This is a genomic window from Acinetobacter sp. NIPH 284 (genome assembly GCF_000369425.1).
Classification (GTDB): domain Bacteria; phylum Pseudomonadota; class Gammaproteobacteria; order Pseudomonadales; family Moraxellaceae; genus Acinetobacter.
Window position 1 is genome coordinate 755,734 of record NZ_KB850011.1, and the last position, 57,671, is coordinate 813,404.

Genomic DNA, 57,671 nt, shown 5'->3' on the forward strand with positions numbered 1-57,671 from the left:
TCTCGTTTTCCCCATTTCCAGTTGGTTCTATCCAAAGTTAATTGGACTTTATCGAATGAAAATATATTGAAAATTAACTGAGAAATTTGACGATAATCGAAGTACTGATCTGCAAAGAAGCGTTGTATACGTCGATAAAATGATTGTGGTAAGCACTTGATGGGTAAGGCTTTAGATGCAGAAGAAAGATTACATGTCTGTTTTACAATTAATGCAAGCATAATCAGTGTAAAACATTTTACACGTGACTTGTTCCACTTTAGATATTTGTTTAAGATGAGATGTAACTCATTGAAATGTGTCATCATATTCGTCGTCAGAAAACAAGTATTATGCCATTATTTCAATGAGTTGTCTTTTTTTGTCGTGTACAAAGAAAAATCAAATAAAAAAGCGTCTTTAGTTTAACTAAAGACGCTTTTACTCATATGCGATTTAAACAAGTTTAAAACTGATAATTCCATCGAACTAGAACATTACGTGGTGTTCCAGGCATTGACTCTGAGCGCCAATAGTCTTTATTGGTTAGGTTATTTACAGCAAGCGTAACGTTCCAAGGATCAGCGCTATAACCAATTGCAGCATCTAAACGCGTGAATCCTTGAAAATCGATAGGCGTATTATCTAAATTGCTATTGGAATATATCTTCGCATCACCAACATAAGTTGCGCCAATTTCACCATAGATCTTCTCGACTGGTAAATAGCGTATAAATAAGTTTCCAGTATGGCGTGGAGTATTATTGAGTACTTTACCAACATTGGCCGCTTTATTGTCTTTAGAAATCTCTGTATCCATATAGCTATAGCCTCCCCGTACAAACAAGTTATCTAAAGCACGTCCAATAAAGCTAAACTCTATCCCTTTAGACTGATGCTGGACCCTTCAATATTTCAATGCGCTCAATATTGGCATTACTACGGCGAACTTGACCACTTTCACGGACACCATCACGATAGATATCGCCAGTATCTGCATTAAATCCGCGCAAGTTGATGCCATCACCACGCATATCATAGCTCGTTGATACCCCAGGTGTTCCCTGTAACATGACACTTAAATCATTTGCACCATAGATTTTATATTTCTGAACATCAATGGTATCAATCGTTTGAGGAATATCTTTTTTCTTTAGCCCATTTCGAGTCACGCTGGCTTGATCATAATCAATATAGCTTTTAATTGGATCAAGCTCACTCATTGCTTCAATTTTAATCGTTGGCATAACCGCAGCCTGAATATTGTTTTCGTTGGCAAGTAGGTACTGCGCTTGTAAGAGCATTAAGCTTAATGCACTAAATCTAAAAATAGGCTTGTGAGAGAGCGTAACATATCGAGATGTCATAAAAATTCCAAACAAAAAATCAGACAAATATTAAGAAAAACTTAAAATACAAAAAACAATACAATAGACTTCCTTCATAAATCATTTTTCAATCAATTTAATTGTTTATCTTTCACCCAATCTAAATTGTATATGCCAGCAAGTAAATTAAACCGCAGGTTTAATCTTTTACGACGATTTCTATATACACAAGATAAAATCTTAAAACATTTCATCCTTCCAAATACATGCTCTACTTGAATTCGTCTACGACCAATCTCTCTATTTAACTTATTTAATTCAGAATCTAGTTTTTCAGTTTTCTTTGCTTTAGATGGCATGAGGCATCCAAAACCCAATTTTTTTATCCCTAAATACCCCTTATCAACGATAAAAAAGGGCTTAAATTTTAATTTCCTCATACTTTTTTTAAATATTTTAAAATCATGCATGCTTCCATGACTTCCACATACACTCAGTATTTCACCTGTTGTATAGTGCATAGATAGCTGAAATTTAAAGGTATGTCGCTTTTTTTACCGCTATACCATTTCTTCTGTTTTTTTTGGACGTTGAACTAATATTTCAGTTGCATCAATCACAACAACTTCCCAATCCACTTCATCTCGATTAGGAAGTTGTTTTGGCAAGTTAAATTTTCCAGAACGGATTAAGGTATCTTCAATAACACGTGTGATACGAATTGCACTCGTTTCAGATACACCGTAACTCATACCAAGATGGAAAAATGTTCGATATTCTCTCCAATATTCTATACATAAGAGCAAACGATCTTCCAACGGTAATTTATGCGGTCGTCCTTTACCAATATGACCAGGTAAATGCTTATTTAGCTCGGCCAACATGAGGTTAAATGTAGCCCAACTAACACCGGTAAGCCTACGAAACTTAACGTCTGATAATTTTTGAATATCTTTGAATTTCATCCAAGGATTATCTCTTGAATTAAATAATTTTGCTGATTAATTTAAGATCAAATAAATTGTACGTTTTTTGATTTATGACGGAAGTCTAATATTAATAAAAATAATTCTTATTTTTACCATATTTTGCATAATTTCTTTCTCACAGCTTATTAAGCAGTCAATTTTTACGAAATCATGCTCTTTAATAGCGCATAAATAATTAAAAAATATTTTTAAATCTGAGGCTTATTTAAGCTAAATTCCATTTTTCTACACAATTTTACATTAGGCTACACACAAAATAATTTGATCTTTCTTTTGGGGTACTTGAATGAAATATCCACTCTATTTTGGGAAATTGAGTGTACTTAGCTCGGCATTACTGAGTATCAGCACTTCAGTTTTCGCCGCTGATAGCAACATAACAACACCTACAGAACCAGCAACGCAGGTTTTACCTACCCTATCGTTTAAAGCATCGGCAGAGCCACAGAAACCAAAAGATGATGATATAAGTGCTGTACCTAAAACCATTATCACCCGTGATGAAATGCTACAGTACGGCGATCAATCCGTGATGGATGCATTACGTAGAGCTGCTGGATTTCAACTTCCGACATCTGGACAAGGTCCACGCGGTGGTGGTGGCGCTTCTGGAATGCGTTTCCGTGGTGGAGTTGGTCCAACATTCCTTATCAATGGTGAACCTGTGCAAGGTGGACCACGTGGTGGTATGTCTATTATTGACACGATTACCCCTGAAATGATTGAACGAATTGAAGTCGTGAAGCAGCCAAGTGTTGCTCAAGCGTCTGTTGCGTCATCAGCTGTTATCAACATTATTTTGAAAGAACCTCTCGATAGTCGCATCAGTGGCTCGATAAAAGTAGGTTATGGTAAGTACGAGGATTCTGAGAAACAATCAAAGAGCGAACAAAAAATCAGCCTACAAGCTGACGGTCGTGAAAATCAATGGTCATATAGTGTTTCTGCAAATCAAATGTGGGTTGATAACACATCCCTAACCAAAACAGAAACATCAGCGGGTACACGTGAACAATCGCGCACGGTCAATCGAAGCATGCAAATGTTTTCACCTCGCTTGCAATACGATCTCGATGATCAACAAAAATTGATTGCCGAATTATTCTATCGCAACATCAAAATGGATGGTTATTCAGCCAATCAAACGCAAGATGATAAAAATGATAGCATTCGTCTAAATACACGTTATGAACGAAAAGACAAAGACTTAAGCGATAAGATTCGGCTATCCGTTGAACGTCAAACCGAAACTCAACTCACCCGTTCACCTCAAAATACCATTTATACCGATGAAACCATTCATGAATATGGCCTCGCTTATGATGGGATGCGCAAATTAGATCCGACTCGTCAAATCAAATTTGGTGTTGATACACGGAGTAGTAACTTAGACAGCAATGTGAGCAATCGTTTAGATGAGCAACGTTATGCTTTATATGCCGAGGGAAGCTGGCGTTTTACAGATCGACAAACCATTACGTTGGGCGCGCGCCAAGAATGGTTAAATCGCTCTGGTCTAGTTGATTATCAGGACCAACATCTTAGCCCTGTACTTGCTTATCGTTTTGATCTAACCGAACAATGGTCGATTCAAACCAACCTTAGCCAAGCATTTAACAGTCCAAAAACTGATCGTCTCATTCCGAATGTCACTGTTTCTACAGATAGCGATGCTGGTTCATTGAATAATCCTGATCGCGGCGGTAATCCGGACTTAAAACCAGAGAAAACAAGCGCTGTAGAATCAACTTTGGCATATGACTCAGCGAATGGTGGTATGAGTTTAACTGCATATCATCGCGAAATTAAAGATTACATCGAAAAGGTGATTGCGCTTGAAGGGTCACGTTATGTTGAACGTCCACAAAACCAAAATCAAGCAACGACCTATGGTGTTGAACTTTCTGGACGTTATGCGCTGAAACAAACGGATGCAGGTCATTCATTTATGCTGAATGGGCAAATATCAACGATCCGTGCAAAAGTTGAAGATGAACAGCACAATGAGCGTTTAGTCAACGATGTTGCCCCATATAATGCAAGTGCAGGGTTATCTTATAACTTTAAGCCTTGGCAGCTTTCTACCAGTATCAATCTGAGCTATACACCTGAATTTACGCGTGGTTTAGATGGTCAACCTTATGATCGAACCACCAATCACCGTTTTGGATTAGACCTCAGTGCAACCAAGCGTTTCACTGGTGGCTGGGCGGCAAGCTTAAATCTCAACAATCTACTCAGTACAGATTATAAAGAACGACTGACCAATCAATCTGACGGTAGTTTATATCAAGCAAGAACAAATCAAGGTATGGCGAGTTTCCAATTATCTGTTGAGAAAAAGTTCTAACTTTACTGCCTAGGCTAAATTGATTCATCATTAACAAAAGCCAGTTATGAAAATAGCTGGTTTTTTAGATTTCAAAATAGATATTAAAAATCTAACTATGAAAATTTTCGATATTGGGAATGCTATGATCTTCATCCTACTTTCATCAGTGCTTAGAGGATAATATGCGAGCCGAACTCAAAGCCAAAATCCTACAGGTCTACGATGAAAAAATTGCAAAAAAAGGCAGTAACGTCGGACTTTCTTTCTATGCCTTTTTTGCCAATAAAAATGATGATCCTGAACACTTAATGGAAGCTGCCCCATTGGTGAATCATTGAACATCGACTTGATCATTTTGAAAAAGCTGACAAGATCAAAGCACTAGTCTTAGCCCAACCCGATTAATCAAACGTCTTAATACACATCGCGTTGATAACGCTGTTGCTGCTTAAGCTGTTCTACCTGTTCATGCCCTAGAATCTCTTTTAGTGCTTGATCAACACCGCTCGCCATGCCTTGTAAACTACCACAGACATATATCGCTGCGCCTTGTGCAATCCATGCTTGTAATTGAACTGATTGTGTTCTTAGACAATCTTGCACATAGACTTTTTCAGCCTGATCACGTGAAAAAGCATAATCCACATACTCCAGAAAACCATGCTGCTGCCAATAGCGAATCTCTGTTTGGTACAAATGATCAAACTGCTGCTGTCTTTCACCAAAAATCAACCAATTCCGTCTATATCCCCAATGCTCACGTTGGCGTAAATGTGCAACTAGACCTGCGATTCCCGTACCATTGCCAATTAAAATCAGTGGTCGATCATCATGAACTAAGTGAAAACTTGGATTATGACGTATGTTAGCTTGCAGCGATTGGTCTTGCTCCAACCCCACTGTCAACCAACCTGAGCCTAGTCCTAAACCTGATTCAGTCTGTTGCTGTCTCACCACCAATTCAATTAAACCGTTTTCAGGCAAACTAGCAATCGAATATTCACGCTGAGCTAAGGATTCAAATTGTGTAATCCATTCAGCAAATGAAAGTGATGCGCGAGGTGGTAATTTTCTTAAATTTAAGCGGCGCAGTTGAGGTATGAAATCCACTGCATCTTCTTGCTGTTGTGCTACTAAAAAATTCTGAATATCAATCGTATTATTTTCACATTGAATTTCTAAAATATCGCCTGATGACCAAACCAAATCTTGTTCAGGAATTAATTGGATTTTATAAATTGCTTCCCCAATACTGCCTCTATTCAAGCATTGGCGATGAGCAAACTTTAATTCTACATGCTCTTTTTCAATAGATAGCGCTGAAAATTGAGTGCTGGTTAACTGCTCCAAGCCAAGCAACCATTGTTCTAAATCACGACTATTGAGCTGATCCACACAAACTATTGGAAATAGAGCTTGAGCTTGTTGCTTCAATAACCATTGTTCTAGTGTTTTCCCAAACTGACAAAAATTCGAGTAACGTTGATCACCCAATGCAAGCACTGAAAATGACAAATGCGATAAATCTAAAGATTGGGACAGAATTTTATGGACAAATGACTGGGCAGCATCAGGTGCATCCCCTTCTCCATAGGTACTCACCACCCATAAAATACGTTGATGTTGCGTTAAATCAGTAATACTCAGTTTTTGAATATTTCGAATCGCAGTGTGATGATCAATTAAGCATAATTGTTCAGCCGTATGCTTTGCCCAAGATTCAGCATGACCTGATTGACTTGCATACACCACTAAATAAGCAGGATGATCTTGATTGGCTTTTTGCTTCGCATGACGTTGTTGCCATAACAACCAAACAATTATAAAAAGATGTAGACTCAATAATATTGCCAATATCACAATAATCGTCAGTACAGCTTGAGTCATCCTTTCACCTTAAATAGCAGACCAAATGAGCAAAATAATTGCCGATAAACTACATGCTGTTAAAAGCAGATGTGTCACTAAACGAGTTTTAATGGTCAGGAACAGAATATAACCTGCCAAAGATAATAAAATAATGATGATCGCACTAATATCAATTAACCAATGCCAAGCTGTTCCAACGTTTTTGCCACGATGCAAATCATTCAATAATGAAACAGTGGTGGCTGGTTTCTGCGTTATCTCAACATCACCATTGTCGAGCAACACCCATAAGTCTGTTGAACCTGCTGGGCCTTCGAGACGAATCATGACCTCACCGTCTAGCATTTCACTACTTTTATAACGACCAATCAAAGGCTGTTTCGAACGAACGTATTCCACAATACTTTGGCTTGGATTCTCTTGTTTTTGCAGAGACGCAACCAGTGTTGGCGGTAAAGTGAATGTGGTGGTTTGCTCTTCATTTTTTGATTTAAACCAATCAGGATTATTGAGAAATAAACCTGTAGCAGCAAAGAAGATCAAAACGATAAAGGCAAAGGCAGAAAGCCAACCATGCACATAGCGTGCATGGCGGTAAAAATCACGGCGTTGATACAAGGGATTAGCCTCATAAATGGAGTGACGCTAGAAATTAAGCACCACGTTGGAAATTCAATTTAACTGTACCAATTTCTGCTTGAGCAGGCAGCGTTTGTGTTGCAGCTTTTAGTGTGACATTCAATTCAATGGTTTGATAAGAATGATCGCCATGCTCACGCGAGGTTTCAATATGGATAATATATTTACCTGCATTCACTATTTTACCCGCTTCGTCTTTACCATCCCAAGCCAACTTATACTGTCCTGGTTGACGTGAAGGTTTTGCAACAGCATCTAAGTTTGGCATTTGACGACCATATCGACGCCACCAAACATAGTTAGAGTTAATCCACTTCTCATCTTTACCCCAGACAGCCAGTGTACGCACAATCTTTTTATCGCTATCTGTAACCCAAACTGACACATAAGGTGCACGGTAGTTATCTACTGCGATTTTTGGAATATTCACTTCTAACTGAGCTTGGTAGCCTTTTGGCCAAGCTGTTGCTGCGCCATTCGCCGCAACATGACGCATTAGAGCAGGTTGATTGGCATCTAACAATGATGACCAGCCTGAACTTTGATAACGTGTGCCGTCAGTTGCAACAAGTTGAGCTTCATAACCGACGAGTTGTTCAATCAGTTGCATCCCTTCATACGCAGGCATTGCGGTTAATGCTGTTGCTAAAGCATCTGAATCAGCAGCACATTGTCCAACCACAATACATTGTTCAACGTTTTGAATCGGTTGTCCTGTATGTGGATTTAACAAATGTGATTGATCTGCGAACCCACGATAGCCTTGACCACTAAAAGCTACAGCTTGATCTTTCAGGTTGAGTACCTGAGTTGGTGCAACATTATCAAAACGTTCATTCGGGTCTTGTACACCAACTTTCCAACCCGCTTGTTGAGGTGATTGCCCCCATACACGCATATCGCCACCAATATCGATCAGAATACCTTGTAAATGTGGCACTGCTTGTTTAGCTGCTAACAAAGCACGGTCAATCACATAGCCTTTAGCGTAAGCATCAGGTTCGATTTTAATAGCTGATGGTGTTTTAATCTGCTTTGTTACAGGGTTAAGTTCAATACTTTGGGTTTGTAACTGTCGTAATAAAGATTCTTGAGTGTTGTCATCCAAACGTTGGACTTGATTGCTATTTTCCCATAATTGGATCAATTGCCCCAAACGTGCATCAAAACCGCCACACGTTGCACTGCGCCACTGTTCACAAGCTGCGACAACATCATAGAGCTCAGATGAAGCAAAAATTTGCTGCTCACGATTTAATTGGCTGATTTCACTATCATCACGCCAAACTGAAAGAATCTGATCAAGTCGAGCAATTTCTGTCTGAATCGCTTGTAATGCCTTTTCTGCATCTTGTTGCTGAGATGTAGTGACTACAACATCTAAAGATGTGCCTAACACATGATCTTGATGAAAACGATAACTTGGTAATTGGATTGGCGCGGATAATTGATGTGCATCTTTTATATTTATATTTAGTTCATCTGCTTGAGTCGCCGTAAATGGGGACATCAAAACTGTTAACGCAGCCATCAACGGAGATAAACGAAAAATTATCTGTATTGGACGAAAAATTTGTTGAGTTGATGACATACGGGGATTCCATTTTCCAAGATTTACTTAAAATCTACTGGTCGCTCAATTAAAGTAATGCTCTTCTTCTATCTCAATACTTAACTTAGACTACGATATAATTTGATCAAATTTTTCAATAAAATCAATAATATTAATCTGCATAAAAACTTAAGTTAAAAGAGAAGAATAACTTTTTAATCATCAACTTAGTTTTTGAACATGACGATTAAAAATTTATCGAAATAATATTGCAATTGATACTCGTTATCAAGTAGATTGTGGCAAATCTTTTGCATTTTGTATATTTCTCTTTTAAGGAATTTTTCATGCGTCATTTGATTACGACTGGATTACTCGCGCTGTTACCAACCTTGAGTTTTGCTCATACTGCCAGCCCATTTTTACTGCCTGAAGTCTTCGATAGCAAATCTGACAGTGTGAGCTTTCAAAGTGGTATTACAGTAGAAAAATTCTTTGTCGCAAGTAGAAATTTTAAAACCAGCTATCAAGTCACAACGCCTGAAGGTAAAACTGAATCTTTCAATGCAGCAGCTGAACTCAAAAAGTTTAATATCGCTGAATTCAATTTAACCAATGATGGTACCTATCGCATTCGCACAAAAGAAGCGACTGGTAATCCAACCAAATATGCTCAAGTTGATGGGCGTTGGTTACGTGTTCGTCCATCACGACCTGCAAATGCTGCACCTATGCAACCTCAAGCAAATGCTGAACAAAAAGCACCTCAGCAAGCAAGCCAACCACCACGTTTTGTGACAGAGGATCAAATCACGGCTAATGCAAAAACACTTCAAACAACAAACTATTATCTTGCTGAAAGCTTTGTGACAAAAGGCAAACCAAGCCCAATTCCACAAGTTGAAAATAAAGGTTTTGAATTTAAGTTTTTAACACACCCAAATGAATTATTTGCTGGTGAATCACTTAAAGCACAAGTTTTAATGGATGGCAAAGCTGTTCCTAACTTAGAAGTTGATGTCTTTAAAGGTGCGAGCAGCTATCAACCCAATGCTAAACGTGAACAACCGCACGTGAAAACCAATGCAAAAGGTGAAGTCGAGATTAAATTTAGCGAAGCAGGCATTTATTTAATTACCGCGACTTATCCAGAAGCGAATAGTGACAATACCAAACCACCTGTTGCTCAAACATACACGTATAGTGTTACTGTAGAAGTGACGGAGTAAGCCATTCAGGCACTTACATTTACATTTTTTGTAAGTGCCTTTGATTTTCCTGTCTGATTACAAGCAATTCAAATTTCTGCTTTGACTGACTTACCAGTTTAATGCGAACTTGTTTTAGACAACAAATTCAGGACCAGAACGCCACTCATAATCAGTACAATCCCAATAATTCCCCATAGATCCAATTTTTGATCATAGAAAAACCAAGCAAAGGTCGTGATCAATACAATTCCCACCCCAGACCATATCGCATAAGCAATACCAACTGGAATTGTTTTCAGTGTCAAAGATAAGCAATAAAATGCAATGATGTAACCTAAAATCACAACGATAGAGGCAAATGGCTTTGTAAACCCTTCGCTACTTTTCAGTGCAGATGTCGCAATCACTTCTGCTGTGATCGCTACAAATAAAAATATCCAACTTTTCATTTACCACACCTGCTCTATCCAAACAAACATTTCACATCTATTAATTCAATCATAAAAAAACACCCTTTAATAAAAAGGGTGTTTTCTAGTTCTAAGATCAAGAATCTATTAATAATATTTAAGCAGATTTCTTCGCCATATTATTTTTACGAATCGTAATCATCACCAACTGAACTGCTGCAGGAGTGACACCTGGGATACGGCTTGCTTGCGCTAAAGTTTCAGGGCGAACTGTTTTAAGCTTTTGAGTAATCTCGCGAGATAAACCTGAAACACCATCATATTCAAAGTCAGCTGGAATCTTCGTTTCTTCAAGGCGTTTCATCTGAGCAACATCATCATGTTGACGGTTGATATAACCTTCGTATTTCACCGCAATTTCGATTTGCTCACCCACTTGCTCTGAAACTTCAGAACCCGTTAATTCTGCAATTTGACTGAAATTGATATTTGGACGTTTCAATAAATCAATCGCACTACATTCTTTACTAAGATCAGCACCCGTCATTTCAACGAATTTTTTACCCATTGGATTGTTTGGCGCAGCCCATAAATGTTGTAAACGAGAAGTTTCGCGCTCAACTGCTTCCATTTTTTCGCTATATGCAGCCCAACGCTCATCATCCACTAAGCCAAGCTCACGACCAATAGAGGTTAAACGCTGATCGGCATTATCCTCACGCAACATCAAACGATATTCAGCACGAGAAGTAAACATACGGTACGGTTCTTTGGTTCCCAATGTAATCAGGTCATCAACCAATACGCCCATATAAGCTTGATCACGTTTTGGTGTCCACTCTTCTTGTTCCCACGCACGGCGTGCAGCGTTTAAGCCTGCAAGCAAGCCCTGTGCACCCGCTTCTTCATAACCTGTCGTACCGTTGATTTGACCCGCAAAGTACAGATTTTGAATCGCTTTGGTTTCAAGTGTAAATTTCAATGCTTGTGGATTGAAATAGTCATATTCAATCGCATAGCCCGGACGCAAGATATGCGCATTTTCCATACCACGGATCGAACGAACTAAATTGAACTGTACGTCAAATGGTAAAGAAGTCGAAATTCCGTTTGGATAAAGTTCATGGGTATCCAAGCCTTCTGGCTCCAAGAACACTTGATGTGAATCTTTATCAGCAAAACGGTGAATTTTATCTTCAATTGATGGACAATAACGTGGGCCTACGCCTTCAATTACACCCGTATACATAGGTGAACGATCTAGACCACCACGAATAATTTCATGGGTTTTTTCGCTTGTATGGGTAATATAGCAATTCACCTGTTCAGGATGCATAGATACATCACCCATAAATGACATTACAGGCGATGGGAAATCACCTGGCTGCGGCGTCATAACAGAGAAATCAACTGTACGGGCATCAATACGCGGTGGTGTACCTGTTTTTAAACGACCTACTGGCAATTTAAGTTCACGCAAACGATGAGCTAATGCAATTGACGGTGGATCGCCCGCACGACCACCACTTGAGTTTTGTAGACCAACGTGGATCACACCGCCCAAGAAAGTACCTGTCGTCAATACCACAGTTTTGGTATCAAAACGGATGCCCATTTGGGTTACAACGCCTTTAACGGTATCGCCTTCAACAATCAAATCATCCGCAGCTTGTTGGAAAATATCTAGATTCGCTTGATTTTCTAAAGTATCACGAATTGCAGCTTTATAACGAACACGGTCAGCCTGTGCACGTGTTGCACGTACAGCCGCACCTTTACGAGAGTTTAGAATACGGAACTGAATACCACCTTTATCCGCAGCAAGTGCCATTGCACCACCGAGTGCATCAATCTCGCGGACAAGATGTGATTTACCAATACCACCGATTGCAGGGTTACAGCTCATCTGCCCCAAAGTTTCAATATTATGCGTCAACAATAATGTTTGTCTTCCCATACGAGCAGCAGCAAGCGCCGCTTCCGTACCAGCGTGACCGCCACCAATTACGATAACGTCGTAAACTTTAGGATAGTGCATAGTGGTAAATGTGTATTCAAAAAATGACAGAGTATTATACAGGATTTTTCATATTAAGTTGACAAAAACCGTCAATATTCTTATTCACTAGAAATCAATGGTCTGTATACAAAACACACAAAAAGAAACTTTCTGTTGCATTTTTCTCCAATAGTTAACAAAGCGCCACACAATCATTAACCTGATCACCACTGTTTTAGTGAATGAATTTCTTATTCTAGTTAATGCATAAAATACTTTAGGAAAATGATATGAACAAAAAGCTTTTAATTTCATCGTTTCTTTGTAGCCTATGTTTAGCTGTAACTGCACAGGTAAATGCTATATCGACTGTTGATGCTCAAACTCAAAAGTATCAACAAGTTTGTAAAAGCAAAAAACAAGGTGATATGGTTTCTTTTGCTTATAAAGGTGTTGTTTATAACGGTACATGTGAACCCAATGAAGCTGGAAAACTAGCATTCCAGCCACCGATGCCTGCTAACAACGCGACACCTGAAACTCAAAGCAAAATTTCAGAAACTCAGTCCGCACCTCGTCCAGTAAGTTCAGTCCAAACACCATAGACTTATCAAATAGGAAAATTATAAATATTTAAAATGATAAAAGAATGTGACCTAAGCACATTCTTTTATCCTATTTGATGTGATCAACACACTAAATTCAAAAAAAAGATCTTAAAATTGTAATCTGCCTATTTTATAATCCCTTTAGACTAGCTGAATCTATTACAATAACCCCAAATACATTTACTTAGGTTTTCCTGTGAACTGGCTACAAATTCATATTACCGTTGATCAAGATCAAGTTGAGCTTACTGAAACACTGCTTCTCTCTCTAGGTGCTGTGAGTGTGACTTTGGATGATGCTGAAGATCAGGCACTTCTTGAACCATTACCGGGTGAAACGCCACTATGGAATAAAGTTATTGTTACTGGAATTTATCAACAAGAAGAAGATGATCCTATCGATGTTGATACCTTAGAAGCTTTCCTCAAGGCGCAGCTTCCTAACGTTCCGATGCGTCATGAATATTTAGAAAATCAAGTATGGGAACGCGCATGGATGGATTATTACGAACCAATCCAAATTGGCGAGAAATATTGGATCGTACCTGAGTGGTTAGAACCACCTGAAGCTGATGCAACAAATATTAAACTTGATCCAGGTCTTGCTTTTGGTACAGGTAACCATGCAAGCACTTTCTTGTGCCTACAGTGGTTGGGTAAAACCGACGTAAAAGATAAAATCGTCATTGACTATGGCTGTGGTTCGGGCATTTTAGGCGTTGCAGCTTTATTGCTTGGTGCTAAAAAAGTTTATGCCACTGATATCGATCCTCAAGCAGTATTGGCTACAAAACAAAATGCAGAATTAAATGGTGTACTTGAGCGTCTTTATGTAGGATTACCTGAAGAGTTTGAGCAAAAATTCAAACCACAACAGGCAGACGTCCTAGTTGCGAATATTTTAGCGGCACCGCTCATGGCACTTGCGCCTGAATTCTCAACTTTATTGAAAAATGAGGGTGAATTCGCACTTGCTGGTGTAATCGAAGAGCAAGTTGCTGATGTTTCTAGTGTTTATTCTGAATTTTTTGATATATTACAGATCGAAAAACGTGAAGAGAACTGGTGTCGCATCTCAGGAAAACGTAAAACAACAATTTGAGAAATTTGTTCCTTATGAGTGAAAAACAAACCCGCTGCCCTAAATGCTCAACCGTGTATAAAGTAAGCCTTTCACAACTTAGCGTTGCACAGGGCATGGTTTGTTGCCCAAAATGTATCATTAATTTTAATGCTTTAACGAATCTAATAGATTCTGAACCGGCTGACACAACCTTAACACCACCAAATCGTTCATTATTTTCTTCGATTCAACCCGATAGTTCTTTTGCTGAGAAGCAAATGCAAATTTTGAGTATTTTTGATCAGAAAATTGAAAACTCAAATATTGATTTATTGACTTATTTAAATAATTTAAATTACTTTAATACTGAACCTATTACGGCATTGCCTAATTTGAACTTATCAGAAGATAACTTATTAATCATCCATGAACAAAATCATAAACAACATGGCTGGCTTTATTACACATTGTGGGGATTAGGCAATATTGCATTAATTCTAGTTTTTGCTTTTCAGATTTTATGGTTCAATCCAAAACTCATGCATGATAGTCCAGCATTGAATCACATCTTTAACTATGCTTGCAGTGTAGTAACGTGCAAAATAAAGAATGAACAATATAAATTTCTTAGTTTTGAAAAAGTAAAAATTAAACGTGTAGGAAAAGATGAAACAAGCTTCACAGGTGTATTAGTAAACCGTCACAAAGATAGTCTTGTGATCCCCTCTATTAAAGTGATTCTAAAAGAAAATGGAGAAGTCATCACCGATATCACGCTAAAGCCACAGGATTATTTAGTGGATAGTTTAAAAAGCATCCAAAGAATCCCAACGAATAGCCCTTTTAGATTCGAATTTATAGTGCCAAAGAGTAAACATAGCTTCGATGATTATAGTTTAGAAATTGTACAGCCTTAAAAGCGTAGAAAAATGACAAAAAAATAAAAAAAAGTGCAGTTAATTTGCTCACTTTTTCGCAGACAGTGGTATGATACGCGCCACGAATGCTTAACCCACTTACTCCTCGTTATTTATAGACAATAAAATCGTTAAACGAACTGTGCTTCTAACACATAAGCGCATTGTTGGTTTTTTTGTTTTTGAAAGTAGGCTGTAACAAATATTTAACTATTGTTACGCTTATTTTTTACACAAATCGAGGATTTGTGGCAAGCTAATAGTCCCTTTGTTTTAGAGTCACTGTTTTAGGATCTAAAACAGGACTCAGTAATTTAGACCACATTTACATATCACTTTATCCAAGTGGTATTTTGATTTTTCGGATTAACACGCATGAATAGCAAATCTCCTATTTTTACGGCTCAATCTGATGTCGCTCTTCGCATCCATGTAGATCGCGCAGTTCGTCATTATTTTGCACAATTGCAAGGTGAGCAACCATCTCAAGTTTATGACATGGTTTTAGCAGAAATGGAGAAACCTCTTTTATCTGTGGTCTTAGAATACACTCGTGGCAATCAAACGCGCGCTGCTGAGATTTTAGGCCTTAACCGCGGAACTTTACGTAAAAAGTTAAAAGCTCACGGTTTAATGAGTGAATAATTGATAAAATGCTCACGTTCTCGTGGGCATTTTTTTTGCCTTTTATTTTTAATCTGTAGACTTCAAACTGTTGACTAAAATCATGACTATCAAACGTGCTTTAATCTCTGTTTCCGATAAAACTGGAATCGTTGAATTTGCTCAAAATCTTGCTGGATTAGGGGTAGAAATCTTATCTACGGGTGGTACATATAAGTTGCTTAAAGACAACAATATCGCTGTAGTAGAAGTTTCTGAACATACAGGTTTTCCTGAAATGATGGATGGTCGTGTTAAGACACTACATCCAAAAATTCATGGTGGTATCTTGGCGCGTCGCGGTCTAGACGAAGCTGTGATGCAAGAACACAATATCGATGCAATTGATCTTGTCGTAGTAAACCTTTATCCATTTGCTGCAACAGTTGCTAAACCAAACTGCTCACTCGCTGATGCGATTGAGAATATCGACATTGGTGGTCCAACAATGGTGCGTGCAGCAGCGAAGAACCATGCTTCTGTGGGTATTATTGTAAATGCTTCTGACTATGATTTAGTCGTTGCTGAATTAAAAGATCATGGTGTACTTTCTTACGAGACTCGTTTCGACTTAGCGGTAAAAGCGTTTGAGCACACAGCACAATATGATGGCATGATTGCATCTTATCTTGGTGCTCGTGTTGGCAAAGCTGAGGGTGAAGCAGATTTATTCCCTCGCACGTTTAACACCCAACTTAATAAAGCTCAAGATTTGCGTTATGGTGAGAACCCTCATCAAAATGCAGCATTCTATGTTGAAGCAAATGCTAAAGAAGCATCAGTTTCAACTGCGAAACAATTACAAGGCAAAGAATTGTCTTATAACAATATTGCAGATACAGATGCAGCACTTGAGTGTGTTAAATCATTTGCAAAACCTGCTTGTGTCATCGTTAAACATGCAAACCCATGTGGTGTTGCAGTTTCATTAGATGGTATCCAAGCGGCTTATGATCTTGCTTATGCAACTGATCCTGAATCTGCATTTGGTGGCATCATTGCATTCAACCGTGAATTAGACATTGCAACTGCACAGGCCATTGTGGATCGCCAATTTGTTGAAGTGATTATTGCACCAAGTATTGCTGAAGGCGTACTTGAAGTTACTGGCGCGAAAAAGAATGTACGCGTGTTAGTGTGTGGTGAACTTCCTGCAATCGATGCACGTACCGCTCAACTTGACTATAAACGCGTGAATGGTGGTTTGTTAGTTCAAGATCAAGACTTAGGTATGATCACCAAAGATGATCTTAAAGTAGTAACTAAACGCGCACCAACTGAACAAGAAATTGATGATCTTATCTTTGCTTGGAAAGTAGCAAAATATGTGAAATCAAATGCGATTGTTTATGCTAAAAATCGTCAAACGATTGGTGTAGGTGCAGGTCAAATGAGCCGCGTAAATTCTGCTCGTATTGCTGCAATCAAAGCTGAACATGCTGGCTTAGTGGTTGAAGGTGCGGTCATGGCATCTGATGCATTCTTCCCATTCCGTGATGGTATTGATAATGCGGCTAAAGCTGGCATTAAATGTATTATCCAACCGGGTGGTTCTATGCGCGATGAAGAAACAATTGCAGCCGCTGATGAAGCTGGTATTGCAATGGTATTCACGGGTATGCGTCACTTCCGTCATTAATACCCCTAAGTCCCTCTTTCTTGCGACATCTAAATCGCATCCTAGGGGGACTTTTTTATTCTGAACAGGTATATTCTTAAATACGGAAAAAGGAAATAACTTAATAATGAATATTTTAGTTTTGGGTAGCGGTGGCCGTGAACATGCACTTGCATGGAAAATCGCACAAGATTCAAAAGTAACACAAGTTTTTGTTGCGCCGGGTAATGCAGGCACAGCAACCGAAGATAAGTGTCAAAACGTTGACATCGATATTTTAAATAATCCTGCCATTATCGAATTTGCAAAAGCAAATGATGTGGCATTGGTGATTGTTGGCCCTGAAGCACCTTTAGTGAATGGCGTGGTTGATGCAGCACGTGAAGCAGGTTTAAAAATCTGGGGGCCGACTCAGTACGCTGCACAGCTTGAAGGTTCTAAAGCATTCGCTAAACATTTCTTAAAACGTCATAACATCCCTACAGCATTTTATGATGTATTTACTGAAGTAGATGCTGCAAAAGCTTATATCGAACAGCATGGCGCACCAATCGTGATCAAAGCGGATGGCTTAGCGGCAGGTAAAGGTGTAATCGTTGCAATGACCAACGAAGAAGCTTTTGCTGCGATAGACGATATGCTTGCAGGCAACAAGTTTGGTGACGCTGGTTCACGTGTTGTCATTGAGCAATTTCTTGCAGGTGAAGAAGCAAGTTTCATTTGTATGATCGATGGCAACAACATTTTACCGATGGCAACTTCACAAGACCATAAACGTATTTTTGAAGGCGACCAAGGTCCAAATACGGGTGGTATGGGTGCTTACTCTCCTGCTCCAGTTGTTACACCAGAAGTATTTGAACGTGTAATGAATGAAGTTATGCGTCCTACTGTTGATGGTATGGCAGCTGATGGTCATGTTTACACAGGTTTCTTATATGCTGGTTTAATGATTGATGAACAAGGTCAACCACGCGTTATTGAATTTAACTGTCGTTTCGGTGATCCAGAAACTCAACCGATTATGATGCGCTTAAAATCATCTTTAGTTGATTTGGTTGAAGCGGGTATTGCTGGTAATTTACCAAGTGAAGCTGAATGGGATGAGCGTAAATCAATTGGTATCGTACTTGCAGCTGAAGGATACCCTGATACAGTCCGCAAAGGCGATGTAATTTCTGGCATCGGACAATCTCCTGAAGATACTAAGATCTTCCATGCAGGTACTGCAACGACTGAAGATGGTCATGTGATTACTGCTGGTGGTCGCGTTCTTTGCGTGACTGCGCTTGGAGACACAGTTCTAGAAGCTCAAATCAATGCACTAGAAGTATGTGGTCAAGTGACATTTACAGGTATGCAGTATCGTAGTGATATTGGTTACCGCGCAATTGCACGTGAAAAAGCAGAATAAGCTTTGGTTAATTAACAAAAGCCTTCTTCGGAAGGCTTTTTTATTCTTTAATTAGCATAAAAATCACTTCCTTATTCATTATTTAAATATTAAATTCAGAAAAATATATATCACTAATTCAATAAAATTTGACATTTCCATCATCAGAAAAAACTACAAAAGTATCATTTATTTACTTTTACCAAAATTAAACTATTTTTCTAATAATCATATATTTATACCCACAAGTACAAAATAGAACACTATAACAGAACCCAAATTATTGTTATGATTGCTAAAATTTTCGACGAGTGCTTTTGGTTTTATACATATTCTTTTATATATGAATAAGAATATGAAATTTAACTCGAAAAGTATCAGCTAATCTCGATTTGATATGACAATTATTGAACCAGTATGCTTAAGTCAAATTCTTAAGATCAATGTTCTTAATTTTCTGTTGTTGCAAATGATTCGATCAGTCGCCTGTTCATAGCATTAAATTTTGAACCGACTCACCTCTTTGTAACAAGAACCCTATAGCTCTTAAGTAATGCATTAGCGGATTATTTACTAAGCATTATTCCGATTAGGATTTACACATGAAAAAGCTTATTAGTCTTTTTTTAAGTGTGTCTGTGTTATTACTTGCAGCGTGCAGTAAACAACCTGACACCAAAGCAGAACAAAAAAATGAATCGGGTGGATTACAAACCGTTGTAATTGCATCAACAGGCTCAGATGCTGATATTTGGCGTTATATTGCGACATTGCCTGAAACTAAAGCGGCAGGTATTAAACTTGAAGTCAAAAACTTTACTGACTATGTTGCAATGAATACAGCTGTTGCTAATAAAGAAGTTGATATTAATGCCTTCCAATCTTACGCTTACCTTGTTGCTTTTAATGCGGCAAATAAAGATAAGATTGCACCTGTTTCAACGACTTATTTAGAGCCGATGGGTATTTACTCAAGCAAAGTCAAAAAAGTTGAAGAATTTGCTCAAGGCGCAACCATTGCAATCCCAAATGACGGCGCAAATGAATCACGTGCATTGTTACTTTTACAAAGCGCAGGTTTAATCAAATTAAAAGCTGATTTCGATCCTGTGAAAGGCACGCCTGCTGACATTATCGAAAATAGTAAAAAAATCGTAATCAAGCCAATTCAAATGGCGACAGCTGTACGTGTAAAAGACGAAGTTGATGCGATTTTATTAGGTAACACCTTGGCTTTAGAAGGTGGTTTGAACGTTCTTAAAGATGCTATCTATTACGAACCAATTGATCAAAGTACTAAATTAAATGTCAATGTTTTAGCAACTGCCGAATCTCGTAAAGATGATGCAGTACTACAAAAAGTTGGTGCGCTTTATCATACAGAAGCTGTGAAAAAATATGTGCAAGAACATTTTGCAGGTACAAAAGTTGATGTAAACAAACCGACAAGCTATCTCACTGAAGCAAAATCGTAATATAATATTTTCAATGAAACAGGCAAAGATATTTGCCTGTTTTTTCTTTTTTGCTTAGTACTGACGAACATGATCCAATTTAAAAACATTTCGAAACACTATCAATTGAAAGGTCAAACGATCAACGCACTGGATCAAATTAATTTAGAGATCCCAGAAGGCAGCATCTTCGGCATTATTGGTTATAGTGGTGCAGGTAAAAGTACGTTGATTCGTTTGATTAATTTGCTTGAACGCCCAACGCAGGGACAGGTAATTATCAATCAGAAAGACTTTACTGCAATGGATGCGCGTACGCTTCGTCAAGAACGTGCAAATATCGGCATGATCTTTCAACATTTCAATTTACTGCAAACTAAAACAGTATCTGAAAATATTGAAATGCCACTCAAATTATTGGGGCATAACAAAGCTGATCGTGAAAAGCGCCTAGCAGAACTATTAGATTTCATCGATCTCAAGCACAAGAAAGATGCCTATCCTGATGAACTTTCAGGAGGACAAAAACAACGTGTAGGTATCGCCCGCGCGCTTGCAAACCATCCCAAAATTTTACTGTGTGATGAAGCAACCTCTGCACTTGACCCTCAGACCACACAATCCGTTTTAGCGCTATTAAAAAAGATTAATAAAGAACAAAAGATTACCATTGTGATGGTCACCCATGAAATGGATGTAATTGAGTCAGTCTGTGACTATGTTGCAGTCATGGAAGCAGGTCATGTGATTGAAACAGGCCCCACCCTCAATATTTTTAGTCAACCCCAGCATTCGACTACAAAGACCTTCATTCAAACAGTTTTGCAACAACAGTTACCAATTAATATCCTCAATAACCTTGAACATAAGCATCACAATAGTATTTATAGTCTGCAATTCTTGGGGACATCTGCTCAAGAAACCGTCATTCAAGCTGTGATTAAGCAATTTGATTTGAGCCTAAATATTCTTTTTGCCAACATGACTGAAATCAATGGCACTGTGATTGGACAGATGTTTATTCAACTTTTGGGTGATTCAGCGACTATTCAAGACGCTATTAAGTTTCTTGAGCAACAAGGCGTGAAAGTTGAACAATCAGGAGTAAGCCAATGAGAGATTTAATCGTACAATGGCTTACTGAAGCTTCCGCGCCGTTTTGGCACAGTTCCCTTTCAATTGATCAATTCGTCACGGCATTACAAGAAACCTTTCAAATGGTTTTTTTCTCATTGCTTTTTGGTTGTATTTGGGGATTGATTCAAGGTGTAACTTTAGTTGTCACTCGCACAGGTGGTATCTTACAAAACCGAGCGATCTATTATTTTCTCAACCCAATTGTAAATGCACTACGTTCTTTACCATTTATCATCTTACTTATTGCAGTTATTCCATTAACTAAATTATTAGTTGGAACTTCGATTGGTACTTGGGCTGCGATTGTTCCCCTCACCATTTATGTAGGTCCGTATTTAGGGCGATTGATTGAAACTTCATTACTTGAAGTGAATGAGGGTATTATTGAATCAGCTCAAGCTATGGGTGCCTCACCTTGGCAGATCATTTTTAAATTTATTATCCCCGAAGCACGTAGCTCATTAATTTTGAACCTGACCACAGGGACGATTTCCTTAATTGGTGCAACTGCAATGGCTGGCGCAGTTGGTGCAGGAGGTATCGGTGATTTAGCTATTTCCTATGGTTATCAACGTTTTGATACCAGTGTTGTTATTTTAACCGTGATTGTACTGCTAATTTTAGTTCAACTGGTTCAATCATTTGGTGATTGGTTAGCAAAATTACGCTAATCACAGCAACAGACAAAGCTCTCATTTTGAGGGCTTTTTTTGTACCTTTCTATTTTAAGGAAAGTAAATTTCATTTGCAGCTTTGAATGTATTAACATGTAAAGGCACTAAATCATCAAGTGCCTGATAGCCGCCTGCCAATACAAACAGTAATGGAATTTTCATTTTTTTTGCCATTTCAAAAACTAAGCGATCTCGCTCATATAACAGCTCAGTGGTAAACCATTTTGAGCCATATTTATCTAGTTGGTGGCAGTCCATACCAGCTTGATAGATGATTAGATCTGCTTCCCAATGTGAGGCATATTGAAACGCTTCAAAAATCGCTTCCCGATATAAATCAAAGTTGCCCTGCTTGGGATGAATATAGCGAGTCAGGCTACGCTCCCCTGCCTTGCAACCAAAACGAATCCCAAAAATTCCGAAATTGACCAGATTGGTGAGTCTATTGGTAAATATTGCCGTTCCATCTCCGCCATGCTGATCACAGTCCAGCACAAAGATACGTTTTTCAGGATTTTGTTTAGCAACCAGAGCCAAACCATTAAAGGTACAATATGCAGCACCAGACTCATAACTGGCATGATGAAAACCCTGTGCGATATTGGCCGCAATCCCCTCTTTAAAGGCAATATCAGCGCCAAGCAACTGCCCTGCCTGTACTGATAGGATTGCGTCCCTTAATTGCTCATTCCACGGTTTAAAGCCCTGTATGGTTGCAAATGCAGATTCTCCCGATAAAAAGGCTTCCACATATTCTGGGTTATGTAGTTTTTTTAATATCTCAGTATCAATTAAACCTGGATCAATTAAATCAACCATTTGATGAGTTCGCAGCACATCAGCGACGGCTGTCAGTTTTTCCATACTGTTGGTATGTGTTCTTGCAAAATAGCGTGGTGAGTAACAAGCTTTTAGCATGGATGCCCTACATAAATTTGATCTTTTGCAATCTCAATCAGTTGACTTAGTTCCGTGGTATCAGGTCTAAATAATCCATTATCAACCTGTTGTTTAAAATGATACCCAAACGCACGCGCACGGTTTTTTGGCGAAACAACCAGTGTCGTTAATCGTAAAAACCAAAAACCATTCATTTGAGCAATTGGAATCACATATCCTTTATATTGTTTATTAGGCTTCTTTTCCAGCTCATCGATTTCATAACTTGCAGAGAAAAGACTTCCTGCTGGTAAGCGCACCCCATTCATCATCAATGGCACGAGACTGATACAAGAGTGATTATCCCCCATATTCAGTTTCTCCATCATGATGGGTAAACCTTTATCATCCACAAAAATATTAATTTCACCTTGTCGCAATAAACAATGATGTGCAATTCGCAAGAAAAATTTTTCTGCCATCGGACATGAGCCAACCTTCGGCTTTTCCTCTAGAGAATGACACTCAATCATTTCAATTTGATCAATTGTTTGTGGAAGAATAATATCTGCAAGTAATTGGCAAATTAAAATGCTTTCTTCAAGCTCTGCATATTGATGGATTTTTCTAAGCTTCGCTTGAAAATCAACTTCTTGTTGCAAATTCTGAGTAAATGTATCTTGTGAATTAGAACGTTCTAAATATTGTTGCACATCAATATTAATATCCAAATTACGCCAAGTTTCCAACACTAAACCATATGAAGAACTTTGATTTAAAATGTTTTTCAAACCTTTAACCTCGTAGTCTTCAAAAATACGAAAATCTTGGAATCCCAACATATCACGTGGCTGTGAAACAAATTCAGCAATCACACGAGTGGCTTGAGTATAACCACAACCGCGACGTTCTGTTTGATGACTAAAATGCTCATTCAACATTTCTGTAAGTTTGGAAGACAAAGGATATAAATATTTTTTGAAGATAACAACAATTTCATGATCTACCAAATCAGTCATAATACTCTCACTGTATTCTTATGATTTATTTTTCATTTCATCTTTAAATGTGTTACTTCGTTAAATATTGTTAAATCTAATTTTTAAACTATGTTAGCTTTAATTAAGTATTTTCACACCACTAAAGATGAATATAAACCATTAATTTATCAAAATTTTTATAATATTTATAGAAAAAGTATAACTTGTCAACCTGAAAAATACCTGATGATTGAAGCTGTCATAATATGCCCTAAAAAGTCAGCATTCTGTATGAATTCTTAGGTAATCTTTTGCACTCTTATACATTTACACTTAAACTAACTGTGATTTGATTATTCAAATACTCTATTCATCAATAACCACATAAATCAGAGATTTAGGATTCGGCCATGCATTATAAAATTCATGCAATTGACGTAAAAAATGCCTTAAAAAACTATATTTGGTTATTAGAAGATACTCGTACGCAAGAAGTCGTAGCAGTTGACCCTACAGAAGCAGCACTTGTTACCGATTTTTGCGAACAACATCAACTTGAGTTGAAACAAATCTGGTTAACACATTGGCATCGAGATCATACTGATGGTGTACAAAGCCTATTGGCTGAGCAAAATTCACCCGTTTTCGGTCCACGCGATGAACTCAGTAAAATTTCGTTTATATCCAATCCACTGCAACATAATGACCATTTTCACTTTAATGATTTAAAAGTTGAAATTATTGCAACACCAGGGCATACACTAGGTCATATTGTTTATTTTATTGAAGAAATAGACACGCTTTTCTGTGGTGACACATTATTTGCAATGGGCTGTGGGCGCCTATTTGAGGGTTCTGCTGAACAAATGTACCACTCATTAAATCGCTTAGCTGCGTTGCCAATACAAACCAAAGTTTATTGTACACATGAATATACGCTTGCAAATGCAGAGTTTGCATTAACAATTGAACCTCAGAATGTTGCATTACAAGAACGCATAAAGGAAGTCAAAGCATTGAGAGATGCTGAACAAATTACTCTGCCAAGTACAATTAAATTAGAGCTTGAAACAAATCCGTTCTTGCGCACAGAAAGTGTCGAAGATTTCGCAAGGATCAGAGCGCTTAAAGATCAGTTCTAATTTTAAAGTTCTACTTTTTAAAGGCTAAACTTTAGTTTTTAAAAAGTAGAAAGTGAAATGATTTTTTACATTTATTTTGGATCAAAACCCAATCCGAGAAAAAACAATACAAGTAAATTAAATCAATTATTTAAATAATTTTATCAGATAAAATTTAAGTTTAATTTCAGTTTCAATCAATCTAATTTTACATTGGTTACATGAAGAAAAATAAATATATGCAATCCCCCTTTAAAAATTTTTAGGTCACCCTTATTAATAAATACAGGTTAAAAGGAGTTCTGGAATGAAAAACAGAGTTGTGAAAGCAAAAAATTTATTGGCTTTTCGTATTTGGTTAGAAAAATTAGGATATTCAGTAAAAAGTTTAGCCGACAATAAAGGTTTTACCTTTAGTTTTAAAAAAGAATACGGTTTGGTCACGTGTGACTTATCTGGAAATGCCTTAGCCATGCAGCTTGGCGAAGAATTTGAAGATCATTTAAAAGCTTAATGCGATTCTTTTGTGCATACATAAGGATTTCAAAGGGATTTGGAATCCTTGTTCGTTCATTCAAAAAATTTAATCACTTATCCCAATCTAATTCTTCATTTTATAATCATCTCAAACAAAATAACATTGGAACTAAAGTCATTTCCAAGTATTATAATGCCCAGTCGAGGGATGCTGCGACGATTGATTAGCACTAAAAATCAATTTGCCAGGCTCGACGATCGGTTAGACGCTCGTGCTAACCAACAACGGCATCCGCGAACAGAATGATCCATACTATTTTTCTAGGAGATCCTGATGAACGCGGTTACTGCTTCATTTACAGATTATAAAGTCGCTGATATTTCTCTTGCTGACTACGGCCGTAAAGAAATCAAACTTGCTGAAGCAGAAATGCCAGCTTTGATTGGTTTACGTAAGCGTTATTCAGCAACTAAACCACTTGCTGGCGCAAAAATTTTGGGTTGTATTCATATGACAATCCAAACTGCAGTTTTAATCGAAACACTCGTAGAACTTGGCGCTGAAGTTCGTTGGACATCATGCAATATCTTCTCTACTCAAGATCACGCTGCTGCTGCTATCGCTGCTGCGGGTATTCCTGTGTTTGCTTGGAAAGGCGAAACTGAAGAAGAATACATGTGGTGTCTTGAACAACAAATCAATGTAAATGGCACACCTTGGGATGCCAACATGATTCTTGATGATGGTGGTGATTTAACGCTACTTGTTCACGAAAAATACCCTGAAGTGATTGCAAAAATCCACGGTGTAACAGAAGAAACAACAACAGGTGTTCAACGTCTGTATGAAATGTTACGTGATGGTACGTTAAAAGTTCCTGCAATCAACGTAAATGATTCCGTAACGAAATCTAAAAACGACAACAAATATGGTTGCCGCCATTCTCTAAATGATGCGATCAAACGTGGTACAGATATGTTGTTATCTGGTCGTCGTGCACTTGTAATCGGTTACGGTGACGTAGGTAAAGGTTCTGCACAATCACTTCGTCAAGAAGGTATGATTGTACGTGTTACTGAAATTGACCCAATCTGTGCAATGCAAGCATGTATGGACGGTTACGAAGTTGTATCTCCATACAAAAATGGTGTTCAAACAGGCAAGAAAGAAGACATCAACCTTGACCTTCTTCAAAACACTGACCTTATCGTAACGACAACAGGTAACTACCACGTTTGTGACGCTGCAATGCTTGATACATTAAAAGCAGGTGCTGTAGTGTGTAACATCGGTCACTTTGATACAGAGATCGACACTGCATATTTACGTGGTTACAAGTGGGTTGAAGTTAAGCCTCAAGTTCACCAAGTGTATCGTTCAGAAAATGAAAATGATTACTTAATCCTTCTTTCTGAAGGGCGTTTAGTGAATCTTGGGAATGCAACAGGTCACCCATCACGTATTATGGATGGTTCTTTTGCTAACCAAGTGTTAGGTCAAATGCACTTGTTCGCTGAGAAATTTGCCGATCTTCCTGAAGATCAAAAAGCTGCGAAAATCCGTGTAGAACTGATTCCTAAGAAATTAGATGAAGAGGTTGCTGCTGCAATGGTGCTTGGCTTTGGTGGTGTACTCACCCAATTGACTCAAGTACAAGCAGATTACCTCGGCGTTCCTGTGGAAGGTCCATTCAAATCTGACGCTTATAAATACTAAGAAAATCAGGGCAGACGTTTACGGACTGCTCTTTTTTCTAAAATAATGTCTAAGCGATTAAAAAAGGATTTGAAATGACGAAACGTGTTCCTATTTCTTTTGAATTTTTCCCGCCAAAAACTGATGCTGGCGCTGAAAAGCTACGTATCGTTCACCAAGAATTACAGCGATTAAACCCAGAGTTTTTCTCCATTACTTATGGTGCTGGTGGTTCTACTCGTGAACGCACTTTAGCAGCCATTAATGATTTTAATGGCAAAGGTACGCCCGTCGCCCCTCACCTTTCTTGTATTGGCGATGATAAAGCTCGTATTGCTGAGCTCTTAGATTTATATAAATCACAAGGGATTGACCGCATCGTAGCATTGCGTGGTGATTTACCTTCAGGTCAAGTTGGTCTTGGCGAATTACCTTATGCTCAAGATCTTGTTCGCTTTATCCGTGAACATTCAGGTGATCATTTCCATATTGAAGTTGCTGCGTACCCTGAAATGCATCCGCAAGCTGATAGCTTTGATGGTGACATTCAACGTTTTGTTGAAAAAGTGAATGCAGGCGCGAATGCAGGTATTACCCAATTTTTCTTCAATCCAGATGCTTATTTCTATTTCATCGAACGTATTGCTAAAGCTGGTGTGGATATTCCCGTTGCGCCTGGCATCATGCCAATTACCAATGCAAGTAATTTGATTCGCTTTGCGGATGGAACTGGTGCAGAAATTCCGCGTTGGATTCGCAAACAACTTGCTGCTTATGGTGATGATAGCGAAAGTATTAAAGCCTTCGGCCATGAAGTGATTGTTAAACTTTGCGAACGTTTGATCGCTGGTGGTGCGCCAACACTCCATTTTTATTCAATGAACCAAACAGAGCCAACTCGACAACTCGTTGTTGATCTTGGTTTAAACTAATTTGTACGAGCCTTACCCAGCATGAATCGTTTTTATATCGAAACAGAATTAAATACTGGCAATTCGATTGAATTAACAGAATCGGTATTTCATCACTGGGTACGGGTGCTTCGTGCAAAAGAGCTAGATCAAGCCATCTTTTTCAATGGAAAAGGTGGTGAATATATCGTAACACTTACTGAAATTAATAAGAAAAATGCTTTTGTTTCTATTGATCAATTCAACCCTATAGATCGAACAGCGCCTGCTAAAGTAATTTTAGGCCAAGTCATGAGCAAAGGCGATCGTATGGATTATGCGATTCAAAAAGCCACTGAACTTGGTGTCACAACTATTCAATTATTGACTAGTGAACGTTGCGAAATGCGGTTAAGATATGAACGTGATCAAAAGAAATTAGATCATTGGCAGTCAATTGCGATTGCTGCGTGTGAACAATGTGGAATGAACAAAGTTCCAAATGTTCTAGCACCAATAAGTTTAACCGATTGGGTAAAATCGGAACAGCTACCACAATCACGTTTTGTGTTAGCGCCAAACAAAGACCAAGAAAACGTAGTACTAAATAGCCAGCCTGATTTAGCCCTATTGATTGGTCCAGAAGGCGGTTTAAGTGAAGCAGAAATTGATGCTGCTAACCAAAATCATTTTCAAAGCTGGTGTATTGGAGATCGTGTTTTAAGGACTGAAACCGCTCCAGTTGTAGCTTTATCAATTTTAAATTATCACTTTTCAACCAAATAAAGTATTTGCATTGCTTTCGATCTGGTTTAAGGGTAATTTAAAATAAAACTATATCGTGCTTACAAAAAAATAATGATTGTACGCATAGATAAATAATGAAAAGGACTATTCTTTGTATGCTCGGGGTTCATGAAAAAAAAATTCCGCAGTTTATTTATACGGATCAGATCAACTATCCTAACCACGTACGCCTATTCGTTTTAAGTGTATTTTTGATTGCGCTTCTGGATTATCTGTTATTTGCTTCTTTCTATTCCTTTAGTGCGAATGTCTTTACCACATGGATGACCCTTACTCTTACACTATTACTCATTTTTTACGCAGTTTGTCACTTTTCATTAAGATATTATTCATCAAGTCGCTTTGCTGGAAAAACCAATATTACCTTTCAGGCCATTTGTTTTTTCACGGGTTTGTTGCTGGGAATCAGCACCATTGTGATCAATTACCTATTGATCAGGGATGTCCCGAATCTTTCAGCCTCACATATCCTGATCCTGACCGCCTTGCTGCTCACCTCTTCACATATTATTGCGCTGACTTTTTTAACCCAGCATATCCGTTACTTCTTCCTGTTCTTCATTCCAAGCATCAGCCCTCTGGTGATTTCCCAAATTATAAATAGAGATCAGGAACATACCCTATTTTATATTGCCTATTACCTGTCCTTTTTTGCCACCCTGCTTTGTGCTCAGGCCACCTTTAATATTCACCAGCGCCTGTCTCAGGTTCTGGATAAAAACAAGCAACTGATTGATGTGGCGGAACAACACAATCAATGGACCGAAGAACTTTGCCAACAATTACAACGTGAAGTGAATAAATCGAAAGATATTGAAGCTCAATTACAATTTAACAATCATTTATTAGAACAAAAAGTTCGCGAGCGTACTTTTGATTTAACAGAAATAAATAATAGTTTACAGGAACATCGTCAAAATTTGGCTTTTGCACATGAAACTGCGGGTATTCGACCTTGGGAATGGAATTTAGAAAATAACACTGTTGGGATTACCAATTCTCATCGTAAAGAAGTTACGCGTGATTCTGAGAATCACTATTCGTTGCTGCATAAAATTGTACATCCTGATGATCTTGAACGTGTTAAAAATACACTTTATAAACATCTATGTGGCCAAACTAAACGTTACGAAGAAACTTTCCGCATTAAACGACCGAGTGGTGAATGGGTTTGGATTCATGATGTTGGCCAAGTCATGTTAAGAAATCCTAAAGATGAGACCCCTCTACGCATGGTCGGTATTCATCGTGATATTAACCAAGAAAAGAAAGACCAAGAACGGCTAAAATTAGCAGCGAGTGTATTCGAACAGGCTTCAGAAGGTATCTTTGTTCTGGATGATAGCTTCCACTATCTTGAAGTTAATCCTAAATATGAACAATTAACGGGTTTAGATAAACAGTTCATATTAGGAAAACAACTTTTTGAGATTACTAAACAAAATAAACAGCATCATCATAATTTTCATCTTTCTATCCTTGCTACTTTGCACGAAGAACATGAGTACGAAGGTGAGTTTCAGGAAACTTATCTTTCTGAAAAATCATGTTTCCTTTGGATCCATATGAACGCTGTAAAAGATGAATCAGATCGTGTGATTAATTATATCGGGATTGTCTCTGACCAAACTGAGCGTAAACATCAAGAGCAACGTTTATCATATTTAACCAATTATGATACCCTGACCGATCTACCTAATCGCTTCTATTATCACCAGCAACTGCATCAATATTTGGTTAATGAGGCTTCGATACAGAATTTAGCAGTTATCCGAATCAATATTGACCGTTTCCGTGCCTTGAATGAATTACTCAGCAATCAAGCGGGTAATGAGCTTTTGAAGCAAGTTGCACAACGTTTGCGTATCAGTAATATTGATGCACTTTTAGTCTCACATTTAAGTGCAGACGATTTTGTAATCATTTATGAAATGTCACCGTTACATCCGCCAATTCATCAGTTATGCAGTAATATTGTTGAAGCCTTTAGCAAACCCTTTTATATCGCTAATCAAGAGTATGTGGTCAGTATTTCGATTGGAGTTGCGATTTACCCTGAACACGGTCGTCAAGTTGACAACTTAAATACCCATGCAGAGCAAGCCTTAACAGAAGCCAAACGCTTAGGTGGAAATACAATCCGCTATTATTCTAGTGAGCGAACTAACTTCGTTGTTAATCATACTGATTTAGAGCTTGACTTGAGAAAGGCGATTCAAAACAATGAACTCGTTGTATATTATCAGCCAAAGATCACTGCTCAGAATTGTCAAATTAATGGATTTGAAGCACTCATTCGTTGGAAACATCCAACGAAAGGTTTAATCATGCCCGATATTTTCATTCCTTTAGCAGAAAGTACCAGTCTAATTTCTGATATTGGACGATTTGTCTTGTATGAGGCAGCGAAACAGTTACAAGAATGGCAAAAACTAGGTTTTACGAACATCCACATTGCTGTAAACATTGTTGCTCAACAAATTTTGCGTGGTCAGTTATTGCATGATATTGATGCTGTACTCGATGAATACTCTATTACAGGTGAAAATTTAGAGTTAGAAATTACCGAGTCAGCATTTTTAGAAAATACTGAAAGTGTTAAAACAATTTTGTGTGCATTGAAAGAACGTAATATTTCAATTGCACTGGATGACTTTGGCACAGGCTATTCTTCTCTGGCTTATTTAACTGAATATCCAATTGATATTTTAAAGATTGATCGTGCATTTATCTCGAAAATTGGTAATGCAAAACAAGATGCGATTGTTAATGCTATGATTGCCATGGGTAAAACAATTGGCTTAAAAGTTGTCGCTGAAGGCGTTGAAACAGAACAGCAATGTGAATATTTGAAACGACAAAACTGTGACATATTACAGGGTTACTTATTTGCCAAACCCTTAACTGCCGTACATGCAACTGAATACTTACAGCAACATATGCGTCTAGCAATTGCAAGATATTCCAGTTAAAACCATATTTTGAGCTTTTGGCAGTTTAATTTACACCCAATATAAATTGTCAATAAGCCTATACGTTCAGTGAAAATAAGCTTTTTTGACTGGGCGAAAACATGAACTAGTGCTATATTCTTGTGCACTTATCTTAATATAATCATCAGCCATGTATATGCCTGATTATTATCGGAACAATCGAGACTCAGATGGACGATCAATCTTTAAAAGAAGCCGCTTTATATTACCATGAATTTCCTACGCCTGGAAAAATCAGCGTGACACCGAGCAAGCAACTCGTAAACCAACGAGACTTAGCGCTTGCATATTCTCCTGGTGTTGCTGCTCCATGTCTAGAAATTGAACGTGACCCTTCTGCTGCTGCAAAATATACAGCACGTGGAAATTTGGTTGCCGTCGTGAGTAATGGTACAGCCGTGCTTGGTTTAGGAAACATTGGTCCTCTTGCTTCTAAGCCTGTTATGGAAGGTAAAGGCGTTCTATTCAAGAAGTTTGCTGGTGTTGATGTATTTGATATTGAAATTGCGGAAAATGATCCAGACAAGATCGTGGATATCGTTGCCGCATTGGAACCAACGTTTGGTGGTATCAACCTGGAAGATATCAAGGCACCTGAATGTTTCTATATCGAGAAGAAACTTCGTGAACGCATGAAGATTCCTGTGTTCCATGATGATCAACATGGTACCAGTATTATTGTAGGCTCAGCATTGTTGAATGCCTTGCAGATCGTGAACAAGAAAATTGATGAAATTAAAATCGTTGCATCAGGTGCTGGTGCTGCTGCATTGTCATGTTTAGATTTACTTTGTGCATTAGGCGTAAATAAATCGAATATTATCGTAGCTGATTCTCGTGGCCTTTTAACAACTTCACGTGAAGGACTTGATGAATCGAAAAAACGTTACGTTCAAGATATTTCTGCGACTCAATTACATGAAGTAATGGCTGGCGCAGATATGTTCTTGGGTCTTTCTGCAGCGGGAATTTTAACCAAAGAAATGGTTAAAGAAATGGCTGAAAACCCAATTATTTTTGCACTTGCAAATCCAGATCCAGAAATCTTACCTGAACATGCGCACGAAGTTCGTCCAGATGTGATTATGGCAACTGGTCGTTCAGACTATCCAAACCAAGTAAACAATGCACTTTGTTTCCCATATATTTTCCGTGGTGCACTCGATGTCGGTGCTACAACGATCAACGAAGATATGAAAATTGCTTGTGTACACGCGATTGCACGTATGGCACATATTGAAGCAGATGCTGCGACTTATGGTGAAAAATCTGCATCATTCGGTCGTGATTACTTGATCCCTCGCCCTCTAGACCAACGCTTGATTTTAGAAATCGCGCCTGCGGTTGCTAAAGCTGCAATGGATTCTGGTGTTGCGACACGTCCAATTGAAGATTTCTCTGCATATCGTCAAAGACTTTCTGAGTTTGTATATAACTCAGCATTCTTAATGAAACCGATTTTCTCACAAGCGAAAACTGACCCTAAGCGTATTGCATATGCCGAGGGTGAAGATCAACGTGTATTACGTGCGGTTCAAATTGTTGTAGATGAAGGTCTGGCTAAACCAATTCTTGTTGGTCGTACAGCCGTTATTGAAGACAATATCAGAAAACTCGGTTTACGCTTACAGCACGGTGTCAATATTGAAATCGTCGATCAAGAAAACAATCCTTTATATGATGATTTCTGGAAAGACTACTACAATACAATGCAACGTAAAGGCGTAACTGTTGAATATGCGCAACGTGAAGCACGTCGTCGTTCAACCTTAATCGCCGCATTGCTAGTTAAGTTCGGTAAAGCTGATGGTATGCTATGTGGTACTTATGCGAGCTACGATATCCATTTAGATTTCGTTAAAAACGTGATCGGTTTAAAAGAAGGTCGTAGTACATTCTTTACACTCAATGCATTAATGCTTGAAGATCGTAACTTGTTTATTGCCGATACCTATGTAAATACCAATCCAACTGCTGAACAACTTGCAGAGATGACTATCTTAGCAGCCGAAGAAGTGCGTCGTTTTGGTATGACCCCTCGTGTCGCTTTACTTTCTCACTCAAGTTTTGGAAGCGATCAAGTTGATCCAAGTGCTCAGAAAATGCGTGAAGTTTATCGTTTACTTTCTGAGCAAGCTCCTGAACTTGAAGTTGAAGGTGAAATGCATGGTGATGCTGCATTAGATGATAATATTCGTCATTTTGCATTTCCAAATTCACGCTTTAAAGGTTCAGCAAACTTGTTGATTATGCCGAATTTAGATTCTGCAAATATTTCATTCAACTTGTTAAAAGCAACATCTGGTAATAATGTAACGATTGGTCCAATCTTGTTAGGCGCAGCAAAACCAGTTCATATTTTAACACCGACAGCAACTACCCGCCGTCTAGTGAATATGACAGCTTTAACCGTTGCTGAAATTCAGCAAAGCCAAAACTGATACAGTTTAAGCATAGCTTTTAACATTAAAAGCTATGCTTAATGCTTGAGAAAACCTCTATTCTGTAGCATGATTGTGTGAAGAATAGAGGTTTTTTATGCAAGTTTATTTAGTAGGCGGTGCTGTTCGAGATCATTTACTCGGTCGCCCCTATCACGAAAAAGATTATGTTGTGGTTGGAGCAACACCTGAACAATTATTATCTCAAGGCTACCAACCCGTTGGAAAGGATTTTCCTGTATTTCTTCATCCAAAAACAAAAGAAGAATATGCACTAGCGCGTACTGAAAGAAAATCAGGCATTGGCTATCACGGATTCCAATTTTTTACTGATACCACTGTTAAATTAGAAGAAGATTTAATTCGCCGTGACCTAACAATTAATGCAATGGCAATGGATGAAACTGGACAAGTTTATGATCCATATGGTGGTCAAAAAGATCTTGATCAGAAAATCCTACGCCATGTTTCAGATGCATTTACAGAAGATCCCTTACGTGTGCTACGTGTTGCTCGCTTCGCTGCTCGTTATGCTAGTTATGGATTTGAAATTGCAGAAGAAACTTTGCAATTAATGAAAAGAATTGCCAATTCAGGGGAACTGAATGCTTTAACACCTGAACGTGTATGGAAAGAGACTTCTCGTGCATTAATGGAAGATCATGCCGATATCTATTTTCAAACATTAAGAGATTGTGATGCACTAAAAGTACTGTTTCCCGAGATAGATGCATTATTTGGTATTCCTCAACGCCCAGAGTACCACCCTGAAATAGATTGTGGTGTACACACCTTAATGGCACTAAAACAAGCTTGTCAGGCCAACTATGGACTAGATGTACGTTTTGCTGTCTTGGTGCATGATTTAGGGAAAGCACTTACTCCAACTGAGGAATTACCACGGCATATCATGCATGAGGAACGTGGATTAGAACCCGTTACAAACGTATGTGAACGCTTGAAAGTTCCCACACATCTGAAAAATTTAGCTTTAATTGTTTGCAAAGAACATCTGAAATGCCATCAAATCAAAAATTTGAAACCTGGTACTGTATGGCGTTTACTACAGCGCTTGGATGTTTTACGAAAACCAGAAAAAGTCATTGCTTTTGTGCAGGCTTGTGAATGCGATGCTAAAGGTCGATTAGGTTTAGAAGATCGCCCTTACCCACAAGCACAGTATATTTTGGATGCCATGGAGATTGTTCGGAATATTAGAGCACAGGATTTACCAGAACATGTTCAAGGTGCAGAAATTGGCGAAATGCTCATTCAGTATCGGATTGAAGCATTAGCAAAACTTAAAGAAACACATGACGAACAATTTTAAAAAATTAACATAAATAAAAACCCAGTCATAATGACTGGGTTTTTTAACTTTTACTGATTCAATAAAAATTATTGAGCAGCAGCAGCTTGAGCAGCAGCAACTTCGTCAGCAAAGCTCATTTCAGCTTTCTTCTCAATACCTTCACCTACTTCGAAGCGAACGAATTGAGCTACATTGGTACCAGTTGCTTTCAATACATCAGCAACTTTCTTGTCGTTGTCGATTACATACATTTGACGGTCAAGTGCAACTTCGTTCAAGTATTTGTCAACTGAACCACTTACCATCTTCTCAACGATGTTCGCTGGCTTACCAGATTCCAACGCTTTCGCTTCAGCAATTTCTTTCTCTTTCGCGATCAAGTCAGCTGGAACAGCTTCTGCATTTACAGCAACTGGGTTGAACGCAGCAACGTGCATTGCAATACCTTTACCAGTGTCAGCATCACCTGTGTAAGATACAACCACACCAATTTTTAAACCGTGCTTGTAAACAGCCAAGTTTTCGCCTTCAACGATTTGAGCACGACGAACCTGGATGTTTTCACCGATTTTTTGAACAAGCGCAACACGAGCTTCTTCTACAGTCGCACCGTCTTCAAGCTTAAGTTCAGCAATTTTTGCAGCATCAGTTTCATTTGCAGCAAGCGCAGCAGCAGCAACCTTATCAGAGAAGTTTTTGAAGTTTTCGTCTTTTGCAACGAAGTCAGTCTGACAGTTAACTTCAACAAGAATTGCTTTATTACCGTTTTGGATGATAGTAATCGCACCATCAGCAGCAATGTTACCTGCTTTTTTAGCAGCTTTTGCTTGACCTGATTTACGAAGGTTATCAATCGCAAGTTCAATGTCACCGCCTGCTTCTGTTAATGCTTTTTTGCATTCCATCATTGCAAGACCAGTACGGTCACGTAATTCTTTTACCATGCTTGCAGTAATTGCAGTCATGTTGATCTCCTAAAATCGGTAGAAAATAAATCTGTTCAACAAAAACGGCCCAAAGAAACTCTGGACCGTTTGCAATCTCGACGCTTAATTTGCCACCATTACATGTCGCAAAAATGACAAGCTTGCGTCAAACCGCATTAAGCCTCAGAAGCGTCTTTTGCAGCGTCATCGCCTTTAGCTTGTGCATTCGCTTGTGATTGAGCATATTCTTTACCAGCAAGAATTGCATTTGCCATAGCTGATGCATATAAAGTTACTGCACGGATCGCATCGTCATTACCAGGAATAACATAATCAACGTTATCTGGGTTAGAGTTTGTATCAACGATACCGATTACAGGAATACCTAAGTTTTTCGCTTCTTTGATTGCAATCGCTTCGTGATCAACGTCGATTACAAATAATGCGTCAGGTAAACCACCCATGTTTTTAACGCCGCCTAAAGCTCGTTCAAGTTTTTCCATCTCACGAGTACGCTCTAAAGCTTCACGTTTAGTAAGCTTAGCAAAAGTACCATCTTGAGATTGAGTTTGAAGATCTTTTAAACGGTTGATAGATTGGCGAAGTGTTTTCCAGTTCGTCAACATACCACCTAACCAACGGTGATCTACATAAGGTTGACCAGCACGTTGAGCTTGTTCACGGATGATGTTAGAAGCAGCACGTTTAGTACCAACGAACAATACTTTGTTCTTTTTGCTTGCAAGATTGTTAACAAAGTTCAAAGCATCATTTAACGCAGGAACAGTGTGCTCAAGGTTGATGATGTGAATTTTGTTACGCGCGCCGAAAATATATTGACGCATTTTTGGATTCCAAAAACGAGTTTGGTGACCAAAGTGTGCGCCTGCTTGAAGAAGGTCGCGCATGCTTACGTTGTAATCTGCCATTTTCTTTACCTTAAAGTTTGGGTTAGGCCTCCATATATCCGCATTCTCCACCTATTGCTAGGCACCCAGAGTAATGTGACGATATATGTGCGGATTTTTGATAACTATTCATCAGTTTTTCGCACAACTTTTATAAGCAAAATTGTCACGAAAAGCATTTGATAAAATAGGCGGCTATTTATACCATAGACGCTTGCAAATTACCAAAAGTTTTTAGAGATCATGAACACGACTTATACAGCTCCTCGTCGATTAATCAAAACGCCCGAAGAAATTGAAAAGATGCGTGTTGCAGGAAAACTAGCGGCTGAAATTTTAGACATGATTAAACCGCATATTAAAGCGGGAGTGAGTACTTTAGAACTCGATACAATCTGTCGTAACCATATTGAAAATGTACAACAGGCAATTCCTGCCTGTGTGGGCTATGGCGCTGCACCAGGTCGCCCTGCTTTCCAGCATTCCATCTGTACTTCAGTCAACCATGTGGTTTGTCATGGTATTCCCTCTGAAAGTAAAGTTTTAAAAAATGGTGATATTCTCAATATTGATGTAACAGTCATTAAAGATGGTTATCACGGTGATACCAACATGATGTATATCGTTGGTGGAGAGACTTCTATTCTTGCAAATCGTCTCTGCCAAGTTGCGCAAGAAGCCATGTATCGTGGTATGGCTACGGTTAAACATGGCTCATATCTTGGCGATATTGGACATGCAATCCAACAATATGTTGAGTCTGAACGTTTTAGTGTTGTGCGTGAATATTGTGGTCATGGTATTGGCAATGTTTTCCATGATGAACCACAAGTTTTACACTATGGTCAGAAAGGTACGGGTATGCGCTTAGAAGCAGGCATGACGTTTACGATTGAGCCAATGGTCAATGCAGGGGTTTGGCAAACAAAACTTTTAGGTGACAAATGGACTGTGGTTACTAAAGACCACAAGCTTTCAGCTCAATATGAACATACCATTTTGGTAACAGAAACAGGCATCGAAGTACTTACTGCTCGCCCTGAAGAAGATTTATCTCGTTTTATGTAATTTATTTCGTTAAAGAAAAGCTACTTCGGTAGCTTTTTTTCATATTCATAATTTCTTCATTAATTCATCTAAATCAAACAAAAGTCTTCATAAGCATAACAATTTTAAATTTTAACTAAACAAACCATTTAGTAAAAAACGTTATTTTTATCAGAATAAAAAGTTCCTTATAAATCGGACATGGAGTCCTCACTATGAAAAAACGCATGCTATGCATTGCAGTAGGAATTGCTGCAACCCTACCCACTATGAGCTTTGCGGAGTCACCTTATTTTAGTTTAAAAGATGGAGATGGTTTCAAACGTTTCTCTCTTTCAGCTGGTTGGTTACATGCCATGCCACAAGGTTCTGCAAATCCTATTAATATCAATACGACTGTAGCTGAGGGAACACAATCTAAAGTAGGTGATGTGTCTAAACAAGCCGTACTAGATGCAGCAGTCAAAGATTCCAATCCTATCGTTTACGGTGCGATTAATTTATGGCCAACCGATACTGTATCGGGTCTTGCAACAGGTACAGCTACCATTAAAGGATTATCTAACTGGCAAAGCCAAGGAACAGGTTTAGAAGCAGACAATGTAGATACCGTTGGTATTATGGCAAATTATCACTTTACTGATAATTTATCTCTAGAGATTAAGGCCGGAATTCCTCCAAAAGTTGATATTAAAGGGAAAGGCGACATATACGCGCCATTAAGTGGATCAGCAAGTACTATTTTAGGTGATATTGACTTAAAACAGGATCTTCATATCACAGATCTGACCCAAGGAGGCAAAGCAGCAACTGCACGTGCTTGGCTACCTGCGGTAGAACTCCATTACCAGTTTGGTAAATCAGGCGTCAATAAATTCCGACCTTACGTTGGAGCAGGTGTGATGTATGCTTATTTTAATGATCTTAAAATGAACTCGGGCATAGAATCTGATTTAGTAAAAGCTGGTCACATGATCCAAAATATCCATGACGGCAAAGCAGGAGCTGCCTTAGATGGTAAGACATCATCAGCAGATCCTATTGTCGAATTGGAAGCGACTGATACTTTTGCTCCGATTGTCACAGTAGGCGCAACTTATGATTTCAATCCAAATTGGTTTGCCGTTGGGTCAGTTTCTTATTCAAAAATGAATAATGAAGCAAAAATTTATGTGACTGACCGCAATACAGGTAAAGAGTTGATCCAAGCAAATACTAAAATTGATATAGACCCACTTATTACTTATTTAGGCGTTGGCTATCGTTTTTAGACAAAACTTTAAAAAACAGCTTCGGCTGTTTTTTTATTTATCGCCACCTTTTAAATCATCATTCATAAAAAACATGCACCAATTGCAATCATTTTCGAAATAATGAAGACACATAAATATCAATAAAGCATATGAGATTCATTGATAAATAGCATTCATCAATACAAATAATATTATAAATATAATTATATATTTATAATCATGTAGTTAATTTTAAATTTTGATCAAATTTATTTTTTGGCACACCCCTTGCTTAGTAACAAGCATCATGAATCAACGATGATTCATAAAAAAATTTGCTGACGGCCAATGAAGTCCGTTCTGTTCGGTTTGTGTATGCAGAAATATTGCATAGCAAAAATATATTTCGTTCAGTTCAGGGGAAGGTTATGTCTTCAAAAATGAATCTAAATGCTAAAAAAGCAACTGAAATAAAATTATTTAGCTTTTCAACGCCCGCCATGCGTGCTTTTCATATGACTTGGCTCGCATTCTTTGTATGTTTCTTCGCTTGGTTTGCTTGTGCACCCTTAATGCCAGTCATCAAAGGTGAATTTAATCTAACCAAAGACCAAATCGCAAACATCAATATCGCTGCGGTTGCAATCACAATTCTGATCCGACTCATTGTTGGTCCACTCTGTGATAAATATGGACCACGCAAAACCTATACTGCTCTTCTCATTGTTGGCAGTATCCCTGTTTTCGGTGTTGCAGCAGCAAATACTTATGAATCGTTCTTGTTTTTCCGTCTCTTGATTGGTGCAATTGGTGCGAGCTTCGTCATCACCCAGTATCATACTAGTGTCATGTTTGCACCTAATGTTGTTGGCACAGCCAATGCGGCTTCTGCAGGTTGGGGAAATGCGGGTGGAGGTGCGACACAAGCAATCATGCCATTAATTCTCGGTGCAATTGTGATGTTTGGCGTTGAACAAGCAATGGGTTGGAGAATTGCGTTGCTTGTACCTGGCATTATGATGGTAATTGTTGGTGTACTTTATTGGAAACTTACACAAGACTGTCCACAAGGTGACTTTAAAGAATTACGCGCAAACGGTGTTGAAGTTGGTAGCGGTAAAAAAGGTGGTGTTGCTATCTTAATGCAAGCTGCTCGTAACTATCGTGTTTGGATTCTATTTGTTTCTTACGCAGCATGTTTCGGTATCGAAATCTTCATTCATAACATTGCGGCAATGTACTATGTCGACCACTTCAACATGGGTTTAAAAGAAGCAGGTTTAACTGCGGGTATCTTTGGTCTACTTGCCTTATTCGCTCGTGCTTTAGGTGGAATTGTTTCAGATAAAGTTGCGATTTCAAAAGGTTTAGATGGTCGTACAAAAGTATTATTTATTCTTATCTTATGTGAAGGCTTATTCCTCATTCTCTTCTCACAAATGAATACTGTAGCTCTTGCTATTATTAGTATGACTGTCTTCGCGCTATTCACGCATATGTCTTGCGGAGCAACTTATGCTTTAGTTCCTTTCATTGACCGTAATGCACTTGGTGGTGTGGCGGGCATTATCGGGGCTGGTGGTAATGTTGGTGCGGTTGCAGCAGGCTTCCTACTTAAAGGCTTACTAGATGTTCAAACTTGCCTCATGATTTTAGGTAGTCTTGTAACTGTGGCCGCTTTCGGTGTCATTCTCATCCGCTTCTCTGTAGAACATAAAACGAAAGAACAACAACTGTTTGACCAAGCTGTGCTTGAACGCAACTCTATCACCTCTTAATCATCATTCACTTAGTGCGGGGAAACTTACCTTTCCCCTACACAATCTAAATTAAATCCAGAAATTATAATCTCTCAGGGGTCTCAATATGAAATTGAATCTTCTTAGCTTTGCTATGCTCAGTGTTTTAACAACTACGGCATTTGCCGCAGATAACTTTTTAAGTCAAACTAAATTTTCTCTCGATAGTCGCCTACGTTACGAATTGGTTGACCAAGATAACCAACTAAAAAATGCTGATGCCTGGACTTTGAGACTACGCCCTTCACTGGAAACTGACTCTTGGCATGGCTTAAGCGCATTTGTGCAAGGAGAAGGAACTGTCGAAATTAATGATCATTTCAATAGCACACGTAATGCTGAAACAAACTACAGTACAGTCCCTGATCCTAAAAACCTACAATTGAATCAAGCTTATTTAAAATATGCTTATAGTCCAAAGTTTGATTTAAGTATTGGTCGTCAAGCTATTAATTTAGATAATCAGCGCTTTGTAGGCTCCGTAGCTTGGCGTCAAAATGATCAAACCTTTGATGCGATTAGTTTAAATATTAAACCTTGCAAAGAGTTTGGCTTGTATTATGCCTATATTGATCAAGTCAATACTATTTTTGGTAGTGAAGATGTAAAACCTAAATTTGTAGCAGCCCAAGATGGTAAACAAAACAGTCAAATTCACTTAATTCAAGCTAAAATGAATTACAACCCATTGTTGAACGCAACACTATATGGGTATTTGATGGATTTCGAGGATTTAAGTGCTTGGTCAAATCAAACCTATGGCTTACGCTTAACAGGTAAGAAAAACAATTTTAGATACGTTGCTGAATATGCCAAACAAAGTGAATATGCTGAGCAACCTATAAATTATGATGCTGATTATTATGGATTAGAATTAGGTTATAGCATCACGGATCAAGGCTCAGCACTGGGTGAAATCACACTTGGCTATGAAGTGCTTGGTAGTGATGATGGAAAAATTGCATTTCAAACCCCATTGGCGACTAAACATAAGTTTAACGGATGGGCTGACTTATTCTTGACCACGCCCGTGAATGGTTTAACTGACTTGTACATTTCATCAAGTTTTAATGTATTTGGTAAAGGTAAATTAGGCACTGAACTACATCAATATCGTAGTGATGAAAAAAATATGAATTATGGTCAAGAATTCTCTATTTCTTATTCTCATGCTTTGCCTATTAAAGGTTTGTCTGCCCTAGCAAAATTCTCAGATTATCAAGCGGAAGATTTTTCTGTAGATACTCAAAAGTTATGGTTGCAAATGGATTATAAATACTGATATTGAGTCGTTGTAATCTAATTATAAAAAAACTGTCATCAAATCATCAAATTTCGATGGTGTAATAAAAAATAAAAAACTCCAAAATTTGCAAAAAGCTTGCTGATCGACCTTTATCAGCAAGCTTTTTTCTTTTCATAAATAAAAAGGCTACCTCAGTAGCCTTTCATATTCAAATTAAATCATAAGATCATATTAGTCTTGAGGCTTAGGCAATGGGATATATTGCGACTGCGCGTTTTGTTGGGTTTTTCTCTCTCCAACTTTAACTTGCATGCTCTGTTGCTTACCATCGCGTTCAACCATCACATCAATCACACTTTGTGGTGCTTGCAATGCAACATAGTTGATTAAATGTGAAGCTGAAGTAATTTGCTCATTATTGACTTGAATAATTTTATCGCCGCGTTTTACACCTGCAGCATCTGCTGGACCATCACGCAAGACATCAGCAACAACGACTCCAACAGGTTTCGCAGCCAATACGTCCTCATCCATGGTATTAGGAATTAAGCTAATACCTAACCAACCACGAACAACTCGACCATCTTTCAAAATTGAATTTAATACTTGCTGACAAATTTTCGCTGGAATTGCAAAACCAATCCCTAACGAACCGCCTGATTGAGAGAAAATCGCAGTATTTACGCCGATTAAATTCCCCGCAACGTCAATTAATGCACCACCTGAATTACCTGGATTGATCGCCGCATCAGTTTGAATAAAGTCTTCATAGGTATTGATACCTAAATCTGAACGACCTGTCGCCGAAATAATCCCTTGCGTAACTGTTTGTCCCACGCCAAATGGATTACCGATTGCAAGTACAACATCGCCAACTTCATTGCCACTAAGTTTAAACGGTAGGACAGGAAGCTTGTCTAACTCAATTTTAATCACAGCTAAATCAGTATCAGGATCTGTACCAATGACTTTCGCTTCAGCACGACGACCATCATGCAATGCCACCACAATATGCTCTGCCTGAGCTATCACATGATTATTCGTTAGAATATAACCATCTGCACGAACGATAACACCTGAACCTAAACTATTTTCATTTTGAGGTTGTTGAGGGGCTTGATTACCAAAAAACTCACGAAATACAGGATCATTCAATAAAGGATGATTCATCTGTTTCACTTTCTGAGTGGTAAAGATATTCACCACAGCAGGCGCAGCAACTTTTACGGCAGCACTATACGAAACAACACCACCTGTTCGAGTTGTATCAATCAGAGGTTCAACCTTTTCAGCAGGCATTTTGACGCCATCAGCAGCGACTGTTGGTTTCGGCTGATGTGATTTCTGCCAAGCCAGAAAACTAAATATAACAACAACGAGTAAAACCCAAGGTAACCATGTAAATGCACGGCGCACGTTTATTATCCTCTAGGCAAAATTATGTTATGGACAAGTTTATTTATTGAAGAAGAACAACAACTTTCAGATATTGTAAAGTAAATTGATTTAAAGCAATGTAAAAGTTAAAAAAGTTTTGTCTAGCTTTAGTTACATTTAAAAATATGCTTTTATTAAGCTGAATCTATAAATGTCATTCAGTTGAGGAATCGCATGGCAAATTTGCATGATATTGTGCAATGGTGTAATCAAACTTTAAAAGTTAGTGATTTTAAAGATTACGCCCCCAATGGCTTACAAATTGAAGGCACGCCTGAGGTAAATAAAATAGTCTGTGCTGTTACAGCCTCAGAAGATGCAATTAATGCAGCTATTGCGCAGCAAGCAGATGCCTTACTTGTCCATCATGGTTACTTTTGGAAAGGTGAAGCCTACCCTATTACAGGTATGCGTGGTAATCGAATCAAAAAATTAATTCAGAACAACATCTCTTTGATCGCTTACCATTTGCCTTTAGACTCACATCCTACACTTGGCAATAATGCCGCAATTGCAGATTTAATCGGTTTACAAAATCTAGAAGCTTTAGATCCATTCGAAAAGCATCCGATCGGGAATATAGGCTATTTGGAAAGTCCATTAAGCCCAGAGCAATTTAAAACAAATTTACAGGCTATTTTTGATTTTAATGTAATTCATTTGCCGAGCGAGAAAACTCAAATCCAAAAAGTAGGATTTTGCACAGGCGGTGCTCAAGATTTTATCAATAAAGCAGCAGAAAAAGATTGTGATGCTTATATTTCTGGCGAAGTGAGTGAGCGTACTTTTTATGAAGCCAAAGAATTAGGGGTTCATTATTTTGCCTGTGGTCATCATGCAACTGAACGATATGGCGTACAACGTCTTGCTCAAGCAATTACAAATCAGTTCGCTGTAGAAACTATCTATTTCGAACTAAATAATCCGATTTAATAGAATTGACAAATCCGATTTTATTTATCGTTTTTAATTGGACCTTTATTGTATATCGTTCTTTAAAAGACTGCCCTATTATGTTTGGAATCATTTACAATAGAGCCACTTAACGTAAAACCCAGCAATTGCAAGGATTGGAACATGACAACCATTACTTTACCTGCACTTCCATATGGCTATGATGACTTAGCTCCGCACATTACTCGCGAAACTTTAGAATACCATCACGATAAACATCACAATACTTATGTTGTTAACTTAAACAACCTAATCAAAGGCACTGACCTTGAAGGTAAAACTTTAGAAGAAATCATCAAAGCATCTGCTGGTGACGCTTCTAAAGCAGGTATCTTTAACAATGCTGCACAAGTATGGAACCACACATTCTACTGGAACAGCATGAAGCCAAACGGTGGTGGTAAACCAACTGGCGCAATCGCAGCTAAAATCGAAGAAGCTTTTGGTAGCTACGAAAAATTTGCAGAAGAATTTACTGCTGCTGCAACAACTCAGTTCGGTTCAGGTTGGGCTTGGTTGGTTGCTGATGAAATCAATGGCAAATTATCAATTACCAAAACTTCAAATGCAGACACTCCGCTTGCTCATGGTCAAATTGCGGTATTAACCATTGACGTTTGGGAACATGCTTACTACATCGACTTCCGTAACTTACGTCCAAAATACATCGCAACTTTCCTAGAAAACCTAGTGAACTGGGACTATGCAAATGCAAAACTTGCTGGTCAACCAGCAGGTGTTGAGAAATAATTTTTATTTCTTGAATAAAAACTGCCCACTTCGGGCAGTTTTTTTATAATTAAAAATTAAAAAGCATATTTATCAAGCAAACGATTCATTTTATTTATTATTCTTATTGACGCATCTGAAATTCATCCCTAAAATGCGCATCAGATTCTCCAATAGCTCAGTCGGTAGAGCGACGGACTGTTAATCCGCAGGTCCCTGGTTCGAGCCCAGGTTGGAGAGCCAATCTACTATTCTTCCATAGCTCAGTCGGTAGAGCGACGGACTGTTAATCCGCAGGTCCCTGGTTCGAGCCCAGGTGGAAGAGCCAAGATTCTAAAAATCCCCGATTATTGATCGGGGCTTTTTTTATTACTTAATAACAAAAATGACCAATAAAAAAGCTCCTGATCAACAGAAGCTTTTTGTCTTTTAAATCAGCTTAGGCGGCGACCGGCGTTGGCACACCGCTGTGGAAACGGAACGTATCATCTGGAGTTAAAATCAGATTTTTTTCCACTTCACGGATATATTCAATACGTTGCTGGATCGTCTCTTCTGGATCTTTAAGTTTCGCCGTTTTTGCAACATCTAAAGCTAAAGCCAAATAATCCTCAAAATGACGAGATTCAGACTTAAGTAAGTAGCGGTAGTAACGCCCTAGCTCATCGTCCACAACAGGTGCCAGCGCATAAAAACGTTCACACGAGCGTGCTTCGACAAATGCACCGATAATCATCACATCAATTAAAGCCTCAGGCTCATAGGTACGGATTTCTTTACGTAATCCACCTGCATAGCGCCCTGCACTCAACCCCTTCCACTCTTGGCCGCGTTTGTTCATGAATTCCAAAACCTGCTCATAATGCAGCATTTCTTCACGTACCAATTGCGCCAATTTCACTTGCAGGTCTGTAAAGAAACTATAGCGGAACATCAAGTTCATTGCTGTACTCGCCGCTTTTTTCTCACAGTTGGCATGGTCTTGCATTAAGATGTCCAGATTATTAATGGCTTCATCCAACCATGCCTGAGGAGTCGTACAACCCAAAAATGCAATGACAGGTTGCATTAACTCATCATAATTTACACTACTCATCAACTTATCTCGCAGCAGCCTGAATCGCTGCTTTCATATCTGTTACTGCTTGAGTCAAACCAACGAATACACTATCGGCAATAATCGAATGACCAATGTTGAGTTCATAAATTTGTGGAATTGCTGCAATTGCTGCCACATTATCCAAATTCAAACCATGCCCGGCATTCACAACCAAACCTTTAGCTGCTGCATACTCAGCACCTTTGATAATACGAGCTAATTCAGCTTGTTGCTGATCAGCTGTCTCGGCATCAGCATAAGCACCTGTATGGATTTCAATGGTTGGTGCACCACATGCGACAGCTGCGTCAATTTGTGCAAAATCTGCATCGATAAACAAAGACACATCACTGCCAATCGCTTTCAGTGCTTCAGTTGCCGCCTTCACTTTTTCAAAATGCCCAATCACGTCCAATCCACCTTCGGTGGTCACTTCTTGACGGCGTTCAGGCACGAAACACACATGCTGGGGTTGAATCTCTTTGGCAAACGCAACCATTTCATCAGTTACCGCCAATTCCAAATTCATACGTGTTTTTAATAATGGACGCATACGACGTACATCATCATCTTGTATATGACGGCGATCTTCACGCAAATGTAAAGTAATCCCCTCAGCACCAGCCTGTTCACACAACAAAGCAGCCTGAACTGGATCAGGGTAAGTTGTACCACGTGCTTGTCTTAATGTCGCAACATGATCAATGTTTACACCTAAGATTGCAGCCATAAAAAATATCCTATCGGTTTAGCCCTGAATCATTATTTTCAATACATCAGGAATATCAAGTTTGTGTACTTTGAATCCAAAGTTGACGGCTTTTCAGCGGTCGATCACCCAACAAGGCGCTAATCATTTGACGGTATAGTTTACCCAATAATTGCAATTGTTCGTGAGAAAAATCCTGCCCATCTTCATAACTTTGCATGGATGTAATCAATCTACCATCAAGTGTTGAACTCGAAGCTTGCGAAACTGGTAAAAAACCATCATTGAGCTGAAATTGATAATGTTGGTTGACCTGAATGTCTTGTTGACTCGCATCTGTTGAGAAATCAATGGCGTAGCCAAGTTCCACCAATAGTACATGCTCAAATTGACGTAAAATCTGCCGAAGAAATACAGCAGCTTGTTCGTGTGTCGCCAATTGCTGTAACAGCACTAAAATCAACTGATATTGTTCAAATGTTTGCGGCATCATCTCTTCTAAGGGACATAGTCGCAATAGAATTTCATTTAAATAAAAACCAGCAAAAAATGCATCACCATGAAAGAATACAGGTTGATTCAGAATTTCCAGTTTTGTGAAGTTTTTTAGTTCAGATTTGCCTGTAGCTTGCAGACGAATAGGCTGATATTGCGGCGGTGGGGTCTGTCTTAGAATCCCATCCACCCGACCATATTCTTGTGTAAATAAATGCACAATATGACTTTTTTCACGATATTTACGATGATGAATCAAATAACCATGTAGGACTTCATTGCGCATCATAGTACGAGACTAGTCCTTCTTTTTCTCATCCTTTTCTTCATCATCGTCATCGGGAATCACTGCGCCAACAACCGCAGCAGTTCCTTTAACAACACCTTTGGTGGTCTTATAAGCAACTTTAACAGGTACAGTCACAAGCTTGTGAATACAGCCTTGCAACATGAATACACATGTCACGATCGCGAGTATCCGAAGTGTTGTTTTCATACCTGTTTCCGCTATCTTAAATGAGATTAAATATCGCTATAACCCAAGCTTTTTAGTGCACGCTCATCATCAGACCAACCACCTTTGACTTTCACCCAAAGCGTTAGCATAATTTTTTGCTCAAACATTTTTTCCATATCTGTACGTGCATCCATGCCGATGCTTTTCAGCTTCGCACCTTTATCGCCAATCACAATAGCTTTTTGCCCTTGGCGTTCTACAAAAATGGTCGCATCAATATACGTACAAGGTGGTTTTAAACGACCTGTTTTTTCATTTACAGCCGCTTCTTCAGTTTTAAATGATTCAATTTGAACCGTTAAATCATATGGAAGCTCTTCACCTAACTGACGCATAATTTTCTCACGAATGATTTCACTTGCAAGGAAACGCTCAGAACGATCGGTAATCTGATCTAATGAATACAAAGGTGGTTGATACGGCAGATATTTCTCAATCGTGTCACGTAAATGATCTAAATTCGCACCACGCAATGCTGAAACTGGAACAATTTCAGCAAAATTCATGAGCTTGGCACGCTCTCGAATCAGTGGTAAAGCCTCATTTTTATTTTCGAAGGTATCTAGCTTATTGATCACAAGGATCACTGGCATATCAGCATTTTTAAGTTTTTCCAAAACCAATTCATCGTTTTGAGTCCACTTTTGTGCATCAACCACAAATAAAACCAGATTCACATCACGCAATGCTGAATGTGCAGCGCGGTTCATCATCTTATTGATGGCACGCACTTCTTTTTTATGCATCCCTGGCGTATCGACGAATACGGCTTGGGATTTCTCACGCGAATCAATCCCCACGATTTTATGACGTGTAGTTTGTGGCTTACGTGAAGTAATCGATAGTTTTTGACCCAAGATATGATTCATCAAAGTTGACTTGCCCACGTTTGGGCGACCAACGATGGCAACAAAACCGCTTTTAAAATCTGAAGGAATGGTCGTTCCTTGAGAACTAAAAAATTGATCAACTAGATTATTGCCATCTTGCTGTTCAGTTGCTTCTGGCTTATTTTCTTCTGAATGAGACATCAGGTTATTGCTCCAATAATTTTAAAATCTCTGCCGCTGCCGTTTGTTCGGCAAAACGACGACTTGAGCCCTCGCCTATAATTTTTGGCAATCCCGCTACATCACATTCCACTTTGAAATGTTGATTCGGGGCATCACCCTGAATATCTACAACCTCGTAAACTGGGAGAGGTTTTTTACGTGCTTGTAAATACTCTTGCAAACGTGATTTAGGGTCTTTCAGCTGATCGGTCGGTTCGATATGATCAAGATATGGTTCATACCATTTTAACACAATGCGTTCGAGCAAGTTGAGATCATTACTGTCTAAATAAATAGCACCAATGATTGCTTCAACGGTATCCGCCAGAATTGACTCTCGGTGATGTCCACCCGATTTTAACTCGCCTGTGCTTAAAATTAATGACCGACTCAATTGTAAGTCATTTGCAATTTTCCCCAATGCTTCCTGACGAACCAAGGTCGCACGCATACGCGTTAAACGCCCTTCATTTTCAAGTGGGTAGGTATGGTAAAGATAATTGGCAACAATCATCCCTAATAATGAATCGCCTAGAAATTCTAGGCGTTCATAATTGTGCTTTTGACTCACAGAACGATGGGTCAATGCCAGTTTCAACAAATCAAGCTGTTTAAACTGGTGACCAATTCGCCCCTGTAAACGGGTATCATTGAGCTTGTTTGGCAGATTTTTGGTCAAAGGTTTTCTCAAAATTCATCACTAAACTAATATTCAGCATAAAAGGCTTACGCACTTCATACTTTTTCTTAACAATTAAATCATCTTTATAAGTAACCTGTGCAACATCCTTGAAACGAAGATCCCGAACCCCATTCATATCCAGACGCTGATCCATCTGAGCTGCGAACTTAGTTGGTGTAATATTCTCGGGACTATCCTTTAATAGACCTTCAATTTGAGAATCTATAATTCGATCATCCCAATATGCTGGCCAGATTGCGATCGATGCCTTTACAGCAATCGCAAATAAAACCACCCCAAATAAAATTGCAATATACGAAGCCCCTTGCTGAGATTTACGCATCTTTAGTATGTCCTATACGTTTTATTTATTAGTCAATCTTACCATTTCGGCTGAAACTTGGAAGATTGAAACCAGGTTCTTTATGCATCCAAACATAAAAAGCACGGCCTGTTAAGTTTGCTTCAGGGACAAATCCCCAAAAACGGCTATCTGCGCTTTGGTCACGATTATCCCCCATTGCAAAATATTGGCCTTTGGGAACAGTTACTTCCCAATCCTGCCCATTACTTTGAATAAAGACATCATTGGCTTTCGCTACAAATGGCACTAACGCTTCTGCACCCTTTAACTGGGCAAATTGAAACTGTTCAGCCAAAGGATTACGGCCATCTAAATAACGAATTAAATGCTGGTGTTCACCTAATGTTTCTTTAAAGTAATATACAGTTGGAGTTTCAAGTTGGTCTTTCTCACGTTTAACTTCAGTGGCAACTTTTGCAATTTGCTTTCCGTTAATAATTAATTGTCCAGCTTTAAACTGAATGTGGTCACCAGGCAAACCCACTACACGCTTGATATAGCTAATCGTTGGTTGTGGTGGATAACGAAATACGATGACTTCACCACGCTTTGGTTCGCCAACATTGATAATCTTACTATTCACAATTGGTAAACGTACACCGTAATCAAACTTATTCACCAAAATAAAGTCACCTGTTTCAAGAGTAGGTACCATAGAATCAGATGGAATATTAAACGGCTCATAAAGGAAAGAACGCAGCACCAGCACAACTGCCAATACTGGCCAGAAATCATACGCCCATGTGATCACAAAGTTTTCCTGATCACGTCCCTTGTTTGCACGTTGTTTTAGTACCAACTTGTCAAGCAACCACACCACAAAGAAAATCAGTGTAACTGGAACGAGAATCAAATTAAAATCAAAATCCATGAGCGATTCCTAAGTCTTTTCTATCGATCAACTTTTAATACAGCCAAGAACGCTTCCTGTGGAATTTCGACACTTCCCACCTGTTTCATGCGTTTCTTACCTTCTTTTTGTTTCGAAAGCAGTTTCTTCTTACGAGACACGTCACCACCATAACATTTTGCCAAAACGTTCTTACGCATGGCTTTCACAGTGGAACGTGCAATGATTTGCGCGCCAATGGCCGCCTGAATCGCCACATCATACATTTGTCGGGGAATCAGGTCTTTCATCTTCTCAACCAGTGCGATACCACGATGGCGCGCATCCTGACGATGGCAAATCATTGCCAGAGCATCCACCTTTTCGCTATTAATTAACACATCAACCTTAACCAGAGATGAACTTTCAAAACGGACAAAGTTATAATCCAGTGATGCAAAACCACGAGAACATGATTTCAATTTGTCAAAGAAATCCATGACCACTTCTGCCATTGGAATTTCAAAGGTAATAGAGACTTGATTACCGAGGAATTTCATATCTTTTTGCACACCACGGCGCTCAATACATAGCGTCATGACATTACCGAGATATTCCTGTGGCACAAGGATATGACACTCGGCAATCGGTTCACGCAAATCTTCTACTGTTGAACCATCTGGCATTTTTGACGGGCTATCAATATAGATGGTTTCACCTTTTTTGGTGAGTGCCTCATAAATTACAGTTGGTGCTGAACTGATCAGGTCAAGATCATATTCACGTTCCAAACGTTCCTGCACAATTTCCATATGCAGCATTCCCAGAAAGCCACAACGGAAACCAAAGCCTAAAGCATCAGAGCTTTCTGGCTCAAAGAATAAAGCCGAATCATTAATTTGTAATTTTTGTAGCGCTTCGCGGAATGGTTCAAAATCACTGGCATCAATTGGGAAAAGCCCAGCATAGACCTGTGGCTTCACTTTCTTAAAGCCTGGAAGTGTTGCAACATCTGGCGTAGAGGCAAGCGTGATGGTATCACCCACTGGCGCACCAAAAATATCCTTGATCCCCGCAATCACAAAGCCAACTTCACCCGCTTCGAGAATGTCAGTTTCGGTATGTTTTGGATTAAACACACCTACTGACGTGACAGGATGAGTTTGACCTGTCGATTTAACCAGCATCTTGTCGCCCTTGCGGATACGACCCTGTTTAATACGGACAAGCGAGACAACCCCCAAATAGTTGTCAAACCATGAGTCAATGATCAACGCTTGCAACGGGGCATCGCGATCACCTTCTGGTGCTGGAATTACATCAACCAGACGCTCTAAAACACCCTCAACCCCTAAACCTGTTTTTGCGGAACAGGTTGGCGCATCGGTTGCCTCAATCCCGATAATTTCTTCAATCTCATGGATGACACGCTCAGGTTCAGCCTGAGGCAGGTCAATCTTGTTCAGGATAGGCAATACTTCAAGCCCCTGCTCAATGGCGGTATAACAGTTTGCAACAGATTGAGCCTCAACTCCCTGTGCTGCATCCACCACCAGCAACGCGCCTTCACACGCAGCCAATGAACGTGACACTTCATAGGAAAAGTCAACGTGCCCTGGGGTGTCAATAAAGTTGAGCTGGTATTCCTGACCATTTGGGTGGGTATAGTACAAGGTGACTGATGCAGCCTTAATGGTAATCCCACGTTCACGCTCAAGCTCCATGGAGTCTAATACCTGAGCCTGCATCTCACGATCCTGTAAGCCGCCACACATCTGAATAAAACGGTCTGCCAGTGTTGACTTGCCGTGGTCAATGTGTGCAATGATCGAGAAATTGCGTATATTTTTGATATCTACGGATTTTTTAGCTTGCGCCATGGGTTACCTTGAGAAAATAGAACGCCCGATACTTAAAAGAAGCAATGAGCCAAAGCGGTTTAACAAAATTGTTGCCGATTATAACAGAACAGCTTTTCAAAGTATCCAAAATAATGCGTTTCATTTAAAGGCTTCATGCTTCACGCATTATCTGGATTCACTCCATAGCAGCATAGGAAATTGAAAAATCCATCGGATTCAGGTCAACTGGAATGGGCTGGTAGGCATGGATAAAACTGGGTGACATGCGTTTGGGACGACCTGTGGCAATTTCAATACAGGCCCATTTGGTGTTGCCAACAAACAAGATATTTTGATCTTTTGGACGATAAAATACGTACTGGCGAGAAGAGTACAATGCATTAATATCATCCAGCCATGTCCGCAAAATAACCTCCTCCCCCTCAAGCGCAGCCTTACGATACTGCACATGATGCTCAACCGCGACCATCGCATGTTTAAGTTGTATATATTCTGCCAGTCCCAAGCCCAGAGTTTTGATATGCGACTCGGCAACATCCTGCATCCACTGGATATACACCACGTTGTTAACGTGTCCAAGTACATCAATATGTTCTGGCTGAACCTGTATTTTTAAATCAAAAATAGTACTCATATTTCTGGGGATTCATTATCAAAACTTGATTGCATACACTAGTCCAAACACATCTTCATTACAAAATAAAAAACCACTCCAAATATGGGAGTGGCTTTAAAAATCAGGATGAGTTACTGAAGACGTAAACCGACAATCGCACGTTGCCCCTGACGGACAATCACAATACGAGCCACACTATTTTTCGGTAATGCCGCAATCGCATTGGCAAATGCCTGACTATTGGCAACAGGTGTGCTGTTGACTTGTACAATCACGTCACCTGCAACCAGATTCGATAATGAAGCCAAACCGCCTCGCTTCACATCACGAATAATTGTACCACCGCGAATATTTAAACTGGCTTTTTCTGCCTCGGTCAAATCACGGATACCCATCCCTAACCCATTGGCTGGATTGTTTTTATCTTCAGCAGCAGGTGTATCATCTGGTGCGGTACTTAAAGTCGCAGAAATGGTACGGATCTTGTCATCCCTCAGCACTTCCAACTGAATGGTCTGGTTTGGCGCTATACGGTTTAAGCGATAAATCAGGTCGCTGGTACGGCTAATGCTGTTTCCATCCAGTTTCAGAATCACATCACCTGATTTTAAACCTGCTTTTTCGGCAGGTGATTTTGGCGAAACCTGATTAATCAATGAGCCTTCTGGTTTTGGCAATTTATAGGCATCCGCCAAATTGCGGTCAACATCCTGCAACATCACGCCCAGATAAGAACGGGTGACTTTGCCAGTGGTTTTCAACTGCTGCACAACATCCATCGCCACATCAATTGGAATGGAGAATGACAGCCCCATATACCCCCCCGTACCACTAAAGATACGCGAGTTTACACCGACCACCTCACCGCGCTGGTTAAACAATGGGCCGCCAGAGTTACCTGGGTTTAATGCGGCATCAGTCTGAATAAATGGAACTGATGTTTCACCACTCATATTACGGGACTTTGCACTGACAATACCTGCCGATGCTGAATAATCAAACCCAAAAGGAGAACCAATCGCCAACACTGGCTCACCCACTTTTAGCTGATTTGAATCACCAATTCTCAGTTCAGGAAAACTCGCGCCATTCACTTTCAATAAAGCAATATCGGTGCGCTCATCACTTCCAACCAGAGTTGCATCAAGCTCACGGCGGTCATTTAAGGTAATGGTAATACGTGAAGCATCATCAATAACATGACGATTGGTGAGTAGATAGCCATCCTTACTGATAAAAAACGCACTGCCGTAAGCAGTTTTTTCCTGTGGCCCCTGCTGTTGGGGAATAATCACCTGATTACCAAAAAAACGGCGTAAAATTTCAGGAACCTGTTGCTGCAACAACTCTTCCTGAGTCATTTTCTTGACAACATTGACACTCACCACAGCAGGACTCACCTGCTCAACGAGACTAGAAAAATCTACTGGCGATGCAGCATTAACCTGAGCAGCTGCCACCGTAAATACCGCAGCATACATTCCTTGTTGTAAATAGCGACTTTTCATGAAGCAAGAACCTACATACTGATGATCAAATAAAATTCAAGATTATGTTTTTATCATAACCCCACCACTCTTTTCGTAAAAATATGTTTATATTTTCAAAGCATACAACGAAATGGAATGACGGAATGTGAATAAATTGTGGAGTTTTTCCTACATCTTTATCCCCAATCCTGTTTTATCATGCAAAGCCTTAAAAACAGATTAAAACAGTGTACCAAATCGTAATTAACCTATATTTATATAGTTCCACTAAAAGAATGGTGAACAATTAAAAGCACTTTATTCGCAAAAAAATTGAGCAATTCTAGGCAGATTGGCACTTGCCTTTTTCATTAAAAAGCGTTGTTATTAGCGAACGTTTGAAAATGAAGCAGATCGTCATGCCTGATTTAGAAACAATTCACCATTTTGATGTGATTATTGTAGGCAGTGGTGGTGCGGGTTTAAGCCTCGCACTCTCTTTACCAAGTCATTACAACATTGCAATTTTGGCAAAAGCTGAGCTCACAGAAGCCAGTACTTTTTATGCTCAAGGTGGTGTTGCTGCGGTACTGGACGAGACTGATTCCATTCAACAACACATTAGTGACACTATGATTGCAGGCGCATATTTATGTGAAATGGATGCAGTCAAACATACCGTTGAGGGTGGCAAACCTTCTGTTGACTTCCTGCTGAAACAAGGCGTGCAATTCACACTGGATGATGATGAGCAATTACACCTAACTCGTGAAGGTGGTCATTCACAACGCCGTATCATTCATTCTGCTGATGCAACAGGTAAGGCAATTTCAACCACGCTTGTTGAACGTGCTAAAGAACGTAAAAATATTACAATTTTTGAAAATTATATTGCGATTGACCTCATCACACTACACAAGCTTGGTCATCAAGACAAAAATAATCGTGCGATTGGTTTATATGCATTAAATGAAAAAACAGAACAAGTTCATACATTCTTAGCCCCCTTCACAGCTTTGGCCTGTGGCGGCGCAATGAAAGCTTATCTCTATACCTCTAACCCCGACATTGCAACAGGTGATGGTATCGCAATGGCTTATCGAGCTGGTTGTCGTGTTGCCAATATGGAATTTAACCAGTTCCACCCCACCTGTTTATACCATCCTAAAGCACGTTCGTTCCTGATTACCGAAGCCATGCGTGGTGAAGGTGCTTATTTACGTTTGCCTGATGGTGAACGTTTTATGTTACGTCTTGACGAACGTGCTGAACTTGCGCCACGTGATATTGTTGCACGTGCAATTGACTATGAAATCAAACGTCTAGGTATTCGTCATGTTTGGTTAGACATCACACATAAATCACCTGAATTTATCACTGAGCACTTCCCTACGCTTTACGCACGCTTGCTCGAACTTGGGATTGATATTACCAAAGATATGATTCCTGTTGTTCCAGCAGCGCACTATACCTGTGGTGGTGTCGTTGTAGATGAGCATAGCCAAACTGACTTAGATGGTTTATATGCGATTGGCGAAACTTCATATACTGGCTTACACGGTGCTAACCGTATGGCAAGTAACTCACTGCTTGAATGTTTCGTTTATGGCATGAGTGCAGCGGAAGATATTCAAAACAAACATAATATTAGCTTTGAATTTCCAAATGTACCGTCTTGGGATGAGTCTCAAGTGACTGATGCCGATGAAGATGTTGTGATCTTACAAAATTGGGATGAATTGCGTTCAACCATGTGGAACTATGTGGGTATTGTTCGCACCACTAAACGTTTGCAACGTGCTTTACATCGTATTGAAATGTTAAAACGTGAAATCAACGAATATTATCAAGGCTACCGCGTCAGTAAAAACTTGATTGAATTACGTAACCTCGTTTTAGTTTCCGAAATGATAGTACGTTGTGCGATGGAACGTAAGGAATCTCGTGGTTTGCATTACACGTTGGATTATCCTGAGCTTTCTAATGAAATTCGCAAAACGGTGTTAACGCCACCGAATTTTAAAGTGGAACAGTTGTTGGTGAATGAGTAATACTTTTAAGTTTTTGGAGCTTTTCAAGACAACTTAAGGCTATTATTTACTATCGAGGTAGGCGACATGGATGTCGCCCGTTGAGCTGCGGTATCAAGGATGTACCGTCAGCTCAACAAAGGATTTTTGTTACTTTTCATCCTTGAAAAGTAAGGCATAAGTAATAGAGTTCAAAGCGTGATTTCAAAATTTTTCAACAATAAAGATTGAGAATATA

Annotated in this window: 49 protein-coding genes, 2 tRNA genes and 3 pseudogenes; 29 read left to right on the top strand and 25 right to left on the bottom strand. The window is 39.0% G+C overall.

The window, feature by feature from the left end; all coding sequences use genetic code 11:
* The 4 genes and pseudogenes from F908_RS15610 to F908_RS09655 form a co-directional block, all read right to left on the bottom strand.
* A pseudogene (locus F908_RS15610) lies at window positions 1–305 on the bottom strand (IS4 family transposase); the annotation flags it as partial.
* 140 nt (window positions 306–445) lie between these two features.
* Window positions 446–1,346, bottom strand: a pseudogene (locus F908_RS16190) (TonB-dependent receptor domain-containing protein).
* Between the two features lie 92 nt (window positions 1,347–1,438).
* A complete protein-coding gene (locus F908_RS15620; RefSeq protein WP_081399871.1) occupies window positions 1,439–1,828 on the bottom strand; it encodes a transposase family protein in 390 nt (129 codons plus the stop codon).
* Window positions 1,829–1,867: 39 nt separating this feature from the next.
* Window positions 1,868–2,272, bottom strand: coding sequence for a transposase family protein (locus F908_RS09655; protein ID WP_004730644.1), 405 nt, complete (start codon window positions 2,270–2,272; stop codon window positions 1,868–1,870).
* A gap of 310 nt (window positions 2,273–2,582) precedes the next feature.
* Here F908_RS09655 and F908_RS09660 point away from each other — a divergent pair, with 310 nt between their 5' ends.
* Together F908_RS09660 and F908_RS09665 are read left to right on the top strand one after the other, a co-directional pair.
* Window positions 2,583–4,646 (top strand): TonB-dependent receptor plug domain-containing protein, encoded by a 2,064-nt coding sequence (locus F908_RS09660; protein WP_005161032.1) that lies wholly within the window; start codon window positions 2,583–2,585, stop codon window positions 4,644–4,646.
* 164 nt (window positions 4,647–4,810) lie between these two features.
* Window positions 4,811–5,033, top strand: a pseudogene (locus F908_RS09665) (DUF6500 family protein).
* 9 nt (window positions 5,034–5,042) lie between these two features.
* On the opposite strand, the gene F908_RS09670 reads toward F908_RS09665, so the two are convergent.
* From F908_RS09670 to F908_RS09680, 3 genes are read right to left on the bottom strand one after another with little or no spacing between them, the layout of a single operon-like run.
* Window positions 5,043–6,515, bottom strand: a complete 1,473-nt coding sequence (locus F908_RS09670) for a sulfite reductase subunit alpha (RefSeq protein WP_005161036.1) — start codon at window positions 6,513–6,515, stop codon at window positions 5,043–5,045.
* A gap of 9 nt (window positions 6,516–6,524) precedes the next feature.
* A complete protein-coding gene (locus tag F908_RS09675; RefSeq protein WP_005161038.1) occupies window positions 6,525–7,115 on the bottom strand; it encodes a PepSY-associated TM helix domain-containing protein in 591 nt (196 codons plus the stop codon).
* 34 nt (window positions 7,116–7,149) lie between these two features.
* Window positions 7,150–8,727 carry a DUF2271 domain-containing protein gene (locus tag F908_RS09680; RefSeq protein ID WP_005161040.1) on the bottom strand — a complete coding sequence of 526 codons (1,578 nt, stop codon included), beginning with the start codon at window positions 8,725–8,727 and terminating at the stop codon, window positions 7,150–7,152.
* Between the two features lie 308 nt (window positions 8,728–9,035).
* Here F908_RS09680 and F908_RS09685 point away from each other — a divergent pair, with 308 nt between their 5' ends.
* Window positions 9,036–9,917: a DUF4198 domain-containing protein gene (locus tag F908_RS09685; RefSeq protein WP_005161041.1), complete on the top strand. Its 882-nt coding sequence runs from the start codon at window positions 9,036–9,038 to the stop codon at window positions 9,915–9,917.
* Window positions 9,918–10,015: 98 nt separating this feature from the next.
* Here the strand turns inward: F908_RS09685 and F908_RS09690 are convergent, their stop codons facing one another.
* Both F908_RS09690 and mnmG read right to left on the bottom strand, forming a co-directional pair.
* Window positions 10,016–10,348 (bottom strand): DMT family transporter, encoded by a 333-nt coding sequence (locus F908_RS09690; protein ID WP_005161043.1) that lies wholly within the window; start codon window positions 10,346–10,348, stop codon window positions 10,016–10,018.
* Window positions 10,349–10,466: 118 nt separating this feature from the next.
* Window positions 10,467–12,347: a tRNA uridine-5-carboxymethylaminomethyl(34) synthesis enzyme MnmG gene (gene mnmG, locus F908_RS09695; RefSeq protein ID WP_005161046.1), complete on the bottom strand. Its 1,881-nt coding sequence runs from the start codon at window positions 12,345–12,347 to the stop codon at window positions 10,467–10,469.
* Window positions 12,348–12,598: 251 nt separating this feature from the next.
* Here mnmG and F908_RS09700 point away from each other — a divergent pair, with 251 nt between their 5' ends.
* The 9 genes from F908_RS09700 (at window position 12,599) to F908_RS09740 (ending at window position 21,832) form a co-directional block, all read left to right on the top strand.
* A complete protein-coding gene (locus tag F908_RS09700) occupies window positions 12,599–12,913 on the top strand; it encodes a hypothetical protein (protein WP_005161048.1) in 315 nt (104 codons plus the stop codon).
* A gap of 199 nt (window positions 12,914–13,112) precedes the next feature.
* Window positions 13,113–14,018 carry a 50S ribosomal protein L11 methyltransferase gene (gene prmA, locus F908_RS09705; RefSeq protein ID WP_005161050.1) on the top strand — a complete coding sequence of 302 codons (906 nt, stop codon included), beginning with the start codon at window positions 13,113–13,115 and terminating at the stop codon, window positions 14,016–14,018.
* 14 nt (window positions 14,019–14,032) lie between these two features.
* Complete coding sequence (locus tag F908_RS09710) at window positions 14,033–14,896, top strand: DUF3426 domain-containing protein (protein ID WP_005161052.1); 864 nt, start codon at window positions 14,033–14,035, stop codon at window positions 14,894–14,896.
* A gap of 375 nt (window positions 14,897–15,271) precedes the next feature.
* Window positions 15,272–15,541 (top strand): DNA-binding transcriptional regulator Fis, encoded by a 270-nt coding sequence (fis, locus tag F908_RS09715; protein ID WP_001086304.1) that lies wholly within the window; start codon window positions 15,272–15,274, stop codon window positions 15,539–15,541.
* 82 nt (window positions 15,542–15,623) lie between these two features.
* On the top strand, window positions 15,624–17,198 hold the full coding sequence (gene purH / locus F908_RS09720; protein WP_005161054.1) for a bifunctional phosphoribosylaminoimidazolecarboxamide formyltransferase/IMP cyclohydrolase: 1,575 nt from the start codon (window positions 15,624–15,626) through the stop codon (window positions 17,196–17,198).
* A 106-nt stretch (window positions 17,199–17,304) separates the two neighbouring features.
* Window positions 17,305–18,591, top strand: a complete 1,287-nt coding sequence (gene purD / locus F908_RS09725; RefSeq protein ID WP_005161056.1) for a phosphoribosylamine--glycine ligase — start codon at window positions 17,305–17,307, stop codon at window positions 18,589–18,591.
* A 581-nt stretch (window positions 18,592–19,172) separates the two neighbouring features.
* On the top strand, window positions 19,173–20,045 hold the full coding sequence (locus F908_RS09730; protein ID WP_005161058.1) for a MetQ/NlpA family ABC transporter substrate-binding protein: 873 nt from the start codon (window positions 19,173–19,175) through the stop codon (window positions 20,043–20,045).
* A 69-nt stretch (window positions 20,046–20,114) separates the two neighbouring features.
* The gene (locus F908_RS09735; RefSeq protein WP_005161062.1) at window positions 20,115–21,140 is read left to right on the top strand and encodes a methionine ABC transporter ATP-binding protein; all 1,026 of its coding nucleotides are present in this window, start codon (window positions 20,115–20,117) and stop codon (window positions 21,138–21,140) included.
* The gene (locus tag F908_RS09740) at window positions 21,137–21,832 is read left to right on the top strand and encodes a methionine ABC transporter permease (RefSeq protein WP_004661291.1); all 696 of its coding nucleotides are present in this window, start codon (window positions 21,137–21,139) and stop codon (window positions 21,830–21,832) included. The genes F908_RS09735 and F908_RS09740 overlap by 4 nt, the downstream gene beginning before the upstream one ends.
* A gap of 54 nt (window positions 21,833–21,886) precedes the next feature.
* Here F908_RS09740 and F908_RS09745 read toward each other — a convergent pair whose 3' ends face one another.
* A complete protein-coding gene (locus F908_RS09745; RefSeq protein ID WP_005161065.1) occupies window positions 21,887–22,753 on the bottom strand; it encodes an arginase family protein in 867 nt (288 codons plus the stop codon).
* Window positions 22,747–23,733, bottom strand: coding sequence for a hypothetical protein (locus tag F908_RS09750; RefSeq protein ID WP_005161068.1), 987 nt, complete (start codon window positions 23,731–23,733; stop codon window positions 22,747–22,749). The genes F908_RS09745 and F908_RS09750 overlap by 7 nt, the downstream gene beginning before the upstream one ends.
* 371 nt (window positions 23,734–24,104) lie before the next feature.
* On the opposite strand from F908_RS09750, the gene gloB reads away from it, so the two are divergent.
* From gloB to F908_RS09790, 8 genes are all read left to right on the top strand, one after another.
* A complete protein-coding gene (gene gloB, locus F908_RS09755) occupies window positions 24,105–24,836 on the top strand; it encodes a hydroxyacylglutathione hydrolase (RefSeq protein ID WP_005161069.1) in 732 nt (243 codons plus the stop codon).
* A gap of 286 nt (window positions 24,837–25,122) precedes the next feature.
* Window positions 25,123–25,329 (top strand): hypothetical protein, encoded by a 207-nt coding sequence (locus F908_RS09760; RefSeq protein ID WP_004661287.1) that lies wholly within the window; start codon window positions 25,123–25,125, stop codon window positions 25,327–25,329.
* A 297-nt stretch (window positions 25,330–25,626) separates the two neighbouring features.
* The gene (gene ahcY / locus F908_RS09765) at window positions 25,627–27,009 is read left to right on the top strand and encodes an adenosylhomocysteinase (protein ID WP_005161071.1); all 1,383 of its coding nucleotides are present in this window, start codon (window positions 25,627–25,629) and stop codon (window positions 27,007–27,009) included.
* A 74-nt stretch (window positions 27,010–27,083) separates the two neighbouring features.
* Window positions 27,084–27,920: a methylenetetrahydrofolate reductase [NAD(P)H] gene (gene metF, locus F908_RS09770; protein WP_005161073.1), complete on the top strand. Its 837-nt coding sequence runs from the start codon at window positions 27,084–27,086 to the stop codon at window positions 27,918–27,920.
* 21 nt (window positions 27,921–27,941) lie between these two features.
* Window positions 27,942–28,664, top strand: coding sequence for a 16S rRNA (uracil(1498)-N(3))-methyltransferase (locus tag F908_RS09775; RefSeq protein ID WP_005161077.1), 723 nt, complete (start codon window positions 27,942–27,944; stop codon window positions 28,662–28,664).
* Window positions 28,665–28,780: 116 nt separating this feature from the next.
* The gene (locus F908_RS09780; protein ID WP_005161079.1) at window positions 28,781–31,657 is read left to right on the top strand and encodes a bifunctional diguanylate cyclase/phosphodiesterase; all 2,877 of its coding nucleotides are present in this window, start codon (window positions 28,781–28,783) and stop codon (window positions 31,655–31,657) included.
* A gap of 191 nt (window positions 31,658–31,848) precedes the next feature.
* Window positions 31,849–34,119 carry an NADP-dependent malic enzyme gene (locus tag F908_RS09785; RefSeq protein ID WP_005161082.1) on the top strand — a complete coding sequence of 757 codons (2,271 nt, stop codon included), beginning with the start codon at window positions 31,849–31,851 and terminating at the stop codon, window positions 34,117–34,119.
* 97 nt (window positions 34,120–34,216) lie between these two features.
* Window positions 34,217–35,449: a multifunctional CCA addition/repair protein gene (locus tag F908_RS09790; protein ID WP_005161085.1), complete on the top strand. Its 1,233-nt coding sequence runs from the start codon at window positions 34,217–34,219 to the stop codon at window positions 35,447–35,449.
* Between the two features lie 68 nt (window positions 35,450–35,517).
* Here F908_RS09790 and tsf read toward each other — a convergent pair whose 3' ends face one another.
* Entirely contained in the window at window positions 35,518–36,396 is an 879-nt protein-coding gene (tsf, locus tag F908_RS09795; RefSeq protein WP_005161087.1) for a translation elongation factor Ts, read from the bottom strand.
* Window positions 36,397–36,533: 137 nt separating this feature from the next.
* Entirely contained in the window at window positions 36,534–37,286 is a 753-nt protein-coding gene (gene rpsB, locus F908_RS09800; RefSeq protein WP_004661273.1) for a 30S ribosomal protein S2, read from the bottom strand.
* A gap of 222 nt (window positions 37,287–37,508) precedes the next feature.
* Between rpsB and map the strand changes: the two genes are divergently transcribed.
* From map to F908_RS09820, 4 genes are all read left to right on the top strand, one after another.
* On the top strand, window positions 37,509–38,333 hold the full coding sequence (gene map, locus F908_RS09805; RefSeq protein ID WP_005161089.1) for a type I methionyl aminopeptidase: 825 nt from the start codon (window positions 37,509–37,511) through the stop codon (window positions 38,331–38,333).
* 194 nt (window positions 38,334–38,527) lie between these two features.
* A complete protein-coding gene (locus F908_RS09810) occupies window positions 38,528–39,583 on the top strand; it encodes an OmpW/AlkL family protein (RefSeq protein WP_005161091.1) in 1,056 nt (351 codons plus the stop codon).
* Between the two features lie 389 nt (window positions 39,584–39,972).
* Complete coding sequence (locus F908_RS09815; RefSeq protein WP_005161093.1) at window positions 39,973–41,322, top strand: MFS transporter; 1,350 nt, start codon at window positions 39,973–39,975, stop codon at window positions 41,320–41,322.
* An 88-nt stretch (window positions 41,323–41,410) separates the two neighbouring features.
* Entirely contained in the window at window positions 41,411–42,625 is a 1,215-nt protein-coding gene (locus F908_RS09820) for an alginate export family protein (RefSeq protein WP_005161094.1), read from the top strand.
* Between the two features lie 195 nt (window positions 42,626–42,820).
* On the opposite strand, the gene F908_RS09825 is transcribed toward F908_RS09820, so the two are convergent.
* Window positions 42,821–44,005, bottom strand: coding sequence for a trypsin-like peptidase domain-containing protein (locus F908_RS09825; RefSeq protein ID WP_005161095.1), 1,185 nt, complete (start codon window positions 44,003–44,005; stop codon window positions 42,821–42,823).
* Window positions 44,006–44,200: 195 nt separating this feature from the next.
* Between F908_RS09825 and F908_RS09830 the strand changes: the two genes are divergently transcribed.
* The 4 genes from F908_RS09830 (at window position 44,201) to F908_RS09845 (ending at window position 46,037) form a co-directional block, all read left to right on the top strand.
* On the top strand, window positions 44,201–44,959 hold the full coding sequence (locus F908_RS09830; RefSeq protein WP_005161102.1) for a Nif3-like dinuclear metal center hexameric protein: 759 nt from the start codon (window positions 44,201–44,203) through the stop codon (window positions 44,957–44,959).
* Window positions 44,960–45,103: 144 nt separating this feature from the next.
* Window positions 45,104–45,730 carry a superoxide dismutase gene (locus F908_RS09835; protein WP_005161104.1) on the top strand — a complete coding sequence of 209 codons (627 nt, stop codon included), beginning with the start codon at window positions 45,104–45,106 and terminating at the stop codon, window positions 45,728–45,730.
* Window positions 45,731–45,876: 146 nt separating this feature from the next.
* Window positions 45,877–45,952, top strand: a tRNA-Asn gene (locus F908_RS09840).
* 9 nt (window positions 45,953–45,961) lie between these two features.
* A tRNA-Asn gene (locus F908_RS09845) sits at window positions 45,962–46,037 on the top strand.
* A gap of 111 nt (window positions 46,038–46,148) precedes the next feature.
* Here the strand turns inward: F908_RS09845 and F908_RS09850 are convergent.
* From F908_RS09850 to F908_RS09900, 11 genes are all read right to left on the bottom strand, one after another.
* A complete protein-coding gene (locus tag F908_RS09850; protein ID WP_005161106.1) occupies window positions 46,149–46,805 on the bottom strand; it encodes a MiaE family protein in 657 nt (218 codons plus the stop codon).
* A 4-nt stretch (window positions 46,806–46,809) separates the two neighbouring features.
* Window positions 46,810–47,538: a pyridoxine 5'-phosphate synthase gene (gene pdxJ, locus F908_RS09855; RefSeq protein WP_005161107.1), complete on the bottom strand. Its 729-nt coding sequence runs from the start codon at window positions 47,536–47,538 to the stop codon at window positions 46,810–46,812.
* 55 nt (window positions 47,539–47,593) lie between these two features.
* Window positions 47,594–48,301, bottom strand: a complete 708-nt coding sequence (recO, locus tag F908_RS09860; protein ID WP_005161109.1) for a DNA repair protein RecO — start codon at window positions 48,299–48,301, stop codon at window positions 47,594–47,596.
* Window positions 48,302–48,310: 9 nt separating this feature from the next.
* The gene (locus F908_RS09865) at window positions 48,311–48,508 is read right to left on the bottom strand and encodes an NF038104 family lipoprotein (RefSeq protein ID WP_005161113.1); all 198 of its coding nucleotides are present in this window, start codon (window positions 48,506–48,508) and stop codon (window positions 48,311–48,313) included.
* A gap of 26 nt (window positions 48,509–48,534) precedes the next feature.
* The gene (era, locus tag F908_RS09870; protein ID WP_005161120.1) at window positions 48,535–49,560 is read right to left on the bottom strand and encodes a GTPase Era; all 1,026 of its coding nucleotides are present in this window, start codon (window positions 49,558–49,560) and stop codon (window positions 48,535–48,537) included.
* Between the two features lie 4 nt (window positions 49,561–49,564).
* Entirely contained in the window at window positions 49,565–50,260 is a 696-nt protein-coding gene (gene rnc, locus F908_RS09875; protein ID WP_005161122.1) for a ribonuclease III, read from the bottom strand.
* The gene (locus tag F908_RS09880; protein ID WP_005161125.1) at window positions 50,229–50,606 is read right to left on the bottom strand and encodes a DUF4845 domain-containing protein; all 378 of its coding nucleotides are present in this window, start codon (window positions 50,604–50,606) and stop codon (window positions 50,229–50,231) included. Before F908_RS09880 ends, rnc begins: the two co-directional genes overlap by 32 nt.
* Window positions 50,607–50,634: 28 nt before the next feature.
* Complete coding sequence (gene lepB / locus F908_RS09885; protein WP_005161127.1) at window positions 50,635–51,498, bottom strand: signal peptidase I; 864 nt, start codon at window positions 51,496–51,498, stop codon at window positions 50,635–50,637.
* A gap of 20 nt (window positions 51,499–51,518) precedes the next feature.
* Window positions 51,519–53,336 carry a translation elongation factor 4 gene (lepA, locus tag F908_RS09890; protein ID WP_005161129.1) on the bottom strand — a complete coding sequence of 606 codons (1,818 nt, stop codon included), beginning with the start codon at window positions 53,334–53,336 and terminating at the stop codon, window positions 51,519–51,521.
* A 157-nt stretch (window positions 53,337–53,493) separates the two neighbouring features.
* Window positions 53,494–53,952 (bottom strand): acyl-CoA thioesterase, encoded by a 459-nt coding sequence (locus tag F908_RS09895; RefSeq protein ID WP_005161133.1) that lies wholly within the window; start codon window positions 53,950–53,952, stop codon window positions 53,494–53,496.
* 113 nt (window positions 53,953–54,065) lie between these two features.
* Complete coding sequence (locus F908_RS09900) at window positions 54,066–55,442, bottom strand: Do family serine endopeptidase (RefSeq protein WP_005161136.1); 1,377 nt, start codon at window positions 55,440–55,442, stop codon at window positions 54,066–54,068.
* 374 nt (window positions 55,443–55,816) lie between these two features.
* Between F908_RS09900 and nadB the strand changes: the two genes are divergently transcribed.
* Entirely contained in the window at window positions 55,817–57,454 is a 1,638-nt protein-coding gene (gene nadB, locus F908_RS09905; protein WP_171063583.1) for an L-aspartate oxidase, read from the top strand.
* Window positions 57,455–57,671: the final 217 nt, after the last annotated feature.

Bases quoted from the DNA above. Each gene is read 5' to 3' on its own strand.
- F908_RS15620 (WP_081399871.1), bottom strand. From the start codon at position 1,828: ATGCACTATACAACAGGTGAAATACTGAGTGTATGTGGAAGTCATGGA.
- F908_RS09655 (WP_004730644.1), bottom strand. From the start codon at position 2,272: ATGAAATTCAAAGATATTCAAAAATTATCAGACGTTAAGTTTCGTAGG.
- F908_RS09660 (WP_005161032.1), top strand. From the start codon at position 2,583: ATGAAATATCCACTCTATTTTGGGAAATTGAGTGTACTTAGCTCGGCA.
- F908_RS09670 (WP_005161036.1), bottom strand. From the start codon at position 6,515: ATGACTCAAGCTGTACTGACGATTATTGTGATATTGGCAATATTATTG.
- F908_RS09680 (WP_005161040.1), bottom strand. From the start codon at position 8,727: ATGTCATCAACTCAACAAATTTTTCGTCCAATACAGATAATTTTTCGT.
- F908_RS09685 (WP_005161041.1), top strand. From the start codon at position 9,036: ATGCGTCATTTGATTACGACTGGATTACTCGCGCTGTTACCAACCTTG.
- F908_RS09690 (WP_005161043.1), bottom strand. From the start codon at position 10,348: ATGAAAAGTTGGATATTTTTATTTGTAGCGATCACAGCAGAAGTGATT.
- mnmG (WP_005161046.1), bottom strand. From the start codon at position 12,347: ATGCACTATCCTAAAGTTTACGACGTTATCGTAATTGGTGGCGGTCAC.
- F908_RS09700 (WP_005161048.1), top strand. From the start codon at position 12,599: ATGAACAAAAAGCTTTTAATTTCATCGTTTCTTTGTAGCCTATGTTTA.
- F908_RS09710 (WP_005161052.1), top strand. From the start codon at position 14,033: ATGAGTGAAAAACAAACCCGCTGCCCTAAATGCTCAACCGTGTATAAA.
- fis (WP_001086304.1), top strand. From the start codon at position 15,272: ATGAATAGCAAATCTCCTATTTTTACGGCTCAATCTGATGTCGCTCTT.
- purH (WP_005161054.1), top strand. From the start codon at position 15,624: ATGACTATCAAACGTGCTTTAATCTCTGTTTCCGATAAAACTGGAATC.
- purD (WP_005161056.1), top strand. From the start codon at position 17,305: ATGAATATTTTAGTTTTGGGTAGCGGTGGCCGTGAACATGCACTTGCA.
- F908_RS09730 (WP_005161058.1), top strand. From the start codon at position 19,173: ATGAAAAAGCTTATTAGTCTTTTTTTAAGTGTGTCTGTGTTATTACTT.
- F908_RS09735 (WP_005161062.1), top strand. From the start codon at position 20,115: ATGATCCAATTTAAAAACATTTCGAAACACTATCAATTGAAAGGTCAA.
- F908_RS09740 (WP_004661291.1), top strand. From the start codon at position 21,137: ATGAGAGATTTAATCGTACAATGGCTTACTGAAGCTTCCGCGCCGTTT.
- F908_RS09745 (WP_005161065.1), bottom strand. From the start codon at position 22,753: ATGCTAAAAGCTTGTTACTCACCACGCTATTTTGCAAGAACACATACC.
- F908_RS09750 (WP_005161068.1), bottom strand. From the start codon at position 23,733: ATGACTGATTTGGTAGATCATGAAATTGTTGTTATCTTCAAAAAATAT.
- gloB (WP_005161069.1), top strand. From the start codon at position 24,105: ATGCATTATAAAATTCATGCAATTGACGTAAAAAATGCCTTAAAAAAC.
- F908_RS09760 (WP_004661287.1), top strand. From the start codon at position 25,123: ATGAAAAACAGAGTTGTGAAAGCAAAAAATTTATTGGCTTTTCGTATT.
- ahcY (WP_005161071.1), top strand. From the start codon at position 25,627: ATGAACGCGGTTACTGCTTCATTTACAGATTATAAAGTCGCTGATATT.
- metF (WP_005161073.1), top strand. From the start codon at position 27,084: ATGACGAAACGTGTTCCTATTTCTTTTGAATTTTTCCCGCCAAAAACT.
- F908_RS09775 (WP_005161077.1), top strand. From the start codon at position 27,942: ATGAATCGTTTTTATATCGAAACAGAATTAAATACTGGCAATTCGATT.
- F908_RS09780 (WP_005161079.1), top strand. From the start codon at position 28,781: ATGCTCGGGGTTCATGAAAAAAAAATTCCGCAGTTTATTTATACGGAT.
- F908_RS09785 (WP_005161082.1), top strand. From the start codon at position 31,849: ATGGACGATCAATCTTTAAAAGAAGCCGCTTTATATTACCATGAATTT.
- F908_RS09790 (WP_005161085.1), top strand. From the start codon at position 34,217: ATGCAAGTTTATTTAGTAGGCGGTGCTGTTCGAGATCATTTACTCGGT.
- tsf (WP_005161087.1), bottom strand. From the start codon at position 36,396: ATGACTGCAATTACTGCAAGCATGGTAAAAGAATTACGTGACCGTACT.
- rpsB (WP_004661273.1), bottom strand. From the start codon at position 37,286: ATGGCAGATTACAACGTAAGCATGCGCGACCTTCTTCAAGCAGGCGCA.
- map (WP_005161089.1), top strand. From the start codon at position 37,509: ATGAACACGACTTATACAGCTCCTCGTCGATTAATCAAAACGCCCGAA.
- F908_RS09810 (WP_005161091.1), top strand. From the start codon at position 38,528: ATGAAAAAACGCATGCTATGCATTGCAGTAGGAATTGCTGCAACCCTA.
- F908_RS09815 (WP_005161093.1), top strand. From the start codon at position 39,973: ATGTCTTCAAAAATGAATCTAAATGCTAAAAAAGCAACTGAAATAAAA.
- F908_RS09820 (WP_005161094.1), top strand. From the start codon at position 41,411: ATGAAATTGAATCTTCTTAGCTTTGCTATGCTCAGTGTTTTAACAACT.
- F908_RS09830 (WP_005161102.1), top strand. From the start codon at position 44,201: ATGGCAAATTTGCATGATATTGTGCAATGGTGTAATCAAACTTTAAAA.
- F908_RS09835 (WP_005161104.1), top strand. From the start codon at position 45,104: ATGACAACCATTACTTTACCTGCACTTCCATATGGCTATGATGACTTA.
- F908_RS09850 (WP_005161106.1), bottom strand. From the start codon at position 46,805: ATGAGTAGTGTAAATTATGATGAGTTAATGCAACCTGTCATTGCATTT.
- pdxJ (WP_005161107.1), bottom strand. From the start codon at position 47,538: ATGGCTGCAATCTTAGGTGTAAACATTGATCATGTTGCGACATTAAGA.
- recO (WP_005161109.1), bottom strand. From the start codon at position 48,301: ATGATGCGCAATGAAGTCCTACATGGTTATTTGATTCATCATCGTAAA.
- F908_RS09865 (WP_005161113.1), bottom strand. From the start codon at position 48,508: ATGAAAACAACACTTCGGATACTCGCGATCGTGACATGTGTATTCATG.
- era (WP_005161120.1), bottom strand. From the start codon at position 49,560: ATGTCTCATTCAGAAGAAAATAAGCCAGAAGCAACTGAACAGCAAGAT.
- F908_RS09880 (WP_005161125.1), bottom strand. From the start codon at position 50,606: ATGCGTAAATCTCAGCAAGGGGCTTCGTATATTGCAATTTTATTTGGG.
- lepB (WP_005161127.1), bottom strand. From the start codon at position 51,498: ATGGATTTTGATTTTAATTTGATTCTCGTTCCAGTTACACTGATTTTC.
- lepA (WP_005161129.1), bottom strand. From the start codon at position 53,336: ATGGCGCAAGCTAAAAAATCCGTAGATATCAAAAATATACGCAATTTC.
- F908_RS09895 (WP_005161133.1), bottom strand. From the start codon at position 53,952: ATGAGTACTATTTTTGATTTAAAAATACAGGTTCAGCCAGAACATATT.
- F908_RS09900 (WP_005161136.1), bottom strand. From the start codon at position 55,442: ATGAAAAGTCGCTATTTACAACAAGGAATGTATGCTGCGGTATTTACG.